Here is a 57671-nt window from a genome sequence, read left to right as displayed (position 1 = left end):
CCTGAATTAAAACAGCAAGCGAAAGAAATTTATAGCAATAAATGGCAATATGAAATTGATCGTTTAAGTTATTTGAAACAATTTAACCCAAGTATTCGCGAAGATGAAATTGCACGTTTGCAGAAGCTTCAAAAAGAAGGCTTAAGCCTTTTAGAAGGTTTAGCTGTAACGCCTGAAGCGATTCGAGTCTTGGTGGTGGTAAAGCCATAAAATAAAAAAAAGCACCCTAGGGTGCTTTTTTAGGACTGCAGAAATTGATTGAAGTCAGGTTTTCTTTTTTGTAAGAAAGCCATCACGGCTTCAATCATTTCAGGCGATGTTAAACGTTCTGCAACAACCTCAGCTTCCTGAACAATACAATTCTGAATTTGATCTTGCTCGGGGCGAATTTGTTTTTTAATAATTTTTAGCGTGGTCATTGGCAGTTGACTCATCTGTTGAGCCCGCTGTAAAGCTAATTGTTCAGGTTGCTCGCAAATCTGATTGATGATTCGACATTTTAGCGCCTCTTCCGCTGAAAATTTTCGACCTGTGAGCAATAATTCGGCAGCCATATGATAACCAGCCAACTCAGTGAAAAGAAGGCTGGTGCCACCTTCTACAGATAATCCCAAACTTACAAATGGAATTTGAAATTCTGTATCGGGGTGCGCGTATACCATGTCACAGTGAAATAGCATAGTGACGCCAACGCCTATAGTGCAGCCACGTACCGCAGCAATAATAGGTTTAGAAAATCTTGCGATCGCTTTTAGGAAGATAAATGGTGGTGTAGCATCAGCGGCTAAACCAACATATTTTTGAGCGGCAGACATAAAATCTTTCAGATCATTTCCTGCGGTAAAATCATGTTCGTTACCCTGTAAAATCACAACATTCACTTGTTGAGATTGATCTGCCGCATCCAATATTTTTGCAATGTCATTGTACATTTCCCCAGTTAAAGCATTTTTTTGCTCGGGGTGATCAATTTTGATGGTCAGGATTCTATTCTCAATCGTGACATGAATAAAAGGGTTTAGTGAATCTAAATTTTTTAACATGGCGGCATTCCTTGTCGCAAATTAAAAAAGCTCAGTAGACACGATTGTATACTGAGCTTTTATTCGTGCCTTATTGGCATTAAAGTCGATTTAAAATTTGCTCAGCATCTGAATAATTCATGTATTTTGGTACGGCATAAATTCCATGGGCTTCAGTAAAAGCAGATTTAATCATCTCTGGGAAATCTTGCTTTTTTAAATTCGGAATCTCAGTATTGATTTTCAAATCTTTGAGTAATTGCTTTACGCTTTGAATGAAAATATTTGCGGCTTGTTCATCCGAAGTGTGTGACGAGCTTAAACCAATTTTCTTCGCTGCTAGTGCTAAGCGTTTTTCTGATGCTTTACGATTAAATTCTAGAACATGAGGCAAGATAATAGCATTAGCGCGTCCGTGTGGGATTTGATATTGAGTCCCTAATTGATGCGCCAAAGCATGTACATAGCCAATTCCAGCACTATTCATTGCCAAGCCAGCATAATGAGAACCGAGCGCCATTGCTTCACGTGCTGCAATATTCTGACCATCTTCAAATGCAGTTTTTAAATTTTCCATGATCAATTTCATGGCTGCACTGGCGTAATAATCTGATTGTTTGTTGGCGAATCCGCTTACCCATGATTCAATTGCATGAGTAAGGGCATCAATACCAGTGTCAGCAGTGATAGCAGGTGGCATGCCTTTCATGATGACGGGATCTAAAGCAGTTGCTAATGGAACGACTTTGGGATCAATAACTAAGCCTTTGATATGAGTTTCACTGTCTGAAATAACTGCGGCAATGGTAACTTCAGAACCTGTGCCGGCGGTGGTCGGAATCACGAACAATGGATATGCAGGTTTACGGCTTTTTAAAATTCCAAAAAGTTGTTTAGGTGATTTATGGTTTGCGGCTGCGAGCGCTAATACTTTTGCTGTATCAATCGTCGAACCACCCCCTATACCCAATACGCTATCGCATCCGGTATTTTTAAACAGTGCTAGAGATTTTTCGACAATTTCACAAGTTGGATCAGGTTTTACATCAGAGAAAATAACAACTTCAATCCCATTGTGCTTTAATTGATCTTGAATGGGTTGTATGACACCTAATTTGACTAATACTGCATCAGTCACAATCATCACTTTTTTCATGCCGAGCTGAGCGATATTGCCACACAATTGCATTGATGAATCTTCACCCGCAAATACGAGAGGATGTGATACTGGGATTGCAAGGGTGAGGGCTTTGACAGCCATGAGTTGAGTTTTTGCACGTAAAATAGTGGCAATCTGAGCCATAATGATCAATCTCTATCCATGAGTTTGATTTAGTTATAGGATAATCATTGTCCAAGTACATTGGCGATAATCATCAACACATTGGTCTTAAATTACAATTTTATCAAAAATATAGCGCAATTAAACTGAGCAAAATAATGGTTGGATTTTGATCAGAATTCATGATAGAAAATAGAAAATAATTCGAAAATTTAAATCGTAAAGCTTTAGTTTTTACTCGGCAATCAGGAACTCAGGACGAGTTTAAAACGATTAAATCAGCTTTCGGTTATGAGTCATTACATAACAACAATGATGCGTTATTGGGAGTCATTACACATGGAAGTAAATCAGAACAACAACCAATTTGAGTTTTTACCGACTCATATTCACTATTTAATGTATTGGGAAAAGAAATCGCCAAACCAAGATTTCTTGGTTCAGCCTTTACCAAATGGTCAGGTGATTAAATACACTTGGGGAGAAGTGGCCAGTCAAGTCAAAAAAATGGCTGCTTATTTACAATCTTTGAATTTGCCTGGTCGTTCTCAGATTGCAATTTTTGGTAAAAATAGTGCGCATTGGATTATGGCAGATCTTGCAATTTGGATGGCAGGTCATGTGTCGGTTCCTTTATATACGACTCTCAATGGTGAAGGAACCAAATATGTTCTAGATCATAGTGAAACTAAGGCTTTGTTTATCGGTAAATTGGATGGTATTGGAGACAGTTGGAACGATGTGAAACAAATCATCCCTCAAGATATGCATTGTATTAAATTGCCATTGGCACCTGACTATAATGCGCCAACATGGGATGAAATCACTGCGAAAACAGCACCAACCAGTGAGCCTTATTTTCCAAACGAGGATGAGCTTGCGACCATTATTTATACCTCGGGCAGTACAGGTCTACCTAAGGGCGTTATGCAAAGTTATAAGACCTTGCTCTCACCTGCGAGTGAGCTGAAATCTACGTTTGGTGTTTCAGAAAAAGATCGTGCTTTATCTTACTTGCCGCTAGCTCATGTTGCAGAGCGTGTATTTATTCAATCATCCGTGATGATTTGTGGTTTTACCGTTTATTTTGCTAATTCATTAGATACATTTATTGAAGATCTTAATCGTGCAAAACCAACGATCTTCTTTTCTGTGCCACGTTTATGGACTAAATTTTATTTGGGGATTAATGAAAAAATTCCACTTAATGTACAAAACGTGTTGTTTAAAATCCCATTCTTGGGCAATAAGATTAAGCAAAAACTCTTGGCAAAATTGGGTTTGAATCATGTTCGTTATGCTTTAACGGGTTCTGCACCTTTACCCATAGATATTATTAAATGGTATCGTAATTTGGGCTTAGAGTTGCTTGAAGTTTATGGAATGACAGAAAACTGTGGATACTCGCATATCACACGTATGGGTGAATATATGAGTGGATATGTCGGACATGTTCAAGCACGAGTAGACTGCAAGATTGATGAGAATGGTGAGATTTTAGTCAGAAGCCCAGGAACAATGTTGGGTTATTACAAGAACCCAGAAAAAACAGCTGAAGATTTGACTGAGGATGGTTATTTAAGAACAGGAGACATGGGTGAAATTGATGCGACTGGCCGTCTAAAAATTACTGGACGTGTAAAGGACATCTTTAAAACTCAGAAAGGTAAGTATGTGATGCCTGTACCAATTGAACAAAAGATTGGTAATAACCAAATGATTGAATCTGTCTGTGTTGGTGGTGCAAGCCATAAACAGCCGATCGGCTTTGTGATGTTGGCAGAAGAAATTCGCAATAAATTGCAACAAGATAATAAACGTGATGATATCGAAGCAAAATTAATTGAGTTGAAGAATGAAATTAATGAAAAGCTTGAGCCACATGAAAAAATTGCATTCTTTGTGGTCATTATGGATTTGTGGACGATGGATAACGATATGTTGACGCCGACTATGAAGATTAAGCGTAATAAAATTGAGGCGAAGTACGAAGCCCTTATTCCAACTTGGGTTGCTCAAAATAAAGAAGTTATTTGGGAAAAGTAATAAAAAAGCCCTTCAACTGAAGGGCTTTTTTTACACTCAGTATTTATTCTTTCAGATGACGTGCGCCTTCTAAAATCATTCGGATCATCGTCATCGTTTGTTCAGCTACAACTTTTCTTTCATCGTGTGGCATGTTGATTAATTTAGCACCCATAGTGAATACCAATTGAGTAATCGCTTTTGCAGCCAATTCTGGATGCTTGATTTTATGAGAGTTATTTTGCTCGAGACGAACAAGATCATCCATGAGTTCTTGCTGAAAGTAATTGAGCTGTTTTTCAACCGCCTCTTTATAAGAGGCAGAACCAGTATAACCTTCACGTAACAACAGGCTCAGATTACCTTCGTCAGCATCTAACTGTTCAATAAATACTTCAACTGAACTACGCACAATACTTGAATTGCGAACTGCTTTTAAGCGAGCTTGATGCAAGATTTGACGTAAAACAATACCTGAGCGATCAATCAATTCAATGGCAAGTTCGTCGATATCTTTAAAATGTCTATAAAAACTGTTTGGCGCAATTCCTGCTTCACGGGCAACTTCGCGCAAGCTTAAAGATGCGATGCTTTTTTGAGGTCCGATAAGGTTGAGAGCAGCTTGGAATAATTCTTCTTTCGTGATTGTGGCTTTTCTTCCGACTGTACGTGCAGTTGGATGCTCCAAAATGGATGCGGATTCACTGGCATGTAGAGGAGAAAGAGTAATCGTAGAGCTGCTCATAAATATCAGAAGTTTACAGTTAGAGTTGCATTATATCGCTCAGTGTCAGGATATGGAAATCAATAGATGATATACAAGTGTCTATACAAATATATATACATGTGTATAATAATTCTAAACCCACTGTGATGAGCCCATAATGCAAGCAGTTAAGCAACCTAAAAATTTGATTAGATCCGCAGTAAATGCTGTATTTGATCCGAATGCTGCCAATTTTTGGTTGCAAAAGATCGATCCAATTTGGTCGGTGAATCAATCATTAGGCAAAATTGTTGAACGTACACAAGTTGCAAATGATACGGTCAGCTTAAAAATTGCGGTTAATCGAAAATTTCAGTTTGGTGAAGCAGGGCAACATCATCCAGTTATTGTCACGACACGAGGTCGTTGTTTTGAACGTACCTATAGTTTGACCAAAATCGACACTCAACATGTATTGTTGACTGCTAAGAAAGTCGATCAGGGTGTAGTCAGTTCTTGGATTAACGATATTGCTGAGGTAGGCGATATTGTTGAGTTTGGTGCACCCTATGGAGATATGACACTTGGAAGTGTAAATACACCTCTATTAATGCTGGCCGCAGGGAGTGGTATTACTCCAATGTACAGCTTGATCAAGGCATTATTGCAGCAACAAAAAAAATTAGTTCAGCCAGTTAAATTGATGTACTGGGCAAAAAAAACAGAAGATTTAGCATTTCAAACAGAGTTGATTGCTTTGGCGAATCAACACTCAAATTTTAATGTTGAATTTTTTACCACTCAAGATGAAGTGGCTGATTCCCGTTTAGAAGATTCTCATTTAATTGCTATCGAATCCTTAGATCAATATACGGTTTATGCATGCGGTCCAGCAGGATTTGTGCAAGTTGCTGAACAACTAACTGATACTCGTGTTCATAAATTTAAAGGTGAAGCATTCAGTGTTGAACCATTCATTAGTGATGAAACTGGTTTTGTTCAGGTCACACTTACGAAATCAAATAAGGTCGTCACGATTCCAAAGGGACAATCAATACTTGCAAGTTTAGAGCAACAAAATATTCGCCCACAGCACGGTTGCCGCATGGGGGTATGTAATAAATGTGCATGCCATAAAGCGCAAGGTGCAACTAAAAACCTCGTCAATGGTGCAGAAAATACTGAGCCTGGAAATCTGCTCAAAATCTGTATCAATTCAGCTCAGTCTGATCTCACTATCGACCTATAAGCGAGAATAATCATGAATATGCCAGTTCAAGCACAATATTTCAAAAACCCAAAAAATCGTGAACTCACTGATGCACAACTTGATGAACTCGCACGTGAACTTGATGCAATTAAGCAGGAAGTTCTTGATGATTTAGGTGAAAAAGACGAAAAGTATATTAAGCGAGTGTATGCAGCGATTCGCTACAGTTCAATCCTTGGACGTGCATGCTTATTTGCTGGCTGGTTTCCTCCAGCATGGCTTTTAGGCACAGGCTTGCTTGGTTTTGCCAAAATCATGGAAAACATGGAGTTGGGCCATAATGTGATGCATGGTCAATATGATTGGATGAACGACCCTAAATTTAAAGGGACAACTTACGAATGGGATATCGTCGGCACATCTGATGATTGGCGCCAAACCCACAACTACAAACACCATACCTATACCAATATTAAAGGTATGGATGATGATATTGGTTATGGAATTCTTCGTTTGTTCCCAGAGCAACGCTGGAAAAAAGGATATTTATTACAACCACTTTACAGTATTCCATTCTGTTTGTTATTCCAGTGGGGTGTAGCGATTCAGAACTTAGAAATTGGTAAGCGCTTAAAAGGGCGCATGACCAAAGAAGAATTTCAACAACGTTTGAACCCGATGAAAAAGAAAATGGGGAAACAGTTATTTAAAGATTATGTTTTCTTCCCACTCATTGCAGGTCCTGCAGCATTACCCGTTTTCACAGGTAATTTAGTCGCTAATGGTATTCGTAATATTTGGACATTCAGTATCATTTTCTGCGGTCACTTCACCAAAGATGTGGAAGTTTTTCCGAAGTCAGTTTTAGAAAATGAAAGCCGTGGCCATTGGTATATGCGTCAAATTCGTGGGTCTTCTAACCTGACAGGTTCTGAAGGATTCCATATTTTGACGGGGCATTTGAGTCATCAGATTGAGCATCATCTTTATCCAGATATTCCTGCTCGACGTTACCGTCAAATGGGGCCTAAAGTGAAAGCGGTGTGTGAAAAATACGGCTTGAATTACAATAATGCGAGTTTATTTAAACAATATGGTCAGGTTTTGGGACGTATTGTGAAATATGCCTTCCCATTTAAAAAGTAAGAAACAAAAAAAGCCACTTATTGAGTGGCTTTTTGAACTTTAATAGCGAATTATTTTAATTGAATTGATCCATTTGCATTGACTGTGATTGTTGATTCTCCAGCAGCCATATTTTGTGAGTCTGCAGCGGGTGCACTCTCTACAACCATTGCGGCACGTGCCATGGCTAATGGTCTTGGTGAATAATTATTGGTGTTCATATTCAAGTTAACCAAGTTATAGCTAGAACGATTCCAAGCTTTAGTGAGAACCTGAGCGCGCTGTTGGAAATTTTGCGTGGCTTCTGTCAATAACTCATTTTCAACCTGCTTTCGTTTTTCAGTGGAAACAGTGAAATTAATCGATTGTGTTTGAAAATCTTGTTGTAACTCGCTAATTAACTGGCTCGCTGCTTTAAAATCTTTGCTTTCAATATTCACTTCAGCGCGGCCGCGCCATTCCTTCAGTTTTGTTGAATTGTTGTTGTCATAGACAGGGTAAGTGGTCTGAGAACCCGTTTCGACCTTTACTTGGGGGTATTTTTTACTGATGCTGATGGCCTGATTCATCAATTGGGTCATTTGTGTTGAAAGTTGTGCAGGCTGCTTATTACTTTTTTCAATAAATAAAATGGCGTGCATTTCATCATTAGAGACTTGTTTAGAGGCATCTGCTTGAAGATTAATAATATTAGTTTTAGGTTCTGTGTCAGCAAGTACCGAAAAGCTAATGCCAGTAGCTAAGATCAATAGTGGCAGTTTTAATAATTTCATTGTTATCTCTGTATCTTCACCTGATGAATATTCTACAGAATATTCTAATCTTTTTTGATGGAGAGAAAATGTGATTATTTGGTGATGAGATAGTAGCAATTGTAATATTCAACACCGATTTTACGACTTAAGTCGCCTTAACAAAGTTTTTAAAATGAATTTTAATTGAATTGTAGTTGAACAATAAAAGAATATAACTTGTCTTTGGATTAGTAGTTAATAATTTGTAATCCATAGATAATTCTATTATCAATGGTCTAATAAGTAGTATTAGAAATAGATTAAACATTCTGTATATTTAAATAATAAAATTTTAAAAAACATGTAAAACAATAAGATAGAGTCTTCATTTGATAAATTATTTATAGTCTGAAACTATTGTCATAAAGAAAATAAGTATTGGCATATAGGTCAAGATTTTTCCATTCTAGCTCTCATCAGAGATGCAGGTATCTCTCTAAAAGAATTTGTCCCTCAGAAGGTTGTTTTCAAGCAATTTTCCTAAGGTCAAATAGATCATCGAATGAAGTTGAAGGAAGTCTTGATGTCTAATTCTGCTGTAGTTGAATCAGTAGCACAAGCGTTACGAACTGCTGAATTATCACAAAGTGCAATCGCACCAATTCGCCCAACGTTGGGTGGTGAAGCTGCTGATGTAGATATCGCTTACGCTGTACAAGAAGTGAATACAGCGCGTGCCTTATCAGAAGGTCGTCGTTTAGTTGGACGTAAAATCGGTTTGACATCAAAAGTGGTTCAAGCACAACTCGGTGTAGATCAACCTGACTTCGGTATGCTGTTTGCAGACATGGCTTATGGTGATGGAGAGGCGATTCCTGCAGGTCTATTGATCCAACCTAAAGTAGAAGCGGAAATCGCTTTGGTGATCAATCAAGATTTAACGAAAGAAAAACACACTTATGCTGACATTATCAGCGCGACTGATTATGCACTTCCTGCTGTAGAGGTGGTGGATAGTCGAATTGAAAACTGGAAGATCAGTTTGATTGACACTGTCGCAGATAATGCATCTTCAGCTGCATTTGTATTGGGGTCACGTCCTGTAAAACTCGATAACCTTGATCTAGTGAATTGTAAAATGATCATGACACGTGGTGAAGAAGTCGTGTCTCAAGGTGTTGGTAAGGCTTGCTTAGCAAACCCTTTAAATGCAGCTGTCTGGCTTGCTGATGAAATGGTACGTCGTGGTCGTCCATTGTTAGCTGGTGACATTATTTTAACAGGTGCATTAGGCCCTATGGTTGTAGCAAACCCAGGTGATGAATTCAAAGTTGAGATTGAAGGCTTTGGTTCAGTGACTGCTGCTTTCGCTGCTGAATAAGTCGGAATTTTGAGAGAGTACGTTAATGAAAAAGATTAAATGTGCAATGATCGGACCAGGTAACATTGGTACTGATTTGCTTTACAAACTTCAACGTAGCGAATGGTTAGAGCCAGTTTGGATGGTGGGTATCGATCCTACTTCTGAAGGTCTTGCTCGTGCTGCGAAAATGGGTTTAAAAACCACTGCAGAAGGGGTTGATGGTCTTCTTCCTCACGTCATTGAAGATGATATTAAAATTGCTTTTGATGCAACGTCTGCATATGTACATGCTGAAAACAGCCGCAAGTTAAATGAACTTGGTGTACTGATGATTGACTTAACACCTGCTGCAATTGGTCCTTTCTGTGTTCCACCTGTGAACTTAGAAGCTTTACTTGCAGAAGGTGAAGTGCCTAACGTGAATATGGTAACGTGTGGTGGTCAGGCGACAATTCCTATGGTTGCAGCAGTTTCACGTGTTCAACCTGTTGAATATGGTGAGATCATCGCGACTGTGTCTACAAAATCTGTAGGTCCTGGTACACGTAAAAACATCGACGAATTCACACGTACAACTGCGGGTGCTATTGAGAAAGTTGGTGGTGCGAAAAAAGGTAAAGCGATCATCATCATTAACCCTGCTGAGCCACCACTTATGATGCGTGACACAGTACACTGTCTTGTTGAAGGTGAGCCAGATCAAGCTGCGATCACTGAATCAGTTCACGCGATGATTAAAGAAGTGCAAAAATATGTACCAGGTTACAAACTTGTAAATGGTCCAATTTTTGATGGTAACCGTGTTTCTATCTTCTTGGAAGTAGAAGGTTTGGGTGATTTCTTGCCGAAATATGCAGGTAACCTCGACATTATGACAGCTGCAGCTGCTCGTACAGCAGAAATGTTTGCTGAACACGTATTCAACAAAGAAGAAGCTTAAGGAGCAACCGCATGTCTAAGATTATTGTTCATGATATGACTTTACGTGATGGTATGCATCCGCAGCGCCATCAAACGACTGTTGAGCAAATGATTGCAATTTCAACAGCACTTGATGATGCAGGCGTACCATTAATTGAAGTCACTCACGGTGACGGCCTTGGTGGTTCATCAGTAAACTACGGTTTTGCTGCTGCGACTGACGAAGAATACTTGTCTGCTGTTGTACCGCGTATGAAGAATGCAAAAGTTTCTGCACTTCTTCTTCCTGGTATCGGTACGGTTGACCACTTGAAAATGGCACATGAAATCGGTGTATCAACGATTCGTGTTGCAACTCACTGTACTGAAGCTGACTGTTCTGAACAGCACATCACCGCTGCGCGTAAATTAGAAATGGACACAGTGGGCTTCTTAATGTTGGCTCACATGGCATCTCCAGAGCGTCTTTTAGAAGAAGCGAAGAAGATGGTGTCTTACGGTGCAAACTGTATTTATGTGACTGACTCAGCAGGCTACATGCTTCCTCAAGATGTAATTGATCGCGTTGGACACTTACGTCAACACTTGGACCCAAGCATTGAGTTGGGTTTCCACGGTCACCACAACTTAGGTATGGGTGTATCAAATACTGTTGCTGCTGTTGAAGCAGGCGCGGTACGTGTTGACTTGGCATCTGCAGGTCTCGGTGCGGGTGCAGGTAACACACCACTTGAATTGTTCATCGCTGTTGCAAATCGTATGGGTATGGACACAGGCGTTGACTTGTTCAAAGTACAAGATGTTGCTGAAGATCTTGTGATTCCAATGATGCACAACCCAATTCGTGCAGACCGTGATGCAGCTACTTTAGGTTATGCGGGTGTTTACTCTTCATTCCTATTGTTCGCTAAACGTGCTGAAGCGAAATATGGCGTATCTGCGCGTGAAATCTTAATGGAGCTTGGTCGCCGTGGTACTGTTGGTGGTCAGGAAGACATGATTGAAGATCTAGCTTTGACTATGGCTAAAGCAAAAGAACTTAACGCATAATTTAAAAGTGATTTGAAAAAGCACTCTTAGGAGTGCTTTTTTTATGAATTTAGAAAAGATACATATAAAAAAACAATTGCGTGAGATGTTTGGGTGCTTATATTGGGTGATTTGGTGTAGAGCGTATCGTAATTGTTAAACTTAAAAACGATTAAATAAAATGGCAAAATGTTTCTGGGTTAATTTGTAAGATATTAAAATATAATAAATTATCCATCGTAAAAGTTAATTTGCTTAGTTACTGAGCTATTATTAATTGTTTATAACAATGAGAGTTTTTAAAGTATTGTTTTTCATCGGAAAAGTCTAAATTTTTTTTTAGACTCTAGTCTGATTTCTTCAGAGTGCACAATTTAGCAATATGCTCATCAACGCTGATTTGAGTATAGGATGAAGCCATGCGTCATCAAAAATTATGGCTAGCAATGATTGCTGCAACAACTCTAGGGACAACTGCTGCTCACGCGAATTTTGTGACTGATTCAAATGTTCAGCTTAAATTTAAAAATTTCTATTTAGAACGTAATTACGATACAGCACCAAATCTAGATTATGGTAACTGGACGCAAGCAATCACTTTAGATGCTAAATCGGGTTATCACGATATTGGTGCAGGCATTCAAGTTGGTGCAGATCTCTTGGCTCAATATGCAATTGGATTGAAATCGCGTGATTCTGTAAATGACATTCATATGCCATATGATAACAGTCAAGGTCGTACAGAACGCGATAATGCTAAATTCGGTGCGACTTTAAAAGTTAAAGTTTCTGAAACTGAACTTAAAGTAGGTGATTTATTGCCGATGTCACCAGTTATTTTCTTCGATCCATCACGCCAATTATTAACTACTTATAGTGGTGCATGGTTAGAGTCGAAAGATATTCAGGATACTAAATTAACCTTGGCATATATTGATGGTATTAATGCGCGTTACGATAATCAGTATCAAGATTTGACCTTATTTCCAAACAATGATATTGCGAAGGCAGAAGCTCAAGGTCTCACAACTGATGACGGAATGTATATTGTTGGTGTTGATCACCAGTTTTCATCAAAGATTGGTGGTAGTTATTGGTTCGCTGATTTAACTGATATCTTCAAGCAACATTATGTTGCTGCAAGCTATAAAACTAAACTTGATGAAAAAACGAATTTAGATGCACATATTCGTTACTTCGATAACAGTGAAACTGGCGATAAACTTTTTGGTGAAATTGATAGCCAAGCAATTTCTATGGGGGCGAAAGTCAACCATGGTATGCATACTGTTCAATTGGGTTATCAAGAGATGTTTGGCGAGCATGGAGATAAAGCGACACTATTCCCAACATTGGGTGGTTGGGTGCCACAACCTTATTTAGATAACTGGTCGGTCGCGAGTTTTATCCGTAAGGATGAGAAATCTTGGAGCGTAGGTTATACCTATAATTTTAAAGAAATGGGTGTACCAGGATTATCTGCAACTGTACGTCATTTCCAAGGTTGGAATATTGATACGGCAACACCAGGTCGAGGTCGCGAGAATGAAAATAACATCATCGTGAACTATGTTGTGCCAGAAGGTAAGTATAAAGGTCTTGGTTTCAACTATATGTTTATTGATACTAATTATAACAACATCAATGTTCCAGGCACCTTGAGTGATTTAGAAGAGCATCGTGTGGCGTTAAGTTATAGTTATAAATTCTAAAAAATGAAATTGATCTCGATATGATGAGCAAGGATCATATCGAGATCTTATCAAGTCATATTCAGAGGGTGAATATTGATTTTAAAAAAATAAGGAAAAACAGTAATTTATTTAATTGGTAAAAAGAAGGATGCAATCGTAAATTTGTATCAGTTGAAAGGTACAGAGCAGTTAATATAAGCCTGTAAAACTATCATTTATAAACATCAACTGATGATTGTTTCACAAATATATGATCAGTTATAGACAGTTAGAGGACTATGATGAGCACTGTTCAAATTCCAGAATATAAAACGGATTCATTCTTTGGTTTAGAAGATAAATGGATCGAAACTGCTGAAGGTGAGTTAACCCATTATCATGAAATTGGTGAAGGCACGCCTATTTTATTCCTTCATGGTTCTGGTACTGGTGTATCAGCAGCTGCTAACTGGTGGTTGAATTTACCTGCAATTGGTGAGCAAGCGCGTTGTATCGCAATTGATACCATTGGTTATGGTCAAACTGTCGTTGCACCAGGAACTCAATACGGTATCCGTGCATGGGTTGATCATGCAATTCGTACTCTTGATGCACTTGGTATTGAAAAAACATGGTTAGTAGGTAATTCGCTAGGTGGTTGGTTAGCATTCCAATTGGCACTTGATTATCCAGAGCGTGTACTCGGTATTGTTTCAATGGGTACAGGTGGTGCAAAACAAACTGCAGCCCTAAAAGCGCATGCAAACCCAGTTTTAACAGAAGAAGGTATTCGTAAGACACTTTCAATGTTTGTTGTAAATAAAGACTTAATTACAGATGAGCTGGTAAAAGTACGTTTTGATTCTGCGGCGAATGACTACGCATCTGATCGTTTAATGGATGTTGTGGGTGCGCGTGACCGTGATCGTTTCGAGTTCCCATTAGACTTTGAAAAAATGAAAGATATTACAGTTCCTGTATTATTGATTCATGGTACTCAAGATGTGGTGATTCCTGTGTCTCGTACTTGGGACATTTTAAATATCGTTCCTAATGCTGATGCACATATTTTCAGTCAGTGCGGTCACTGGTCGCAAGTTGAAAAAGCAGAAGAATTTAATACGGTGATCAAAAATTATCTAGCAGTTCATGGTGTTAAATAATTTAAGATCCTAAAAAACTAAAAAAGAGGATGATTTAATCATCCTCTTTTTTAAAACTTAAAATACAGAACATGTGTTTAATACATTTAAATCTGCATATTGATAATCAATATTGAGCATTGATCTGTTTTAATGCATTAGACTTAAGTGGTAGATCAAGTCTAGTTAGTTAATGGGTTGTTTAAAAAATAGTCTAATCTAAAGCATGAATTCATAGAATTTATGATGATATTCGTAAAACTTTATTAGACTAAAGTCTAAGACTGTTGGTTGAAATAAAAAATAAAAATCACCGCTATGTTTAACGGTGATCATTAATTTGAAAAAAAATTAATTAATTACGATTAATATCAAGGTAAAAAACAGAGCTCAGTAAGTCCATAAATTTTTTGACGCCTTCTGAGTTAGTACTTTTTCTATAGCTTGCAAATAAATCGATTGAAGGTAATTCCACGTCTAGCGGGCGAATCACGGTGTTGTTCATCGTCAGTGGTGCGATATATCCAGGTAGAAAAGTACAGCCCAGGTTCATGCCAATAGAATTAATGTTAAAGAGGATATTGTCTGCAGTTTGAACAATATTTAAATTGATTTGATGGTATTTTGCAAAATCTAGAATGATCTTATTTAGGGTTTGAGATTGCTGTTCAGAAGGAATAATGAAATCGATTCCATCGAGCTCTTTTACTGGAATGCGATCGTATTTAGCGAGTGGATGATCTTTGGGGAGTAAGAAAATCAAAGGTTCTCGTAAAACAAATTGACTTTCGATTTCATCACTAAATAGATTTTGACGAGTAAAAGCGATATCAATTTCGCCTTTTTTTAACATTTTTGACTGATCGGAATTGTTTAAGCTTAACAATTCAATCTTTAAATCCCGGTTTTGAACACGAAGATTAGGGAGAACGTAAGGAAAAATTTTCATTTCAACGACAGGAACAAAGCCAATACGTAACAATTGCTGTTTAGATTTGGCAATCTGACGAGTCATTGCGACTGCTTTGTCTGCTTGGGCTATCGTGAGGCGAGCTTGTTCAAGGAAGACTTGACCCTCCTCAGTGAGTTCTACCTTACGTTTTGTACGATAAAGCAAAGGGACGCCAATTTCATCTTCAAGATCTTTAATCTGCTGGCTCAATGATGGCTGAGCAGTATAAAGGCGCAAGGCTGCTTTGGTGAAGTTGAGTTCTTCTGCCACAGCAATGAAATATCGTAGGTGTCGTAGTTCCATAAAAAATCATCCAAAGATTGATTCATATAATGTCTAAATATGATCAAGTGCGAGTATAGTTCACAAATGGATATTCGGTGAAGTGGGGCTGAGCATATTGAAGTATCAACGTTATTATTAAAATATGGTAAAATTCACGTATTCAGCGATTGATTAATTTATCGATAAAACATCTTGATTCAAACAAAAAAAATATTTCCCCAAAACTCGTTCAAAACTCATTATCTCTGCAAAGTTGAGTCTATTAGTTTGTGTCTAATTTAGTCACAGGAGAGCTTTTCATGAGTGGGAAAATTGATGTGCGCGAAATCGATGCTTTAGTCGATGCACAAAATGGACGTATCACGCCATCTATTTATACAGATCCAGATATCTATGAACTAGAACTTGAACGTGTGTTCGGTCGTACATGGTTATTCCTTTGCCATGAAAGCCAAATTCCAAAGGCTGGTGATTTCTTCAATACCTATATGGGTGAAGATCCGATCATCGTGGTACGTCAAAAAGACGGTTCAATCAAAGCATTGTTAAACCAATGTCGTCACCGTTCAATGCGCGTGAGCTTTGCTGACTGCGGTAACACTCGTGCATTTACATGTCCATACCACGGTTGGTCTTATGGCGTAGACGGCTCTCTTAAAGATATTCCTCTTGAAGATCGTGCATTCCCTCAAGGCGCATGTAAAGAGAAGTGGAGTTTGATCGAAGTAAACCGTGTGAAGTCTTATAAAGGCTTAATCTTCGGTTGTTGGGATGAAACAACTCCAGACCTTGAAGAATACATGGGTGATATCGCTTGGTACTTAGATGGCGTATTAGATCGTCGTCCAGGTGGTACTGAGATCATCGGTGGTGTTCATAAGTGGGAAATCGAATGTAACTGGAAATTTGCGGCTGAACAGTTTGCATCTGACCAATATCATGCATTGTTCTCTCACGCATCTGCGATTCAAGTATTAGGTGCTAAACCTGATGATGAATCTACTAAGAAATTAGGTGCTGCGCAAACTGCACGTCCGGTATGGGAAACTGCGAAAGACGCGATCCAATATGGTTCACGTGGTCACGGTTCAGGCTTCTTCTTTACAGAGAAACCAGATGCAAACGTATGGGTTGATGGTGAAGTAGCAAACTATTTCCGCGAAACTTACGAAGAAGTTAAAGAGCGTCTTGGTGAAATTCGTGCGTTACGTCTTGCTGGTCACAACACGATGTTCCCAACATTGTCTTGGTTAAACGGTACAGCAACACTTCGCGTATGGCACCCACGTGGTCCAAACAAAACTGAAGTATGGGCGTTCTGTATTGCGGATGCTGAAGCGTCACAAGAAGTGAAAGAAGCGTTTGAACGTTCTGCGACACGTGCATTTGGTCCAGCTGGTTTCTTAGAGCAAGATGACTCTGAAAACTGGATCGAAATTCAAAAAGTCTTACGTGGTTACAAAGCGCGTCAAAACAAACTCATTATGGAAATGGGTCTTGGCAACGAGAAAATTCGTGAAGATGGTATCCCTGGGATCACCAACTACATTTTCTCAGAAACTGCGGCACGCGGCATGTACCGTCGTTGGGCAGACTTGCTAATCCATGAAAAATGGGAAGATGTTGAGAAAGCAGCTGACGAATATGAGAAGGAGCTTATGAAATGAGTCAAGTGAGTTTAGAACTTCACCATCAAATTAGCCAATTCCTCTATCGTGAAGCGAAATTGCTTGACGATTGGAAATTTCGCGACTGGTTAGATACGTTAGCTGAAGATATTTCTTACACGCTACGTACAACACCAAATGCTCAAACGCGTGACCGTCGTCGTTCAATTGAACCACCTACAACTTGGGTGTTCAATGATACGAAAGATCTTTTAGAGCGTCGTGTTGCTCGTCTTGAAACAGGTATGGCGTGGGCTGAAGAGCCTCCATCACGTACAACTCATATGGTGAGTAACGTGATCGTAGAAGCTACTGAAGTTGAAGGCGAATACGATGTATACGTTACATATCTTTTGTACCGTACACAAAAAGAGAAAGATGTCACGATTTACTGTGGTAAACGTCATGACAAGATCCGTAAAGTTGAAGGTGGCTTAGGCTTCCAAATTTTCAACCGTAAGATCACGCTTGATCAAGTTACCTATAACTCTCACAACCTGAGTGTATTCTTCTAATGAATAAGATTTTTGTTTGCCAAGTTGACAAATTAGACGAAGGCGAAGCGTTGAAAGTAGATTGCGGCGTTAACGGTATCGATGCGCTTGCAGTGTTTAACAATGGTGGTGAGTTCTTCGCAATGAATGACCGTTGTTCTCATGGTAATGCTTCAATGTCAGAAGGTTATCTTGAAGACGATGGCACTGTCGAATGCCCATTGCATTCAGCTCGCTTCTGTTTAAAAACCGGTCAAGCATTATGTTTACCAGCGACAGATCCAATTCAAACTTTCCCAGTGATTGTTGAAGATGGTGCGTTATACGTTGAGATGGCAGGAGAGTAATCATGGGTTGGCTTAAAGGCGAAGTTGCACTGATCACAGGTGGTGGTTCTGGTTTAGGTTGGGCTTTAGTTGAACGCTTCCTTGAAGAAGGTGCACACGTTGGTGTGTTACAACGTTCACAATCTAAAGTCGATGCTTTAAAAGAACGCTTTGGTGATCAAATTGTTGCAATCGCTGGTGATGTTGCCAACTATGAAGACAATGTCCGTGCTGTAAAAGCAACTGTTGAGCGTTTTGGTAAGCTTGATTGCTTTATTGGTAATGCAGGAATCTGGGATCACTACGCAGATATCGTCAATACTTCAGGTGAGCAACTTGATAAAGCGTTTGACGAAATCATGGGAATTAATACGAAAGCATTAATTCTAGGTGCTAAAGCTGCACTTGATGAGTTAGTAAAATCTGAAGGTTCGATAATCTTCACACTATCTAACTCAGCATTATATTCTGCGGGTGGTGGTCCAGTTTACACAGCATCTAAGCATGCTGGCGTAGGCATCATGAAGGAATTGGCGTACGAGCTTGCACCCAAAGTTCGTGTGAATGCTGTTGCGCCGTCAGGTATGAATGTAAACATTAAAGGTGCTGCATCATTAGGCCAAGAAAATCTAGGTCTTTTAGATGCGCGTGATCCTGAGAAAATCGCGCGTGGTATGCCGTTGAACTTCTTACCTGAGCCTGAAGAAATGACAGGTTCTTATGTGCTCTTGGCATCTCGTCAAAATAACCGACCTTTAACTGGTGTTCTGATCAATGCAGAATGTGGTTTGGGTATTCGTGGTCTACGTCAACCACGTGCTGGTTTCTTTGACGAATAAAATCTAGTCTAAAAAATGGACTTATCGGCAGCCTGTTCTAAGGCTGCCTTCCTTTTAAGGAGTCTCTCATGGCCGTTAAACTTATTTGTGCTTCGCACAGTCCTTTAATGGAATTTGCTTCACCTCAAGATCAGTCAAAAGAGCAAAAAGTACGTGCTGCTTTTGAACAATTATCTGCTGAAGTAAAAGCTTACGATCCAACACTGATCATTACTTTTGGTCCAGACCATTTTAACGGTTTTTTCTACGACCTTATGCCAAGTTTCTGTGTCGGTATCCGTGCTACGGCTGCTGGTGACTGGGATTACGGTAAAATTGACAATAAAATCGATGTTCCTGAAGACAAGGCTTTGGCGCTTGTGCGTCAAGTTCTAGATGAGGGTGTTGATGTTGCATACTCATATCGTATGCAGGCTGACCATGGTGTGACTCAACCATTACACTTCCTTTGTGATGGAAAACTTGATCGTTATAAAACGATTCCAATATTTATTAATGGCGCTGCCGCTCCAATGCCAACCACAAAGCGTACTATTGCTTTAGGTCGTGCGGTTGGACAATATATAAAGTCACTTAATCTTGAAAATGAGCGTGTACTTGTATTGGGTACAGGTGGTTTGTCTCATGATCCACCAACACCTCAAATGGGTTCAGTGCCACCAGAAGTTGAAGAGTTTTTAATTGCTGGCCGTAATCCAACTGAAGAAGCACGTAATGCGCGTCAAGCGAAAATTATTGCAGTTGGTCAGAAACTTGCTGCTGGAGATACATCAGTTGCAGTACCGCTGAGCCCTGAGTGGGATATCGCATTGCTTGAGAAATTTAAACAAGCAGATTTTGCTGCAATGAAAGCGATGACTGAGGCAGAAATTCGTGTCGAAGGTGGTCGTGGTGGTCAAGAAGTGCGTTGCTGGATGGCAGCATTTGCTGCACTGAGCGAAGTTGGTGAGTATGAAATGACAACTCACTGCTATGAAGATATTAGTGAGTGGATTGCGGGCTTCGGTATCGTATCTGCGGAATTAAAAGGTTAATCCCATGAGCAATGTAAACAACATCGTCATCGTTGGTGCGGGTCAAGCAGGCGCAAGTGCGATCCTTGAGCTTCGTGCAAACAAATATGAAGGTAAAATCACATTAATTGGTGATGAAACGCATCTTCCTTATGAGCGTCCACCACTGTCTAAAGACGTGATTTTAAAACCTGAAGAAACCAAGATTGAAATTTTATCTGAAGAAAAATTAGCAGATCTTGGTGTGACAGCAATTCGCGGTAATGGTGTCGTGAAAATCAACGCTGAAGCCAAAACTGTCGAACTTCAAAATGGTGATGTTGTTGCTTATGACAAATTGCTGATTGCAACTGGCGGTGCAGCACGTCGTCTTCCAAACTTCGATGCACTTGGCAAACATGTTTACACGCTGCGTAATCTTGAAGATTCACAAGCCCTTGTACCAGTGTTACAAAAAGGTCAACGTATCATCCTGATTGGTGGTGGTGTAATCGGTCTTGAGCTTGCATCATCTGCACGTTTCAAAGAATGTGAAGTCACTGTCATTGAAATGGGACCAATGGTGATGGGGCGTTCATCGCCACGCATCTTGAGTGAATTCTTGCTTGAACAGCAAAAATTGGCAGGTGTGGATGTTCGTCTTTCAACTTCAATTGCAGATTGCAAGCTTGATGGCGAAGAAATTGTGGTGACTTTAGCTGATGGCGAAGAACTTCGTGCGGATGCTGTGGTTTACGGTATCGGTATTGTGCCAAATGCACAGTTGGCAGTTGATGCTGGTCTTGACGTTGATCTCGCGATCAAAGTAAACGAAAATTGCCAAACCTCGAATGCTGATATTTATGCGGCAGGTGATGTGGCAACTCAACTTCGTGACTGTGGTAACCACCGTCGTGTTGAGACTTGGGAAAATGCCAATCTTCAAGCAGGTATCTTTGCACGCCATGTGATGGGTGTAGAACATCCTACTCCTAATCCAGCATGGTTCTGGACAGATCAGTTGGACATTAACTACCAATTCGTAGGTGATATGGCAGCAGCTGAGTGGTTAGTACGTGGTGAAATCAATCCTGAGCTACGTGCAGAATCTTCATTTGTATTGTTCGGTGTGACTGACGGTATTATTGTTGGTGGTATTACGGTAAATGCGGCTAAAGAAATGCGTCATCTTAAAAAATTGATTAGCAAACAAGCTGCATTTGAAGCAGATAAATATTTAGATCTTAGCCAAGACCTTCGTAAACTTGTGAAGTAAACTTGGTGAGATTGTGCAACAGACCTAGGGTAACTTAGGTCTGTTTTTTATGTGCCTAAGAAAATATTGATTTAATTTTGAGCAAATTACGAATTCTAGTTCCTCGAATATAATGGTTGTTGCGAGTATATATGCCTTATTGGTATTGATATGGGCTGCAACACCACTTGCCATTGTATGGAGTGTTGCAGAAATTCATCCAATGTGGGTGCTCATCATTCGATACTTTGGTGCATCTATAATTGCTTTGGTGTTGCTCAAAATGATGCGTGATCCACTCCCGTTTGATCATGTATCGCTGAGAAGTTATGTGGCTGGTAGCCTAAATTTAATAGGTGCGCAGTTATTTATCTACTTAGCAGCAAATTATTTAACGTCAGGCTTAATGGCACTGATCTTCGGATTTTCGCCATTAATTGCAGGTCTCATTGGACATCTCATCCTAAAAACACATAAGTTGTCTATTTTACAATGGAGTGGAATGGTCATTGCCGTATTGGGTCTCACATTTGTTTTTGCAGAATCTGCAGATGAGCGAGTCAATCCTTGGGGTGTGGTTCTGATGCTGATCAGTATGGTGTCGTATATCAGTTCGATTTTTTGGGTCAAAGAAATTAATGCACCTTTAAGCCCCATGAGTCAGGCGACAGGTTCATTAATCTTTTCAGCTTTAGGATCACTCTTAATCATTCCATTCATTTGGCAACAAATCCCAACTGTGCTACCAAGTACGCAAGCGATGGTGGGTTTTTTGTTTACAATGATCATGTCATCAATTGTTGCGATGCTGTGCTATTTTTGGTTAATCCGCCGCTTAGCAGCGTCGACAGTGTCTTTGAGTAATGTCATGACGCCAGTCATCGCCCTAGTTTTGGGGGCATCCTTAAATAATGAAATTATTCATAATGAAGCCTTGTGGGGGATTGTCGTTGTGATGATGGGGTTGCTGATGTATTTTAATCGAGAACTCTTGAAACTATTCTTAAAAAAATGAGTGAAAAAAAGTGGTTTTAATCACACACGTACAACTACATGAATATATAAGATTCATAATGTTACAAAACTATGCTTTAGCCCAAGCTCGAATTTAGGAATACTGAAAAAGTCAGTTCAAATCAGCAAAAAAAATTGAACATTTTTTGCATAATTTGGACTGTTTTACTTTAGCTCAAGTTCAAACTTATCTAAAATAGAAGTGGTACAGTTTGAAATCTATACAAGTTATCAATTTGTCACATTAATATTTTAGAATCTGCTGGTGAAAACGATAGAAATCTATTTATTTTATTTCAAAATTCGTTATCATCGCGCCCTCTAGTTATAACTCTACACAATAGGCTAACTAGAACTCTATAAAGCACCGAGTCAAAGGACCGCAAGTCACCCGACTTATTTCTATTAACCCATATCAGAGATGGTAATTCGATATGAGCGTTTCTTCTGTAAATCCTGCACCTAATTCTACTAACGAATACTATTTGACTCGCCAAAGTCAGATGGAATCTAATGTTCGTAGCTATCCACGTAAATTGCCGTTAGCGATAGCAAAAGCTCAAGGTTGCTGGGTTACTGATGTTGAAGGTACAGAGTACCTCGATTGTTTAGCTGGGGCAGGAACATTGGCTTTGGGCCATAATCATCCTGCGGTCATTCAAAGTATTCAAGACACTTTAGCGAGTGGTCTTCCATTACATACTTTGGATTTAACGACACCTTTAAAAGATGCTTTTACTGAAGCTTTACTTGCTGAATTACCGGGTGGTAAAGAAGAGTACTGCCTACAGTTCTGTGGTCCATCTGGTGCAGATGGTACAGAAGCAGCAATTAAACTTGCAAAAACATATACTGGCCGTGGCACTGTGATCAGCTTCTCTGGTGGCTACCATGGTATGACTCACGGCTCATTAGCAATGACAGGTAATTTGTCTGCTAAAAACGCTGTTAATGGTTTAATGCCAGGCGTTCAATTCATGCCGTATCCACATGAATACCGTTGCCCACTAGGTTTAGGTGGTGAAGCGGGTGTTGACGCGCTTACTTATTTTTTTGAAAATTTCATCGAAGATGTTGAAAGCGGTGTGACTAAGCCTGCTGCAGTTATCCTTGAAGCGATTCAAGGTGAGGGCGGTGTGGTTACAGCACCTGTGAAATGGTTGAAAAAAATTCGTGAAGTGACTGAAAAGCACAATATCGTTTTAATTCTTGATGAAGTACAAGCTGGTTTCGCGCGTTCAGGAAAAATGTTTGCCTTTGAACATGCGGGTATCGAACCTGATGTTGTAGTGATGTCGAAAGCAGTAGGTGGAAGCTTACCACTTGCAGTACTTGGTATTAAGCGTAAGTTTGATGCTTGGCAGCCTGCAGGTCACACGGGTACTTTCCGTGGTAACCAATTGGCTATGGGTACTGGTCTTGCTACGATCAAAACGATTAAAGAACAAAATCTTGCGCAAAACGCACAAGAGCGCGGTGATTTCCTTCAAGCTGAATTGAAGAAATTAGCTGCAGAATTCCCATGTATCGGTAATGTACGTGGCCGCGGTTTAATGATCGGTATCGAAATCGTTGATGAGCGTAAACCTGCTGACCATATGGGTTCACTTCCTGCAGATGGTCAATTGGCTGCTGCAATCCAAGCAGCGTGTTTCAACAACAAATTGTTGTTAGAAAAGGGTGGACGTAACGGTACAGTGATTCGTCTACTTTGCCCATTAATTATTAACCAAGCTGAATGTGAAGAAGTAATTGTGCGCTTTAAGAAAGCAATTTCTGAAGCATTAGTTGCGGTACGAGGCGCTTAATTCATGGTAGATTTTGCAGAACACCGTAAAGCTTTGCTCTGTAATGATGCTGCATCCATTGCTGACTATACGTCAGCAATGGATCAGGCAACTCAAGCAGTAGCAGCTTGGTTACAAAATGACAAAATGTACACAGGCGGTAGCATTAAAGAGCTTCGCAGTGCAATTGCATTTAATCCTTCTAAAGAAGGATTGGGTGTGGAAAAGTCATTAGAGCGTATGGTTGAGCTATTCCTTAATAAGAGCTTAAAAGTACATCATCCTCATTCTTTGGCGCATTTGCATTGTCCTACTATGGTGACTAGCCAAATCGCAGAAGTACTCATTAACGCAACTAACCAATCGATGGACTCATGGGATCAAAGCCCTGCAGGTTCATTGATGGAAGTTCAGTTGATCGATTGGCTTCGTCAAAAAGTTGGTTATGGTGCAGGTCAAGCAGGTGTGTTCACCTCTGGCGGTACGCAGTCAAACTTGATGGGTGTATTGCTTGCACGTGATGCATGTATCGCGAAAAACTGGAAAGACGAAAACGGCAATCCGTGGTCTGTTCAGCGTGATGGCGTACCTGCGGAAGCGATGCGTAACGTTAAAGTCATTTGTTCTGAAAATGCTCACTTCTCTGTGCAAAAGAACATGGCGATGATGGGAATGGGCTTCCAATCTGTAGTGACTGTGCCTGTTGACGAAAATGCGCGTATGGACATGGATGCACTAGAGAAAACCATGGCACACCTTCAAAATGAAGGCAAAATTGTGGCATGTGTGGTTGCAACTGCAGGTACTACCGATGCGGGTGCAATTGATCCTTTAAAGAAAGTCCGTGAAATCACCAACAAGTACGGCGCGTGGATGCATATCGATGCAGCATGGGGCGGTGCTTTAATCCTATCTAATAATCACCGTGATTTGTTAGATGGTATCGAGCTTTCTGATTCAATCACACTTGATTTCCATAAGCATTACTTCCAAACGATTTCTTGTGGTGCATTCTTACTTAAAGATGAAGCGAACTATCGCTTTATGCATTATGAAGCGGAATACTTAAACTCTGCTTATGATGAAGAGCATGGCGTACCAAACCTTGTTTCTAAATCTCTACAAACTACACGTCGTTTTGATGCGTTGAAATTGTGGATGACGATTGAAGCACTCGGTGAAGAGCTTTACGGCTCTATGATTGATCATGGTGTTACTTTAACGCGTGATGTTGCAGATTATATTAAAGCAACAGATGGTTTAGAGTTATTGGTTGAGCCACAATTTGCATCAGTCTTATTCCGTGTAATTCCTGAAGGTTACCCAACAGAATTACTCGATACACTGAACCAAAACGTTGCGGATGAATTGTTTGCACGTGGTGAAGCGAATATTGGTGTGACTAAAGTCGGTCAGGTTCAATCATTGAAAATGACAACTTTAAGTCCAGTGGCAACTTTAGACAATGTGAAGAACTTGCTTGCGCTTGTACTGGCTGAGTCTGATCGCATCAAAGCTTCAATTGCTGATGGTACATATACGCCACCAATCGATTAATAGATTGTTTTTGAAAAAAAGCGCTCAATTGAGCGCTTTTTTGATATTCAAAATTCATAACTTTGACATATTTTTAGATCATGATTGAAGAAATCTTTATGCAGAATTAGGGGGATAATTATTAAAGAATAAGTAGGTAATAAAAATATCAGTGTTTAACCGTAATTATTATAAATCATTGAAATATATTTAAAAAATAAATAAGCAGGTTGGTGTAATAAAAATAATAAAATCGTAATAAAGCTGTAACCTTATTGTCATATTATCAAATCAAAATGCATGTATCGAAATAAGTACAATACTTCAATAAAAAGTAGCGTACTCCAAATTTGCATAAATTGAGAGATAACATGATGCGCTTTACAAATATTGCAATTGCATTAGCACTTTCTGGGGCAGCTGTAGCAACAACCGCAAATGCAGCACGTGACACAATTCAAATTGCGGGTTCTTCTACAGTATTGCCATATGCAAGTATTGTGGCTGAAGAATTCGGTAATAACTTCCCTCAATTTAAAACACCAGTAGTTGGTTCAGGCGGTTCGTCGGGTGGTTTAAAACAATTTTGTAATGGTGTTGGCGACAATACGATCGATATTGCTAACTCATCTCGTGCAATTAAATCGAGCGAATTGGCTGAATGTAAGAAAAATGGCGTTAACCGAGTATTAGAAATTAAAATCGGTTACGACGGTATCGTATTTGCTTCAAATGCTAACAAAGCAGCTTATAAATTACGTCCACAACATGTATTTGCAGCTTTGGCAGCTGAATTGCCTTCAAACGGTAAAATGGTAAAAAACCCATATACACGTTGGAATCAAATTGATAAATCATTACCAAATGAGCCAATCACGCTTGTAATCCCAGCTTCGAATCATGGTACACGTGAAGTCTTCCAGGAGAAAATGGTGGACGCTGGTTGTGAATCGTATGCTGCTATTAAAGCTTTAGATAAAGATGCCAAAAAGAAAGCTTGCACAACGTTCCGTAAAGATGGTCGTGTTGTGGAAATTGCGGGTGACTATACAGAAACACTTGCACGCTTAAAAACTTCTCCAAGTGCTGTTGGTGTGTTTGGTTTAGGTTTCTATGATCAAAACCGTGACCGTTTACGCGTTGCAACTGTGAACAATGTGGCACCGTCTGAAAACACGATTTTAAATGGTTCTTACCCTGTATCACGCCCATTATTCTTCTATGTAAAAGGTGAACACTTGAAATCAATCAAAGGTTTACCACAGTTTACTGAGTATTTCTTAAACAAGCGTGTTTCAGGTAAAGGTTCTAAGTTAGAAAAAGCGGGCTTAATTTCACTCTCTGACAAAGAACGCGCATCAATTTTGGCAAACTTTAAAGCAGGTAAAGCTGTTAAGTAATCAAACGACAAACTAATGGCAGGAATTATCCTGCCATTGGTTTTTTCATTGAAAAAAGTTTTTTCAAACCATGAAAATTGAAAAGACAGTGGAGAATACATGAATCTGCTACTTATAGGTGTGTTACTGGCGATCATCGCCATTGCCTATCAAATCGGATTACGCAAAAGCCGTAACTTAGCAGGTCAGGGAAATAACTCTGCCGCTTTGCATTCACGTCCTGGTTACTATGGGGCATTAGTTGCGTTGTGGTGTGGTATCCCTGCATTTTTAATTTTGATTGTTTGGAACTTGGTTGAGCCAACGATCTTGGAGCAGGTGGTGCTTAATCATTTGCCACAGGATATTAAAGCAAGTCTAGATCCAGCAAGCCTAAACGTAGTTGTTGACCGTGTTCAAGCGATTGCATCCGGATTTGGTGTCAGTGATACAGCAACGTCCTATGAAGTTGCAGCTGCAGAGCAACTGAGTAAATTTTCAACTATTGGCTCTTTTGCAAAATTAGCAGTTGTCATTTGCGCTGCATTGGCAGGGTTAGTATGGGCAAAAAAAAGAATTAGCCAAGATTTTAGAGCGCGTAATCAGGTCGAGAAAGTCATCAATGTTGGCTTAGCTTTATGTTCTGGTGTCGCAATTCTTACAACACTTGGAATTGTAATGTCGATGTTTGGAGAAGCGATGCGCTTCTTCAGCTTTGTTAATCCTTTTGATTTCTTCTTTGGAACAGAGTGGAACCCGGGTTTCAGTACTTCGGGAAGTGCAGAAGGAAGCTATGGTTTACTTCCATTGTTGTGGGGTACGCTCATGGTCAGTGGGATCGCACTATTGGTTGCTGTACCAGTAGGTTTAATGATCGCGATTTATTTGGCTGAATATGCTTCTCCTCGCTTCCGTTCTTGGGCAAAACCGACCATTGAAGTTTTAGCTGGTATTCCAACGATCGTTTATGGTGTATTTGCACTCATGATTATTGGCCCATTTATTAAAACTGTAGGGGCAATGGTTGGTATTGATATCAACGCAACGAGTGCGCTCACTGCAGGTTTTGTCATGGGAATCATGATCATTCCTTTTGTGTCTTCTTTATCTGATGACATTATTACTCAAGTGCCTCGAGCATTACGTGATGGATCTTTAGGATTAGGGGCGACCAAATCTGAAACGATTCGTAAAGTGGTCATTCCAGCAGCGTTGCCTGGCATTATTGGTGCATTTTTATTGGCTGCTTCCCGTGCAATTGGCGAAACTATGATCGTAGTTCTAGCAGCTGGTAACAGTCCTCTTTTACACGCAAATCCATTAGAAGCTGTTTCGACCGTAACGATTACGATTGTTAATCAATTAACAGGTGATACTGACTTTGCAAGTCCGCAAGCATTAGTCGCTTTCGCACTAGGACTTACATTGTTTGTGATTACTTTAGGTTTGAACATTGTTGCACTTTACATCGTGCGTAAATACCGTGAGCAATACGACTAATGAGTACTTCTAATCCTAATACTCTCGAGACAGTTGATTCAGCAACAGCTGAGCAGCTTAGAGAAAAGCGTAAGAAGACTATTCAGAATTCTTTAGCTAAACGTCATCGTAAAGAAAAGACGTTCCGTTTCTTCGGTTTTTCAGCAGTGATTGCTGGCTTATTCTTCGTAGTATTGCTATTCGGTAGTATTTTAGCGAAAGGCTTGCCTGCTTTTTGGCAAAGTAGCATGAATTTGCCAATCTATTTCGATCCAAAAATTGTTGAAGTTGGTCCAAAGCCTGTACTGGCTGAAGGTGAGAATCCAGCTCAGTATGAAGAACGCTTTATTGAGTGGCAGACTGAAGTTGGCATGGTGGATTGGGATGCATTGATCATCAATGCCATGATCAAACAAGACCCTCAACTTGAAGCCCAACGTGATGATTTAAGCTATATCTATACGAGCTCTGAAGCATATCGTATCCGTGATATGGTGATGAATGATCCAAGCTTGGTTGGTAAAACAGTGGATGTAAAAGTCCTTGCCGATGCAAATATTGATGTGTGGCTTGCAGGTAATATTGATCGTTCTTTGCCAGATGAACAGCAACAACTTAGTCCTGAGATTCGTCAAATTGCCGATGAACTCAAGGCTAAAGGTGTTATCGAAAATTCATTTAACACGAATATTTTCACGAGTCCTGACTCTCGTAGTTCACCAGCGACATCTGGTTTAGCTGGTGCATTCATGGGCTCATTGTTCATGATGTTGATTGTAATCTTTATTTCGATTCCAATCGGTGTTGCATCTGCGATCTATCTTGAAGAGTTCGCACCAAAGAACTGGATTACAGATATTGTAGAAGTCAACATCAATAATTTGGCTGCTGTTCCATCGATTGTATTCGGTTTGCTTGGTGCTGCAATTTTTATTGGTTGGATGCATTTACCATTATCTGCCCCTTTGGTAGGTGGTCTTGTGTTAAGTTTAATGACGTTGCCAACGGTGATTATTACGACACGAGCTTCTTTAAAAGCCGTTCCACCTTCGATTCGCCAAGCTGCATTGGGATTGGGTGCATCAAGACTGCAAACTGTTTTTCATCACGTCCTGCCTTTGGCATTACCAGGTATTTTAACAGGTGCGATTATTGGTGTGGCTCAAGCATTGGGTGAGACTGCGCCGTTGTTGTTGATTGGTATGAGTGCTTTTGTAGCCAGTGTTCCAGCAAGCCCATTCGATCAATCTACAGCGCTGCCTGTACAGATTTTCTTGTGGCAGGGTAATGAACTTCGTAACTTCTTTGAAGGTCGTACTGCTGCAGCCATTATTGTTCTCCTTGCGATGATGATTAGCTTAAATAGTTTAGCGATCTGGTTACGTAAGAAATTTGAAGTCCGTTGGTAGTCGGAGCAAAATATGAATACAGTAACTTCGCAAGTAACTCAAAATTCCTTAAAAAAGGATCAATCAGTGAATTCAGATCAAACACAATTTACATCTCAAGATGCAAATCAAAAAACGTCAACTTCGTTTGTTTCACAATTTGACACGCAAAGCGAAAATAAAAAAGAAGCAAAATCGGATGTTGTAAAACTGAGTACAACTGATGTTCATGTTTATTATGGTGAATCTGAAGCGATTAAAGGCATTGATCTTAATATTTACCAAAATGAAGTGATTGCTTTTATTGGTCCATCTGGATGTGGTAAGTCAACATTCCTACGTACTTTAAATCGTATGAACGACACGATAGATAGTTGTCGGGTAACGGGTAAAGTCATGTTGGATAATCAAGACATTTATGATCCTAATCTCGACGTAGTACTACTTCGTGCGCAAGTGGGTATGGTGTTCCAAAAGCCAAACCCATTCCCAAAATCAATTTTTGAAAACGTTGCATACGGACCTAAACTCCATGGTTTAGCACGTGACAAATATGATTTAGAAGAGATCGTTGAAAATAGTTTACGTAAAGCGGGCTTGTGGGATGAAGTTAAGGATCGTTTGAATCAGCCTGGAACTGGTTTATCAGGCGGTCAACAGCAACGTCTATGTATTGCTCGAACTATTGCAGTTTCGCCAGAAGTGATTTTAATGGACGAACCTTGTTCAGCACTTGACCCAATTGCTACGGCTAAAGTTGAAGAGTTAATCGCTGAGCTTTCAACACAATATACTATTGCAATCGTTACGCACTCAATGCAACAAGCTGCACGTGTATCAGACCGTACTGCCTATTTCCATTTAGGTGATTTGATTGAAGTGAATTCGACAGAAAAAGTATTTACTCAACCTGATCATCAATTGACTGAGGCATATATTACGGGTCGATTTGGTTAATTAAAAATTTAGAAACATAAATAAAAAGAGTCTTCGGGCTCTTTTTTTATTACAAAAATCTGTGGATGGAATAAGGTTTTTCTCTAAAATGGAATTCTTAATAAACTGATATCCACATGACAATGAAAAAAATACTTTGTTTAACAGCATTAATGACCAGTATTTTTATGTTGAGTGCTTGCTCACATACACCAAATCAAAATCAACAAGTAACCATGCAAATCAATACTTCGAATTTGATCGAACAACGTCTCATGAGTCATCTTAGTGCCTTAGAAGATATTGCAGCAGCTCATGGCGGTAATCGCGCAGTTGGAACGGATGGTGGTAAGGCAACTGCAACCTATATTATTGAAGAGGCAAAAAAAGCTGGTTTGCACGCTCAGATGTTGCCGTTTGAAAATCGCAATAAGATTGTAGGTCAGAATATTATTATCGAAATCAAAGGTAAAAATCCTGATTTAGCTACGATAATCGGTGCGCATTATGATTCTGTGACCACAGGGCCTGGGATCAATGATAATGGTACAGGTGTAGCCGTTCTATTAGAGCTATTACAACATTATTCAAAATCTGAAAATCATCCTCAAAATACAATTTACCTTGCATTTTGGGATTCTGAAGAAGATGGTATCGGAGGTTCGCAAGATTTTGTTGCTAAAATGACACCTGAACAGCTGAAGGGAATAAAGGCTTATATCAATGTTGATATGGTCGGTACAAAAAATCCGAATATTTTGGTTGCTGATGTAGATAAATCTTCATTAAAAGATTTAGAAGCCCAGTTTAAGTCTGCTGGATTATCTGAATCTGACTATAAACCAATGATTGATGGCTTAAAGTCTTTACCTAGTCATCCAGAAGATACTGCGCTTGAAGAACATTTAAAATCATTCTTTAAAGCAAAGAACTTAACGATCAAAGAAGACATCACCACTTTAACAGCAAGCGACACATCACCATTTCTAGGAAAAGTGCCGGTCACATCGATCATTTTATTTAATGAACAAGAACGTCCAGGTTCAAACGAGGGGGAGATAATTTTAGATTTTGCGCCATGTTATCACCAAGCTTGTGATACCAAGGATTTAGTTGATCCAAAATCTATGATTATGGCTCTAGAGGCGATTCAACATCTGTTAAAAGTCACCAACACTCAATAGTTGAGATGACTGAAGAATTATTTAGGCGTATCTCATTTGAATTGCATCATAGGGTGCAATTCAATTTTTTTTACTGAATAAAAAAGATTTATTCGTAAACTCGATCGAAAATATGTCTTAAAGCAGTTTTGCTATCTAGCTGAATTTTGCAATACACAGTAGAATATGCGCTCTCTTCAAGTCACATTGTGGCATGGTTCAAAAGACCATCCCGTGGAGCCAAAATCAGCATGTTTATCGTGGCCGGTGCACCAGCACACTCTTCTTTTAAGCAAACGCAACTATTAACTCGTTTACAGTCAATTAGTTCGGTTCAATCAATAGAAAGTCAATGGGTTTATTTATTCGACCAAGCGCTCAACGAGCAACAACAGCAATCCGCTTTACAGCTTCTAAATGATGGTGCGTCATTTGAATTACGCCAAGCAGCCACAGATGAGATTCAAATCTTAGTCACTCCACGCGTAGGCACAATTTCGCCGTGGTCTTCAAAAGCGACCGATATTTTCGCGAACTGCAACACACCGGTTCATCGTCTTGAACGCGGTGTTTTGTTTACTTTGAAGGGTGTAAAAGACGTTTCAAATGAAATTAAGCAAATTCTGCATGACCGAATGACAGAAAGTGTTTTCAATCAAATTGACGATGCTGCTGCTTTATTCACTGAAACTGAGCCAAAACCGCTGAACTCGATTGATATTTTAGGTCAAGGTAAAGAAGCGCTCGTAAAAGCAAACTCTGAATTTGGTTTTGCTTTATCGGATGAAGAAATTGATTACTTAACTGATGCATTTATCAAGTTAGGTCGCAATCCGCATGACATTGAACTCATGATGTTTGCACAAGCGAACTCTGAGCATTGTCGTCATAAAATCTTTGGTTCAGAATGGACAATTGATGGAGAAGTCCAACCATTGTCATTGTTCCAAATGATTAAAAATACCTATAAAGAATCACCTACAGATGTATTGTCAGCATATAAAGACAATGCTTCAGTGATTGTTGGTTTTGATACGCAACGTTTTTATCCAAAAAAAGATGAAAATGGTCATTATGTTTATAAATACAAGAGCCAAGCTGCCCACATCTTAATGAAAGTGGAAACCCACAACCATCCTACAGCGATTGCACCATTTGCGGGTGCGGCAACAGGTTCGGGCGGTGAAATCCGTGATGAAGGTGCAACAGGTCGTGGTGGTAAGCCAAAAGCAGGCTTAACAGGTTTCACTACATCTAACTTGAATATTCCAGGCTTTGAACAGCCATGGGAAGAAAACTACGGTAAACCATCTCGTATGGCATCTCCACTTCAAATTATGATTGAAGGTCCATTGGGTGGTGCTGCCTTTAACAACGAATTTGGTCGTCCTGCGTTAAATGGTTACTTCCGTACATTTGAGCAAAATGTAAATGGTGATGTAAAAGGTTTCCATAAGCCAATTATGATTGCTGGTGGTTACGGTAACATCCGTCCTGACCACGTTGAAAAAGATGCGATCCAACCGGGCGATTTATTGATCGTGCTTGGTGGTCCTGCAATGCTCATCGGTCTTGGTGGTGGCGCTGCTTCTTCTGTAGATAGCGGTACAATGGGCGAAAGCTTAGACTTTGCTTCTGTACAACGTGAAAACCCAGAAATGGAACGCCGTTGCCAAGAAGTCATTGATACTTGCTGGCGTATGGAAGACCACAACCCAATCGTGTCTGTACATGACGTGGGTGCAGGTGGTATTTCAAATGCGATGCCTGAACTGGTAAATGACCACGAATTAGGTGCAAAACTTGATCTTCGTAAAGTACCATCATTGGAGCCAGGTATGGCGCCAATGGAAATTTGGTCAAATGAAGCGCAAGAGCGTTATGTATTGGCGATCCGTCCATCTTCATTAGAATTATTTGAATCAATCTGTGCGCGTGAACGTTGTCCGTTTGCCGTATTAGGTGAAGCGACTGAAGCGCGTCATTTAACGGTTGAAGATCCTTTGTTTGGTAACAACCCAGTTGATGTACCAATGCAAGTGATCTTAGGTGGTACGCCACGTATGAGCCGCGCGTATGACTGTATCGAACGTCACGGTGATGACTTTAATGCGGCTAAAGTGACTGATCTTAAAGATGCGATTTACCGTGTGATTAAGAACCCAACAGTTGCGTCTAAATCATTCTTAATTACCATTGGTGACCGTTCAATTACAGGTATGGTTGCACGTGACCAAATGGTTGGTCCATGGCAAGTGCCTGTAGCGGATGCTGCGGTAACAACAACAAGTTTAGTGGGCTACACAGGCGAAGCAATGGCAATGGGTGAACGTCCACCTGTAGCATTGTTAAATCCTGCGGCATCTGCACGTTTAGCAGTGGCTGAGTCAATTACGAACATCATGTCTGCAAAAATCGAGAAAATCAGCGACATTAAATTGTCTGCGAACTGGATGGCAGCAGCAGGTCAAGTAGGCGAAGATCAAGCATTATTCGAAGGTGTAAAAGCCATCGGTATGGAAATGTGTCCTGCGCTTGGTATCGCAATTCCTGTAGGTAAAGATTCTTTATCGATGCGTACGACTTGGAATGACGAAGGTGAAGATAAGTCTGTAACTTCTCCAATGTCAGGTGTGATCACAGCATTTGCACCAGTGACTGATGTGCGTAAGACATTGACACCAGAATTGAAAAACTTAGATTCAGTACTTGTACGTATTGATTTGTCTAAAGGTCAATTCCGTCTAGGTGGTTCGATCCTTGCGCAAGTGTATAAAGCAATTGGTTCTGTAACGCCTGACGTAGATAGCTTCGATGACTTCAAAGCATTCTTTGCATTGGTGCAAGATTGGAACAACCGTGGCTTAATCAAGGCTTACCATGACATCGGTGATGGTGGTTTAATCGCAACTGTTGCAGAGATGATGTTCGCTTCACGCTTAGGTGTGGCATTAGAAGATCAATCTGTAGCAAGCTTATTTGCTGAAGAAATTGGTGCAGTATTACAAATTGCTAAAGCTGATTGGGATACACTACAGGCTGAAGTTTCAGCATCAAGCTTAAAAGATGCGATCAGTGTCGTTGGTACAGTGAATACTACTGATACGCTAACGATCAATGGTTTAACGCTTGATCGTGTTGAACTGCAACAAGCGTGGACTGAAGTGTCACATCAGATTCAACGTTTACGTGACAACGTGGAAACTGCAGATCAAGAATATAGTTTAATTGCGAATAAAGATCATAAAGGTCTTATTGCAAAAGCGACATTCGATTTGAATGAAGAAATTGAAGCACCGTATATCAATACACGTCGTCCGAATATGGCAATCTTGCGTGAGCAGGGTGTAAACGGTCATGTCGAGATGGCAGCTGCATTCGACAAAGTCGGTTTCAATACGATTGATGTCCATATGAGTGACCTACTCGCTGGTCGTGTAAGCCTTGATGAATTTGAAGGTTTAGTGGCATGTGGTGGTTTCTCTTACGGTGACGTTTTAGGCGCTGGTGGTGGTTGGGCGAAATCAGTATTGTTCAATCCTAAACTTCGTGATCAATTTGAGAAATTCTTTAACCGTCAAGAAACATTCTCACTCGGTATCTGTAACGGTTGCCAAATGTTGTCTCAATTGGCTCCACTCATTCCAGGTGCTGAAAACTGGCCACGTTTCCATCGTAACGTATCAGAAATGTTTGAAGCGCGAGCTGTAAACGTTCGTGTTGAAAAATCTAAATCTGTACTGTTAGAAGGTATGGAAGGTTCGATTTTACCAATTGCTGTGGCGCATGGTGAAGGTCGCGTTGTTGCAGCGGACAGCTCTATTGCTGCATTGAATGCGGGTAATCAAGTGACTTTACGTTATGTTGATAGCCAAGGTAATCCAACTCAACATTACCCATTGAACCCGAACGGCTCACCTGAAGCAATTACAGGTGTGACTTCAACTGATGGTCGTGCAACGATTATGATGCCTCATCCAGAGCGTAACTTCCGTGCGATTCAGCACTCTTGGAAACCTGAAGATTGGGATCAAGATGGTGCATGGTTACGTATGTTCCGTAATGCTCGTAAGTTTATTGGTTGATTAAATCAATAGATTGAAAAAGCCACCATAAGGTGGCTTTTTCATAGGTAAATTATTGTTTTGAAGATGTAGAATTGAGTTGAAAACAAATAAAGAGTTCTCAAATGTCTGGTTTAATTGAAAAAGTATTACACTTGCGTGAATTGCTGATAGCTAGGGCTACAGATAGTTAGGAAAAAGGTGCCTCAGAGGCATTTAAAGAGCTTAGAAAAGAATTGATGATAAAAAAACATTTTATGGCTATATTCCATTTATTGTTAAAGATACAAATACCTTAGATGAGTTTGAAGCGAGAATTAAATGGGATTTTAAATCTTATGTGGAACGTGAGAATTATATTTATTCAGAATTTAAAGAGTTATTGAGTGTTTTAGAAAGACGAAATACTTCTCCCTAAGATCAAGTAGTGGAGTTGAGAATTAAGTTCTGATTATATTCATCAAATATGGCAGAAAGCATTAGAGCGGAGAGTAACTGATCCTGATGGTGCTATTACATTAGCAAGGACACTTTTAGAGTCGACTTGTAAATATATTCTTGATGAACATCAAATTGACTACGGAAATGCGCCTGATATTAATCAACTATATAGATTAGTCAGTAAAGAATTAAATTTAGCACCTTCTCAACACACAGAACAAACTTTTAAACAGATTCTTGGAGGATGTAGTTCAGTGATTGGAGGCTTAGGATCATTGAGAAACAAAGTAGGGGATGCACATGGTCAGGGCAAAAAGAATTTTAAGCCTGCATCGCATCATGCTGAATTGGCAGTCAATTTAGCTGGAACAATGTCAGTTTTTTTATTTTCAACGTGGAGCTTAAAAGAAAATAATGAATAAATTTATTAATAAAAAGCATTGTTAAATAGTATCTTAAATTTACCTTATGGAAAAATAAATTTAGATTCGCTAACATGAGCTTATTCAGCCACCATTTTGGTGGTTTTTTGTTTTTATAGATTTGGTTTCAAAATCTTTCTCCCACTGGACTTGGTTTGGTTTTTGCTTTTATATAGAGGTTAGGACAAGTGTGTTTATTGGACATATAGCTAACCATAATAAGTAAGAATTTAATGCGGTTCGTTTTTAACTCAGGTATGAGGTGACGATATGACCAAAACAATGATGATACTGAACAAACACGAGTTGAGGCAAAAAGGTTGGAAGCTATTCGCTTTTGTGGCCAGTCTTCAAATCCTATTTTTAATTGCAGGTTATTTCTTAACTGCGTAAAAAAAGCCACCTTAAGGTGGCTTTCTTTAAATTCGAATTTAAAGCTCAGTTCATGAATCTTTAAGTTGATGCTGATCGAATAAATGATTACAAGCTACGACATTGTCCTTCTTTGTCCCCCTTAACGCGGTTTTGTCCGCCTTTTGGAGTTTGGCTATTTGACTCACATTTTAAATTACCATAGACCTGATTTGCAGTAACCTGAATGCTTGAACGATTTTCTTTAAGTTCAATATTGCCATCTACACGGTTATTGTGCAGTTGGATCGTTTTACCTTTTTCAAGTTGAATATTGCCGTCAATGCTATTGTTTTTAGCCGTCACTTGACCGAAATTTCCTTTAGATTCGAGGTTACCGTCAATCGTGCTATTTAAAATAGTTGCTTGCGCATTTGAATAGAGCATTACATTGCCTTTGACTGTAACTTGATCAAGCGTACATGGTTGTGTCACTTTTACATTGTCATCAATGGTTTTATTCTTAATTACACCGTTACAATTAAAGTCAGCGAGCGCTGGAACAGATAAACCTAAAAGTAGGGATGATAAAATTAACTTATTCATTTTAAACTCCTTTCATTATAATATGTTCATAATTGAACCATGTCATGATATGAAAGAAATGTGACAATCCTTTGAATACCCAGCTAATTTTTTTGCTTTAATGATGATTTGTATAAATAAAACTTAATAATGACTATTTTGTTCAATAACGGAATATATCCAAACAGTCACTCACAAGTAGTGATGCAGATTTTTATCAAAAGCCCTCTATAAGTTAATTCTACTATTTCAATAAACAATTAAATAAAGAATTTTGTAGAGTAAATATTTTTTAAATTTTTGAATCATATGAAAAATACATTTGGAGCTTAAAAATACCTGTGAAATTAAACTGAGTAACTATTATTTAACTTTAAAACTCAATCGAGTCATCAGATTGTTCGTGGTTATAATGTTTTATAAATTTTAGATTTTAGAATAGTCACTATGAAAAAAATATTGATTTTAACAGGCTTGGCACTTATGTGCAGTCATGCTTATCCAACAAATATTACAGTTGATAAACTGATGAATTTAAATTCTTTAAACTGTCAATCGTCAGCGCAAATCGTTCAAATTTCAAATGATCTTAATGAACAAAAAAAGCGTGGAATTAAATTAAATCAGACGAAACAGGAAATTAAATTAGACCATAATGTTTATCAGGGAATCTATGCTTATCAAAATTATAAAACCAAACATATGGTTCAAGATGATTTTGCTGTGAATTTTAAAAAGTATGGTGTGCGAGTCATCAAAATTGCATTTCAAGCAATTAAAACTTCAGAGAGTGAATCAGGCGCTTATTATTTTATTTTTGAAGGTCACCCATCGACCGTACTGTATCAACTTAAAAAATACTTCGGTGAAAAGTGGGAGAGTGAGCCGAGTTTTGATGAAACATCTCAAGGGAATACCAAGCTAAGCTGCGTTTATATCGGATAAAAAGATTCAAATAAACGTATCCAACAAATTTTGACTACCATCATAAAGTCCTTTCTTCACTGATGCTGACATTCGTATGAAATTTCATCCAAGTTAGCAAGCCACCGTTTGGTGGCTTTTATTAGTTAAATGATCAATTGAATCTGTTTCAGTACTGCTCTCAGCGTATTTTCAAAATCAAAAGATTCATTGGTACTGTCTTGATAACGCCAAGCAACATAGCCATCTGGACGTACTAAAACAGCACCAGACTCATGAATTTCAGACTTCGCATTCCATGTACCATAGACATCACGATAATCTCTTGAACCGATTTGAATAACATCTAAATACCCAAGATTAAGTTTTTCAGCAGCTTGTTTCCAGCCTTTGCCTGAGAGGCCTGTGAGTAAGGTAAAATGACCTTTGCCCGTAATATCTAGAGTTGAAACTTTTTGACCTTTAGCATTGATGAGCCAAGTATGCGGTACTTTTGCTCCAGGGCGTGTAGTGGCTTGTAGGTAAAGTTGATCATCTTGTTTAAATACTTCAGGTTCTGATTCAGAGATGACAGCATTTGAGCTATAACGCTGATTCAGTTCAACACCTTGAGCATTAAATTCAAAATTTTTAATTGCTAATGCATTGTAGAGTTTTGTACGTATTTCAGCGCCTTGTTCATTTTCAGCAAAAATACGCTCCAGCATTTGCTTTTGGGTTGTTACACCTTGATCAAAACCAAAAACTTCTTTGAGGTGTTTATAATCAAATCGTGATTGGTTGGCACGTGCAACAATTTGCTTACCTACAGGCGCACGTTCAACGGTATAAGAATCGAGAAGCGTAGGTTTAGACCAACCTTTAACTGCATATGCAAGTTTCCAACCGAGGTTAAAGGCATCCTGCATGCAGGTATTTGAGCCTAAACCACTTGATGGTGGATGACGATGTACGGCATCGCCACCACAGAACACGCGACCTTTCGAATATTCAGTTGCCCATGTTTGGTTCACGTACCAATAAGACAATTTTTGAATTTCGACATCTTCTACATGCTCACCAACGAAGGCATCAAGGCGTGCGCGAACTTGTTCTTCAGTCACTTGAGGCTCACCTTTAGAAATATCGAAGCCCCAACCCATAATCCACTCATTCCATGGGGTGATAGCACGCAATAGCCCCATACCTAAATCACCAAAACTGGCTTCAGGATTGACAATCCATTGCAAAATCGCAGGACGGTGCTGAACGTATTTAGACAAATCTGCCTTGAAGGTTACATAGACTGTACCAGCCCGTGCCATCACGCCTTCAAGGGGTAATCCAAGCTGTTCAACGACTTTTGAACGTGCACCATCCATTCCCACCAAGTATTTGGCGCGTAAATTGAATTCGGTATTGGTTATCCGATTGAGGAAAGTCGCAGTCACACCGTGTTCATCTTGTACGTGAGATAAATATTCAGTATTGAAGTTAAAAATAGCGCCTCGCTCAGCCGCATTTTTAACGAGTAGCGCTTCCATTTTAGGTTGGATAAGATCTACTAAAGGGCATGGACTTCCTTTGATATAATCGCCATGACGTTCATCGCCTGTGCCCCAAGCACTGATACGGGCAATTTCTTCGCCGACTAAACTGGTTGTGATCAGGCTTTCACCCATGTGTTCCCAAGGTGTTGCGATTTCCTTCACCTGTTCTTCGATACCTAAATCACGGAGGACTTCCATGGCACGTTGATTAGTAATATGTGCACGAGGACTGTTGGCTAACCAATTAAACTGGGTAAACAATTGAACTTTTACGCCATAATTGGCAAGGGCAAGCCCCAGAGTTGAACCAGCAGGACCAGTACCAATAACAAGAACATCAGTGTCAAAATGTTGAGACATGCTTTTTCCTAAATGAATTGAATACATGGGGAGAGTTTTTGAATTGAGTCAGTCTAGAAAAAAAGTGCAGTGATCTATAGTCGTATTCATATAAACTATCGATCTATATAAAATTCAAAGTAATGAAAGTGCACTTATGCACGATGGGCTGATTGAGATATGGAATTACGACATTTACGGTATTTTATGACTGTTGCTCAAGAGCAAAGCTTTACTAAAGCTGCCGAAAAGCTCTATACCGCACAACCATCACTCAGTCAGCAAATTAAAGATCTTGAACAGGAAGTCGGTGTTACTTTATTTGATCGGACCACTCGTAAAGTCAAACTGACTGATGAGGGGGAAGCATTTTTAAAATACGCAGCTTTGACGCTGGACAATGCCAAGCAAGCTGTAGCTGCTGCTAGACAGGTTGCTAAGCAAAAGAATAATCAGATTCACATTGGATTTTTGAATGTAGCTGAACTGAAATTGATGCCTAGCATTCTGGCACAGTTAAGAAAGAATATTCCTAATCTTAAAATTCATTTACACAGTTTGACCTGTACTGAGCAAATACAAAAACTTAGAAATGCTGAACTTGATATATGTTTTACTCGATACAAAATGGATCATTCAGATTATGAAGATATCCATATTCTGACAGAACAAATTTATTTGGTGGCTGCGGACAATCTTCATCCTTCAGAACGGACATTGAAACTACAAGAATTAAAAAATTCATCAGTGATTATGTGTGAACAAAATGCTTCACCAATATTCTATGACAAATTAAATGTTCTAGTTCCCTTCGAAAAGATGGATGATCAAATGTTGTGGGTAACTAATGTATTACAGCATATCAATCTGATTAATTTGGGAATGGGCTTTAGTTTTGCTCCCGAATACCTCCTGAAGTTTTTAAATCATAATATCAAAATTGTGAAAACAGATGAGCAATTACCACAGCTTGGTCTATATGCGAATTATCATCGTCATTCAAACAATATTGCATTGAAAATGATTACTGAAGCCCTTATGCAAATGACAACAGAGGGGAAAAGCGCGGAAGAGGTTATTCATGCTTAAACTGATCTATTTTGTACCAGAATCACATCTAGAGTTGACGAAGCAGGCAGTATTTGAAGCAGGTGCAGGCGGAATTGGTGATTATGAGCAATGTGCTTGGCAGGTCAAGGGCTTAGGTCAATTTAAACCTGTCAATGGGGCTCAACCATTTATAGGTCAAGTCGGAGAGCTTGAACAAGTTGAAGAGTGGCGTGTAGAAACTATTGTGCCTGAAGATAAAGCCATAGAAGTGGCACGTGCATTAAAAGCCAGTCATCCTTATGAAGAACCAGCTTTTGAATTCTTACACATTATTTCTATTGACCCATGATCGGTTGAATTTTGTATGCGCTGACGATACGAGGATGGAGATTCTCCTGTCCAATATTTGAAGGCTCGAGAAAAGGCTGATGGCTCTGAAAATCCTATTAAATAGACTATTTCATCGTGTTTGAGTGTGGTTTTCGCTAATAACTGACGAGCAAGTTTTTGTCTGAATGACGTTAGAACATTCTCGTAATTCGTTCCAATATCTTTGAGTGAAATTTGGATTTTACGCGGGGAGAGTTTAAGAATTCTTGCGATATCTTCTAGAGCGAATTGTCTTAATTTTAGTTGTTCGCCTAAAGCCTCTTCAATTTGAATGACTAGTTCATGTTTATCTACAAGTTCAATGTGCTTCTCAATGATAGCTTGATGTAACAGAAATAAATCAGGCTGAGCAGACGGAGAGGCATATTCTAGAATTTCTGCTTTGAATTTTATACAACCATAAGGCTGATTAAAATAAACTGGGCAATGCCATAGCTCATGATATAAGTCCTGAAATTCTGTATTGTCGTAGCTGAGCCAAATTTCTTGTGCTTGAAATTTTCCCTGACTGATATAATCAAAAAAAGATAAAACAATGGTAATCGTACATTCTAAATAATGACGGACAGGGTGATGAAAACCTTTTAGGGTAACGGTGTCATCTTCTATGTGAAGTTCAATATCCAATCCTGTAGTGAAATATTGATAGTATTTCATTGCTATTTTTAATGCATCGCCAAAATTTGCACTACTTAAAAAAATGTATTCAAAAAGTTGACCACGAAAAGTGGGGAGATGGTGACCGACAGTTAAACCAATATTGGAATTTTGTGTAATAACTTCTGTGAGTTCCCAGAATTTTTTTTGAACACGATTGTCATATCTTAAATCGCGTTGAGGATAGTCGATTGGATGTTGTAACGCATTTAATTGCGAAAATATTAAATCCACATCAACGCCCATATTTTGCAGTGTCTCGTATACCATGCTTGGAAAAATACCAGCATCGGTTCTGATTTTACTTTTTCTTGCGCTCATACCGATATTCAAGACTCAAGTCATGCATTGGAAAAACTAAGGATGCTCTATCCTCAGTTTAAAATGCTGAAATTATAATGTTGAAATGAGTTTAGAAATAATTTGAATGAATGAACATGTCTTTAAATGTCAAAGCCCCATCTCATGAGGCTTAATTATTGAAAGTTTATTTTGAAGCGCTTAATTGCTTATAGGATCAATATACTCAATATAACCTCGACCCTGAATATGCTGACCTTTGAATTGACCTGAATATTGGTAACTACCTGCATAACCGCCAGCCATACCATATTTAAAGTCGCCATTAGCCTTGCCATAAATAGAAATCAGAAGATTGCCTTGATCATCATTGACTTGCCATTCAAAGACTCGAGGTAAACGCATTTTAATGCCATTTGGTGTAGTTACAGGTTCAGGCTCATATTCATGCACCACAGATTCAAGCCCTCGTTCGTATATTCCTCCATGATGATCTACAGAACGAACATAAACACGACTTTGCAAAACTAAGCCCATTGGACCATGAGTGTCCACAAATAAGACTTGAGTGTGGTTATTAATATTTAAGATTTGATAAGTAAAAAATCGAATGGGAATGTTGATATTGACACCACGTGCATATTCGAAGGTGCATAGACCTTGAACTTGAGTTTTCTGTCCATCGATTACTAAATATCCTTGGTACTCACAAAGCAGTGACCAATGTTCATACATGCTTCCGGCGAGTTTAACGAAATGTGCGATTTTATCAGTCGCTTTTAATTTAATTTCATAATTGAAAGCATGACCTTGGCGAGTTGCTTTAATGTCTGGGTAGTTAACCTCTATAACTAAGTCATTACCGAATTTGAGATATTGACCATTAGTCGCCAGTAAACATTCATGCTGTATACTATATCCAGAAAATAAATTAGGCTGCGTTGCAGCAGTACCAATTAATAGATTTGCGGTATCTAAATCTGAAGTTTTTATTAAATGAGAATTTCTGAATATTTTAACGAGAGGTTGTCCTGCAACCACAATCATATTTAAGAAGTTGAATGGGGCAGGTAGATTGGGAATCATGATCCCGTAGTGTACACAGGTATATTTTCCGAGAGGTGTGTGGATCGCAGTGTTTGCATCAAAAGCTTGACCATTTACTAGAGCTGAATGATCTATATGTTTAACAATGCTTGAGGGAAGTTTAATTTTCATCTTATTCTCAATTAATATTTTGGCTTAAAATCATTTTTGGAAAAATACAATCAAAAATATAAATCGAGATAAAAGAAAAAAATTGACACTACAAACAGTAAGCAATTGTTTGAAGTGTCAACACGAAAAATAATTCATCAAAAATGTGTGATATTACATTTAAACTTTTTGAATAAATAAGTCTCGATCGAAACGATATTGTGGGAAGAACACACCATCTTCAGCACGCTCTCCCGCACCAATGACCATAATTGGAAACTCTTTAGCATTTAGCCCCAATGTTTTACATACTAAAGGTTCGTCAAAACCTTCCATCATACAACTGTCGAATCCATAAGCTCTGAGCGCGAGTACAAGATTTTCGCAGGCTAAAGCTGTTGTCTTCGCTGCCCAAAGTTTGGCATCCGCAGGTGTAAAAGCGGTAACAGGCATTTGTTTGTCAAAAGTACGTGCTACTTTGAAAGTTACTTTCTTAAAGTTACCAATTGCATTTAAGTAACCCGTTTTATAATTCAGTGGAATATAGGTGTAATATTTTTTGACGAGTGGAGGAATCTCAGGAAATGGAAATTCTTGAATATTCAGCTTTGCCATTTCATTAATTCGATCTGTACGTGCGACACAGACAATCAATTCAGCCGCTGTGCGCGCAGCCCATTGATTTAGACACGCTTTTACAATCTTTTGTTTCTTTTCAGGATTTTGGACAACATAAAAAGTCCAAGGTTGTAAGTTAGATGAATTAGGGGCCAAGAGTGCTAAATCTAAACATTGATCGAGGATATCAGACGGTATAGGTTTTCCTGTAAACTTCCGAACAGATCGACGACTGGTCACGACCTTTTTGAAATTTTCAACATCAATGCCTTGTGGTGCAGGTTCGTAGTAGCGTTTTTTTTCAGTCGTCATGATCCATTCCTTAGATAGAGAGTATTCACCGAGTCGTGAGACTCGGATCTTTTAGCTTAATTAAATTGTGTGAAATCAGGTTTACGTTTTTGCATAAAAGCTTGTACAGCTTCCATCATTTCTGGAGAACCGACGCGCCCCATAAAGATTACTGCTTCATGATCAATCCAGGACACGATCTCATCAACATCATGTTTCATTAAGGCTTTAGATTGCACGAGAGAAGCAAGTGGTAGTGAAGCCAGTTGAGTGGCTTTTTGAGCGGCAGTTGCATAAACGTCAGATTCAATACTGTTGATCAAGTTTGCAGCCAATGCTTTTTCACTGTCGAATTTATCAGCAGTTAATAAAAGTTCTGCTGCTTTCACATGACCTGCTTGACGTGCTAGTAATTTACTAGATGCGCCTTCAGGTGAAAGACCTAAGCTTACAAATGGAATTTGGAACAAAGCAGTGTTATCTGCATAAACTAAGTCACAATGCAATAAGATCGTTACGCCAATACCAATTGCAACACCACGTACCGCAGCAATCAGTGGTTTAGAAAATTTAGCAGCAGATTTTAAAAGCACAAAAGGAGGACCATCTTCTGGACGAATTTGATCTTTCATCGCCGCAGATTTCATGAAGTCTTGCATATCATTACCAGCACTGAAATCCGCATCTTCGCCACGTAAAATGACCACACGAACAGCTTGATCTTTGTCTGCTTCATCAAGGGCTTTGGCGATCCATAGGTATAATTCGCCGTATAATGCATTTTTGGCTTTAGGACGATTAATCGCCAAGGTCAGCACACCATCTTCTAATTTTGCATTTAAATGCTCATGAGGTTGTTGAATACAACTTAATGACATCGTACTATCCTTGCTTTCAATTAATATAGATTTTATGAAATCTATTATGTCGTATTCTGGCGAAGAGTGACATAACTGATCAGTTCATAAACGTGACTTGGCGATGAATTATAAATTTGATTATTTGGTTTATATCGGACGTTTTCAGCCTTTTCATTTCGCACATATGGAAACCATTAAAATTGCGTTGACGCATAGCCAGAACGTTATTTTAGCGCTTGGTTCTGCTCAATTAGAGCGGAATATAAAAAATCCATTTTTAGCCATTGAACGTGAACAGATGATTTTGTCTAACTTTTCTCCTGATCAACAGGCAAGAATCAAATTTGTACACGTCATTGATGTTTATAATGATGAAAAATGGCAAAAATTGGTCAAATCTTTAGTGGCGAGTGTCGTACAGCCAAATGATCAAGTTGGCTTAATCGGCCACTTTAAAGATGACTCATCCTATTATCTAAAATTTTTCCCAGAGTGGGAGATGTTGGAACTCGATAGTTTAAAAGGTGCAATTTCTGCAACACCACTTCGCGAAGCATACTATCGGGGGGAAATTATGGAAAAAGAACTTCCCCACGGAACTATTCAATTTTTACAAGCGTTTCAAAATTCAGAAATTTACCAACAACTTAAAACTAAATACCAACGTCAAGACAGTACAAGTTTGAGTGAATCAATTGAATGATTGTGTTTAACACAAGAAAACCGAGGGAAATCGTGCGTACTATTACACAAATGAGTTTGGCCACAGTGCTGTTATCTGCTTCTGTTTTTGCTCAAGCGCAAACATGGACACTATCACCTAGCAGTAAGATCAGCTTTGATATCCGATCTGCAGGAATGTCGATTGTAAATGGGCAATTTCAAAAGTATCAATCACAGATGAATTTTGATCCGGCACAGCCTAATCAAGGTTCAGCTAAATTTGTGATGGATGTGAATAGCCTTAAACTGAGCAAAAACTCTTTAAAGGATATGGTCTTTGGTGACAGTTTCTTTCATGCAAGCAAATATAAAACTGTGACCTTTCAAAGTAATCAAATTCGTGCTTTAGGAAATAATAAATACAAATTTGATGGACAACTCACCATGCGTGGTGTGACACGCCCAGTTTCATTTGATACAACTTTAACTCCAAATGCATCGAATCCAAATGTGTTGAATGTACAATCTTCAACAGTCATCAACCGTAGTGATTTCGGTATGCGCAAAGCGATTGGTGGAATTGGCGAAAAAGTGAATATCAAGCTTGAAGGGCAGTGGAAAGCCAACTAAATCGATGAAAAGAAAGCAGTGATTCACTCACTGCTTTTTAATGTCATGAGTATGTCAGTAATATGTTTGAGTTGTGGGGACTGCTGTTTCCAATGATGCCAATATAGATCAACGTCTTGTGTTGCCTCAGGCAACAAACAAATCAATAGTCCTTGGTCGAGTAAGTCTTGAATTTGCAGTTCAGGCACCATGCCATAGCCTAAGCCGAGTTGGATTGCATCGACAAATGACTTAGAAGAGGGGACATAATGATATGGATAACTAGATTGCGGTAATCCAAATTGATTCAGTAGAACCGTTTCATGTAAATGATCTTTATCATTAAAGATAACCGCAGGCGCACGGCGAAAGGAATCGCGATTTAGTCCGTTTTTAAACCATGCTAATTTGAATTCTGGCGTACACACCATTTGATAACGCATCGTGAACAAAAATTCTGAGTGGCAACCTGTCATGGGTTGGGATTCAGCGCTTATACACGCATTTACATAGCCTGATTCCATTAATTGATGCGTATGATCCTGATCATCTATTCGAAGTTGTATTGTGATTTTTTGCTCTATTAACTGTTCAGCAATCGCAGGCAAGAGCCATGTTTCTAATGAATCTGCATTCGTTCCAATGATAATTTTATAAAACTCAGAATTTAGATTTTTTCCCTGAATAAGTTGCAGAACATTTTCTTCTTGACGCTTTTGCCGTAATAAATGTTCAAGCAATATTTCACCTGAATGTGTCACACGACAAGGTCGTTCTCTCAGGATTAATGTTTGACCAATCTGCCGTTCCAATTGTTGGACACGAAGAGTAATTGCGGCAGCAGAGAGACAAAGCTTTTTAGCAGCTAGATCAAAACTTCCAGTTTCCGCCACGGTGATAAACGCGACACAGTCTTTATAATTGAAGATCATGATTTAATAAAACTTAATGAACTTAATATTAATTTAATAATACTCAATTTAAGATTGAATTGTTCATAATCCGCCTAATGATAAATATTAGGTGTTTTATGTCTTTATCCGTACTGTTTAATGGCTTTGTAACGAGTTTAAGTTTGATTATGGCGATAGGCGCTCAGAATGCTTTTGTGCTTAAACAGGGCTTAAAAAAAGAATATGTTCTATCCATTTGCCTCATTTGTGCCTTTTCAGACTCACTTTTAATTTTGGCTGGTGTATTTGGATTTGGGCAGTTTGTCTCAGGCCATCCACAAGTGATGAAATATGCACAATGGGGTGGGGCTGCATTTCTAGTGGTATATGGTGTCCATCATTTTTATCAAGCATTTTCGACCAAAAAATCGATGTGTCTTGATCATCATACGGCTGTTTCATGGTTTAAAATTATTCTCGTTTGCTTGGCATTCACATGGCTGAATCCCCATGTGTATCTAGATACTGTCGTGCTTGTAGGCGCAATATCGACGCAATTTGAAGATCACTTATTATCGTTTGCCATCGGTGCGATCACGGCATCATGGTTATTTTTCTTTAGTTTGGGTTTTGGTGCGCAATATCTATCAGCTTACTTTCACAATCCCCGCGCATGGCAAGTTTTGGATATTTTGATTGCTTTAATCATGTGGTACATCGCCTATCATTTAATTAGTTAACTAGAAATTTAAGCATGGAGTTGTGCAAAAAACCTTTTAAAAGATAACTTTTATTTTCCAAATGTTTGATCACAGCATCTGTAACTCTAAGAACCACCTCATAATTTTTGATCATATTTAAAATTTTAATTAATACTGTCTTAGATTATTCATGGCTAGATTCACTGTGCTTCGATCGATAACTTGATATTTATGCTTACTTAAATTTTCAAACTAAGTCGCTCTGAATAAGTTGGACGAGATACTTTTCTAAGGTTGTAATATGATCGAATATAACTGTGAATTAGTTAAAAACAAAAGTAAATATTAATGATAAATTAATTATAAATAAAAATCATTATCATTTAAATTGTGTATGATGTGCCCAAAACCGTATATAAGAGGGCATCCACGTGAAAAGAAATCTATTATTTTTGTCTTTAGTTTCTATACCATGTTTTGCAGTTGCGCAAGAACCAACACAATTGGCAACTATTGTAGTAAAAGCAGACTCACAAGAAACCGATGTCACAGGTAAACTGAAAAAAAAAGCTACACTGAATATTTTAGGTGAAAAGGATGTGTTAGACACGCCGTTTACCATCCGTAACTACAGCGATCAAGCCATTCAAGATGCACACGCGCATACCATTATGGATGTCTTAAAGATCGACCCAAGTGTTCGTACCACGACCAATAGTGGGCATCTCAATGAAAACTTTAATATCCGTGGTTTCAATGTCAATTGGGATGATCTGAATTTAAATGGGGCTTATGGTATGGCGCCTTCAGGTCGAGTATCTACTGATATTTTGAGTTCAGTTACGGTACTAAAAGGGCCGAATGCATTAATTGCTGGTATGGCACCGGGCGGTAGTGTCGGTGGTGTGATTATCGCTAATACTAAGCGTGCAGAAAAAGAATTAACTCGTGTAACCGCGAATTTTGAAGAGGAAGGCTTTTATAAGTCTGGTTTCGATGTTGCACGCCGCTTTGGCCAAGATCAAGAATTTGGTGCACGTCTAAGTGCCAATTATGGTCAAGGTGAGCATGTGGTGGATGGCCTAGAAGATGAAACAATTTCAGCGGTCTTGGGTCTAGATTGGACAACCGATAAAGCAAAAATTAACTTAGATGCTTATTCTACTAAAGACGATCGTAAAGGTGGCTCGCCAGCTATGGTCTCATTTGCCACGTTAGGTAAAGTATTGGATGCACCTGATGGACGTAGTAATTATTTGCCCAATCTTTGGGGTAAACAATCTGCGAATTACGTGGGCTTATCAAGTGAATATAAATTACTTGAAAATCTAAAAGTTATTGCAGGGATTGGCACTGCTGAACAGAAGTATCAAGGACATTTATTTGGGACGCGTTTGGTTGTTACAGATGAAACTGGCAATGCAAATTCTCAGTACTATCATGTGAAAATGAACCAACGAAATACTACTGCAAACTTAGGTTTGGAAGGCGCATTTTATACAGGAGATATTCACCATACTGTCGGTCTTAGAGCGGATTATTTGCATCGAGATACGAATATGCACAGTAAAGCAGGTGAAACTAAGTTTGTCACCAACTTGTATAACCCAAGTAATGCAGGTTTTATGCCCAGCGTCCTTGCAATTTCTCAAACCGCAGATAATGACTACATCAGTTATTCATTGACAGATCAGATCTCAATGTTAAATGATAAACTGCAATTTATTCTAGGTGCACGTTATCAAGAGATTGATATTAATAATCCAACAAATCCGAAGAATAATTATAGTGAAAATAAACTATCGCCAAGTTTAGGCATCGTTGTCAAACCTTGGGGTGAAGATATCTCGCTTTATGCAAGTTATGTAGAAGGGTTGTCTCAAGGCAATACTGTAACGACGGAAACAGATGTAAATTTTGGAAAAACATTCGCACCATTCCAAACTAAACAGTATGAGGTGGGCGCAAAATATCAACATGGTTCTTGGTTACATACCCTTGCTGCATATCAAATTGAAAAACCAAGTACAATTACAGAGGTTTATGCCACCCCGATCAATGGATCGACTCAGATTACGACCGATGGTGGTGAAACTACCTCGAAAGGACTTGAGTATGGATTCTCAGGCAATGTCACAGATGATGTGATTATTTGGGGTAACTTGGCTTATATTGATGCTGAATATACCAAAGGTATGAGTGGAAAAGTTGAGCTTTCGGGAAATACAGTAGAAGGTCAACCTGAGTTCACAGCAGGGCTTGGCATTGAGTATAAACTCCCGGTGGATGGTTTAAGTGTGAATGCACGTGCTAACTATGTATATAGCCAATATCTCAACAATACTAATACGCTCGAACTTCCTGACTATACGTTACTCGATATCGGTGCGAAATACACAACCAATCTTGGCGGTGTAGATACGACTTTCCGTGCCAATATTGACAATGTCACAGATGAAAAATATTGGGCGGGTGTATTTAACAGTGGCTTTACCACATTGGGTGCAGGACGTACCTATAAACTTGGCGTAAGCTTTGATTTCTAATTGTAGTTAAAAAGAAGTATAAGTAGATGAAACCCACGTCAATCGTGGGTTTTTTTATTAGTTTTGCAAAGCTTTTAAATCTTCAAGCACTTGTTCAGCATGCCCTGCAGCTTTGACTTTACGATATTCTTTAACGAGTTTGCCTTGATGAAAAATAAAAGTTGAACGCTCAATTCCCATCACTTTTTTTCCATACATATTTTTCTCTTTAATCACATCAAAGTGTTGGCAAAGCACTTCTTCTTTATCGCTAATCAAATCGATTGTTAAAGCTTGCTTTTCGGTGAAGTTTTGATGGGCTTTTACTGAGTCTCTAGAAACACCGAAAATAGTGGTATGAAGCGCATCAAACTGATCTTTCAAACATGAAAAACCAACAGCTTGCGTTGTACACCCAGGTGTTGAATCTTTTGGATAAAAATAAATGATGAGCCAATCTGTATTCAACTCAGTTAAATTCACAGAACCTGTAGTTGTCGGGAATGTTTGATTGGGTAAACTAATCGTTTCCATTGACATTATAATTTCCTCAAAAGTTGTCACTACATTTATAGGGGAATTCAAAAAAATAGCCACACGAGGTGGCTATCTTATGTTAACTGCGATTATTTTTTAGCTTGTGCTGCTTTCATTGCTTCCTCTGTTAACGACTGTAGCTTAGACGTTAACTGTGGGCCGAAGCATGCTTGAAGATCAGCGTTCTGTTTCTTCACGATAGCTAAAGTAGAAGGGCTTTTCTTTTGGTTAATCGCACTTTGGATTTCCCATTTTTGAGCATTAGTGAGCTTGCCGTCTGCTTCAATTGCACATGTACAATATTTGCTGACTTCAGCAGCAGAAAGCTTGTTCCCTTTAGCAGTTTCTTCCTTACAAACATTAATCAGTGCAGATTTTACGTTAGTACTTTTGTAGGCTTGCTGCATTTTATTATTCGGCTCATTTGCTTGAGCAGCAGAACCGAAAAGTGCTGCAGCAGAAACAATGGCTGAAAGAATAATGTTTGATTTTAAATTTTTCATATATGGCACCCTGTTATTACGGTATATAACGAGTTGGGTCTTCAACGCCAGCATCTGCAAAACCTTGTTTACGCAAACGACAGCTGTCGCATTTTCCACAAGCTCGTCCTTGGTCATCTGCTTGATAGCATGACACCGTTTGACTGTAGTCTACGCCATGTTCGATGCCTAAGCGAATAATATTTGCTTTGGATAATTGTAGTAAAGGTGTTTCAAATTTAAGAGGTTTTCCTTCCACACCTACTTTTGTCGCTAATCTTGCCATATTGGCAAATGCTTCAATAAATTCTGGTCGACAATCTGGATAACCCGAATAATCTACCGCATTAATTCCAATTACGATGGCTTCTGCGTCAAACACTTCTGCTGCTGCAAGTGCATAAGACAGGAAAATCGTATTACGTGCTGGAACATAAGTGACAGGGATGCCTTCTTGTTCTTGATCAGGAACATCAATGGAATGATCAGTTAATGCAGAACCACCTAAATTACCCAAATCTATATTAATCACGCGATGTTCAACGCATGCTTGTTGTGTCAGTTTACGTGCAGCATCCAATTCAGTTGTTGAGCGTTGACCATACATAAAACTTAAAGCGATACATTCATAGCGTGCTTGCGCCCAAGCCAAGCAAGTCGTTGAGTCTAAACCACCTGATAACAATACAATGGCACGAGGGCGCATAGGAGAACTCCAAAAAATTAAAGCAAATAAAAAATGAATTATAACTGATTATATAAAGAATAATGGGGTATAAATTTTTGAATATATTGATCTGCAGAAGTTACAAAACTAAATGAGATCATTATAAAGAACGCGAAATGTTCGTTTTAGAAGATGAGATAAAACTCTCTTTTGAGTCGAATAAAGTTTAAACAGTTGTTGTTTTTGTTTAAATATTAAATATAATTTAACAAACACTTGATTAAAACTTACAAAAATAATTTTTACGGAATGAAAATGAATCAAATTAATACTTTAATTTTAACCACTGCTGCGTTGATCAGTACAAATTCTTTTGCATTTGAGGAGCTTTCAGATCAAGAATTGTCAACATATGCAGCACAAGATGGTATTACGATTAGCCTTTTACCAGGTGGACCCATTCAAGCTGATTTGATTTGGCACGATACCAGTGGATTCGGACCAGATTACAACGAAGGAAACACAAAAGCAGGTGCCTTAATTTTCGGTACTGCGAATGGGCGTAGTAAAAATCCATTATCACTTTCTTCTGGTTCGGCAGATATTAGTATTACTTTAAAAATCGATGCACAAGGAGGGAATAGTACTACAGGGCCTTTCCTGAATTTAGGTGTATTTGTTCCTGAAGATATTATTATTAATACCGGTGATATTTGGGTGGGTAAATCGGGTCAAGTTAGTCCAACAGGACGAGGCTATAGTGACCCCGTTAAAATTATGGATAATATGAAATTTTATGTATCCAACCTCTCAACCAATGTTCAGCTCGGTTCAGCACCTCAAGGCAGTCTTTTAAAACTCAATGGAATATTTAAAGATGGTTTACGTTTAGAAGGCTTTAAAGTCCACGATCATGATGGTGGTGGCGCATTTGGAATAGAATTTATTAATTTAAAAAATACTCAACCAGGGCGTTTTGGCATCAATAATCTTGATTTTGATGTTGCAGGTTCGATACGTACAGATGGACTGGAACTCAAAATAAATCGTCTTGGAGATCAAAATGGTTTTAATGCCATGTTATGGGGGGTAGGCGTTGGGGATGCATCAACAATAAATAATAAGATTGGGGATATTTCAATGAAAGGGATTAATTTGAATGGCACGACCATTAAAGTGTCAGCACACTAAAAGATCATTTTGTCTCAAACAACAGTACAGAAAAGTGCTGTACTGTTTTAATTTGAGCTATTTTTTTACGTTTTAACGACCTGTTTCGTCATTCCAGAGCAACTTATGTAATTGAAGCTGGAAACGAACTGGTAAGTGATCCTCTAAGATCCATTGTGCTAAATCACGTGCAAGTTGCGGTAACTTTGCAGCACCTTTTTCTACAGCAAACGCAGGTGAGAACCAAACTGTACTTACACGCTTGTGCAATTCATATTGATTCACTTGTTGTTTAGACCATTCATAATCTTCACGATTGCATATGACAAATTTAATCTGATCATGTTGAGTTAAATGGTCTAAATTACTCATTAAATTACGTGAGTCTTCACCTGAAGTTGGTGTTTTTAAATCTAGGACTTTAGAAACTCTACGATCCACTTTTGAAACATCTAGCGCTCCACTCGTTTCAAGGGAAACTTCACAGCCTAAATCTGCTAGACGCTCCATGAGCGGTAATGCATTGGGTTGAGCTAATGGTTCACCACCAGTAACACAAATATAAGGTGTTTTAAAATCAAGCGTGGTCTGGATAATATCCTCTAAAGACTGACGTTCACCGCCTTCAAAAGAATAGGTGGTATCACAATAAGTACAACGCAGTGGACAACCTGTTAAGCGTATAAACACTGTAGGTAAGCCTGAAGTGTTGGCTTCACCTTGTAATGAATAGAAGATCTCCGTAATACGTAACCCCGCAGACGGATCAGAAACAGGAATAGCGGAAGATCGCAAATTACTCATATCGACAAAACCAAACTAAAATAGAGATTATATAAAAGAAAAATCTCTACGATTATTACTAACCGTAGAGATGTGGAGTGTACTCCAAATACTATAAAGTATAAAAAAATTAGTCAGCGCGTAATAAGTCGTTCAAACTTGTTTTAGCACGAGTCTGAGCATCGACTTTTTTTACGATAATTGCAGCATATAAGCTGTATTTACCGCATTTAGAAGGAAGACTACCAGAAACTACCACTGAACCTGCTGGAACACGACCGTAGTGAATTTCACCTGTTTCACGGTCATAAATCTTAGTTGATTGACCAATGTAAACACCCATTGAAATCACTGAACCTTCTTCAACGATTACACCTTCAACGATTTCAGAACGTGCACCGATAAAACAATTGTCTTCAATGATCGTAGGGTTCGCTTGAAGAGGCTCAAGTACACCGCCAATCCCAACACCACCAGAAAGGTGAACATTTTTACCAATTTGCGCACATGAACCTACAGTCGCCCATGTATCAACCATTGTACCTTCATCAACATAAGCACCAATGTTGACATAAGATGGCATAAGTACAACATTCTTAGCTTGATAAGAACCTTTGCGTGCAACTGCAGGCGGTACAACACGTACACCAGCTGCTTTAAATTGCTCTTCAGTCCAACCTGTAAATTTAGTGTCTACTTTGTCATAGAATTGGAGATCGCATGATTCGATTGGTTTATTATCATTGAGTTTGAATGACAATAGAACAGCTTTTTTTAACCATTGATGAACAACCCATTCACCATCAATCTTTTCAGCAACACGTAATGAACCATTATCTAAGCCATCAATTGCTTCCTCGACTGCTTGGCGAATTTCAGCAGGGCAATCTGTAGCTGTGAAGTTTGCACGATCTTCAAACGCTTGTTCGATGATTGACGAAAGCTGAGACATAATCTTCTCTTCCAAAAAAAATTTCCACGATTTTACACTAAATTGATTATAAAAATTACAATTAATCCTGAAAAAATGTCCGACAATAATGACTAATCTTTATAAGTATGTTAATAAAAGTTAATAAAAGACTTAAGTGCAAATTATTTATAAAACAACAACTAAATCAAAATTGTATCAAAAAATAACAAAAAAGCATCAATTTGAATATTAACCAGCTTTGAAATCTCCATTAAGATGCTTCCGAGTCGAACACATTAATGATTAAAGAACAACTCATTTCTTTGAGGAGAAAAAAATGAAAGTGTTAAAATTACTCGCTGTTACAACAGCATTATCTGTTTCAGGCTTCGCTATGGCGGACACTCAAGTTGTACGTACAGGTAATGTATTTGAAGCTAATCAATTAATCCCTACTGGTGTTCGTGCTGAAGTTGGTACAACTGGTTACGGTGGTGCATTACTTTGGACTGCTAACCCATACGTTGGTCTTGCTTTAGGTTACAACGGTGGTGATATCTCTTGGTCTGATGATTTATCAATTAATGGATCAAAATATGATTTAGATATGGATAACAATTTAGCGTATTTAAATGCTGAAATTCGTCCTTGGGGTGCGAGTGAAAATCCATGGGCTCAAGGTCTTTATATGGCTGCAGGTGTTGCATATATTGATAATGAGTATGAACTTGACCGTCGTGTCAAACCAGGAGAAGGCTTCAGCGTAAATAATACAGACTTTGTTGCTGGAACGAATGGTGCTCATATTCGTGGTAAACAAGAATACAAAAATGACTTTGCTCCATATGTAGGTTTTGGTTTTGCCCCTAAAATCAATAAAAACATTGGTGTATTTGGTGAAGTAGGTGCTTATTATTCTGGTAACCCAAAAGCTAATTTAGAATTAGTAAGTGGCGGTGCAGCAAACAATCCAACAGGTGGTTCACTAGTGGATAATATTGCTCGCGAAGAAGATAAAATTCGTAACGATGACAAATACGAATGGCTTCCAGTTGGTAAAGTGGGTGTGAGCTTCCACTGGTAAGATCAAATTTAAAAAACGAGCTTCGGCTCGTTTTTTTATGCAAGTTAAAGCAAATAACAAAGGCGCTATAGGCACCTTTATTATTTGTAGCTTATTAATCCTCAGGATAAGCCACACGTTTTAACGCTTTGATATCAGCACTAGGTGCACATAGCGAAATAAACTCGTAACCGTATCCACGTAACAAATGACCTTTTCGTACAGCAATCCAAGTGGTATTCACCCCGAATAAATCAGTATCAATTTGTTTTAAGCGATGATCTCGTTCTGTATCGTAGGCTACATCGTTGACAATCCCGACACCCATACCTAATTCCACATAAGTTTTGATTACATCAGCATCAAGCGCAGACATCACTAAATCAACATCAAGTCCTGAGTCTTCAAAGGCTTTATCAATCTTTGAACGTCCCGTAAAACCACCGTGATAGGTAATAATCGGATACTCTGCCAAATGTTCTAAGCTAATCTCTCGCGCTGCTATTTGAGTAAGTGGATGACCTTGAGGCGTAATAATACTGTGTTTCCAGTTATAAAAAGGGACACTTGCTAAGTTTTCTTCAGTAGTCAGATTCTCAGTAGCAATACCAATATCTGCATCGCCTAAAAGTAACATTTCAGTGATTTCAGTTGGGCTTGCTTGTTGCAAAATCAAATGAACTTTCGGAAATAATTTTTTGAATGAATTTACGATAGGTGGTAATACATATCGCGCTTGAGTATGAGTGGTTGCGATGGTTAATGTACCTTCATCTACACGATTAAAATCATCGGCTAATCTTTTAATATTGTCTGCATCGACCAGCATGCGCTCCACAATACCGAGCAAAGCTTGACCAGGTTCAGTTAACCCTAATAAGCGTTTACCTTTTCGGATAAATAGTTGAACACCTAATTCATCT

The 57671-nt window shown here is 38.9% G+C and carries 53 protein-coding genes (2 of these 53 cut by a window edge); 35 read left to right on the top strand and 18 right to left on the bottom strand.

Features of this window, described 5'->3' with window-relative positions; translation table 11 throughout:
- Positions 1–210, top strand: the final stretch of a protein-coding gene (gene rapA / locus BMW42_RS08630) for an RNA polymerase-associated protein RapA (RefSeq protein ID WP_092767105.1). It extends 2628 nt beyond the left edge of the window; 210 of the gene's 2838 nt are visible here — the last part of the coding sequence; the start codon falls outside the window, past its left edge; it ends in the stop codon at positions 208–210.
- A 29-nt stretch (positions 211–239) separates the two neighbouring features.
- Here the strand turns inward: rapA and BMW42_RS08625 are convergent, their stop codons facing one another.
- The gene (locus BMW42_RS08625) at positions 240–1043 is read right to left on the bottom strand and encodes an enoyl-CoA hydratase-related protein (RefSeq protein WP_092767104.1); all 804 of its coding nucleotides are present in this window, start codon (positions 1041–1043) and stop codon (positions 240–242) included.
- 79 nt (positions 1044–1122) lie between these two features.
- A complete protein-coding gene (locus BMW42_RS08620; protein ID WP_092767103.1) occupies positions 1123–2325 on the bottom strand; it encodes an iron-containing alcohol dehydrogenase in 1203 nt (400 codons plus the stop codon).
- Between the two features lie 318 nt (positions 2326–2643).
- Here BMW42_RS08620 and BMW42_RS08615 point away from each other — a divergent pair, with 318 nt between their 5' ends.
- On the top strand, positions 2644–4350 hold the full coding sequence (locus tag BMW42_RS08615) for an AMP-binding protein (protein WP_092767199.1): 1707 nt from the start codon (positions 2644–2646) through the stop codon (positions 4348–4350).
- Between the two features lie 43 nt (positions 4351–4393).
- On the opposite strand, the gene fabR is transcribed toward BMW42_RS08615, so the two are convergent.
- The gene (fabR, locus tag BMW42_RS08610) at positions 4394–5074 is read right to left on the bottom strand and encodes an HTH-type transcriptional repressor FabR (protein WP_092767102.1); all 681 of its coding nucleotides are present in this window, start codon (positions 5072–5074) and stop codon (positions 4394–4396) included.
- 139 nt (positions 5075–5213) lie between these two features.
- Between fabR and BMW42_RS08605 the strand changes: the two genes are divergently transcribed.
- Both BMW42_RS08605 and BMW42_RS08600 read left to right on the top strand, forming a co-directional pair.
- Positions 5214–6284: a flavin reductase family protein gene (locus BMW42_RS08605; RefSeq protein ID WP_092767101.1), complete on the top strand. Its 1071-nt coding sequence runs from the start codon at positions 5214–5216 to the stop codon at positions 6282–6284.
- Positions 6285–6296: 12 nt separating this feature from the next.
- A complete protein-coding gene (locus BMW42_RS08600) occupies positions 6297–7391 on the top strand; it encodes a fatty acid desaturase family protein (RefSeq protein ID WP_035267144.1) in 1095 nt (364 codons plus the stop codon).
- 50 nt (positions 7392–7441) lie between these two features.
- Here BMW42_RS08600 and BMW42_RS08595 read toward each other — a convergent pair whose 3' ends face one another.
- Positions 7442–8143, bottom strand: a complete 702-nt coding sequence (locus tag BMW42_RS08595; protein WP_092767100.1) for an SIMPL domain-containing protein — start codon at positions 8141–8143, stop codon at positions 7442–7444.
- A 544-nt stretch (positions 8144–8687) separates the two neighbouring features.
- Here BMW42_RS08595 and BMW42_RS08590 point away from each other — a divergent pair.
- The 5 genes from BMW42_RS08590 to BMW42_RS08570 all read left to right on the top strand — a co-directional run bounded on the left by BMW42_RS08590 (position 8688) and on the right by BMW42_RS08570 (position 14253).
- Positions 8688–9485: a fumarylacetoacetate hydrolase family protein gene (locus BMW42_RS08590; RefSeq protein ID WP_035267140.1), complete on the top strand. Its 798-nt coding sequence runs from the start codon at positions 8688–8690 to the stop codon at positions 9483–9485.
- 25 nt (positions 9486–9510) lie between these two features.
- The gene (locus BMW42_RS08585; protein WP_035267137.1) at positions 9511–10407 is read left to right on the top strand and encodes an acetaldehyde dehydrogenase (acetylating); all 897 of its coding nucleotides are present in this window, start codon (positions 9511–9513) and stop codon (positions 10405–10407) included.
- A gap of 11 nt (positions 10408–10418) precedes the next feature.
- Positions 10419–11438 carry a 4-hydroxy-2-oxovalerate aldolase gene (dmpG, locus tag BMW42_RS08580; protein WP_092767099.1) on the top strand — a complete coding sequence of 340 codons (1020 nt, stop codon included), beginning with the start codon at positions 10419–10421 and terminating at the stop codon, positions 11436–11438.
- Between the two features lie 398 nt (positions 11439–11836).
- A complete protein-coding gene (locus BMW42_RS08575) occupies positions 11837–13129 on the top strand; it encodes an OprD family outer membrane porin (protein WP_092767098.1) in 1293 nt (430 codons plus the stop codon).
- Between the two features lie 263 nt (positions 13130–13392).
- On the top strand, positions 13393–14253 hold the full coding sequence (locus BMW42_RS08570) for an alpha/beta fold hydrolase (RefSeq protein ID WP_035267132.1): 861 nt from the start codon (positions 13393–13395) through the stop codon (positions 14251–14253).
- A 334-nt stretch (positions 14254–14587) separates the two neighbouring features.
- Here BMW42_RS08570 and hcaR read toward each other — a convergent pair whose 3' ends face one another.
- Positions 14588–15487 (bottom strand): DNA-binding transcriptional regulator HcaR, encoded by a 900-nt coding sequence (gene hcaR / locus BMW42_RS08565; protein WP_035267131.1) that lies wholly within the window; start codon positions 15485–15487, stop codon positions 14588–14590.
- 281 nt (positions 15488–15768) lie between these two features.
- Here hcaR and hcaE point away from each other — a divergent pair, with 281 nt between their 5' ends.
- From hcaE to BMW42_RS14925, 17 genes are all read left to right on the top strand, one after another.
- Entirely contained in the window at positions 15769–17136 is a 1368-nt protein-coding gene (hcaE, locus tag BMW42_RS08560; protein WP_092767097.1) for a 3-phenylpropionate/cinnamic acid dioxygenase subunit alpha, read from the top strand.
- A complete protein-coding gene (gene hcaF / locus BMW42_RS08555; RefSeq protein WP_035267127.1) occupies positions 17133–17651 on the top strand; it encodes a 3-phenylpropionate/cinnamic acid dioxygenase subunit beta in 519 nt (172 codons plus the stop codon). The genes hcaE and hcaF overlap by 4 nt, the downstream gene beginning before the upstream one ends.
- Positions 17651–17977, top strand: a complete 327-nt coding sequence (gene hcaC, locus BMW42_RS08550) for a 3-phenylpropionate/cinnamic acid dioxygenase ferredoxin subunit (protein ID WP_092767096.1) — start codon at positions 17651–17653, stop codon at positions 17975–17977. The genes hcaF and hcaC overlap by 1 nt, the downstream gene beginning before the upstream one ends.
- Positions 17978–17979: 2 nt before the next feature.
- Positions 17980–18795, top strand: a complete 816-nt coding sequence (gene hcaB, locus BMW42_RS08545) for a 3-phenylpropionate-dihydrodiol/cinnamic acid-dihydrodiol dehydrogenase (protein WP_035267124.1) — start codon at positions 17980–17982, stop codon at positions 18793–18795.
- Positions 18796–18863: 68 nt separating this feature from the next.
- A complete protein-coding gene (locus BMW42_RS08540; protein WP_092767095.1) occupies positions 18864–19829 on the top strand; it encodes a 3-carboxyethylcatechol 2,3-dioxygenase in 966 nt (321 codons plus the stop codon).
- Between the two features lie 4 nt (positions 19830–19833).
- Positions 19834–21063 carry a 3-phenylpropionate/cinnamic acid dioxygenase ferredoxin--NAD(+) reductase subunit gene (gene hcaD, locus BMW42_RS08535; RefSeq protein WP_092767094.1) on the top strand — a complete coding sequence of 410 codons (1230 nt, stop codon included), beginning with the start codon at positions 19834–19836 and terminating at the stop codon, positions 21061–21063.
- A 112-nt stretch (positions 21064–21175) separates the two neighbouring features.
- Entirely contained in the window at positions 21176–22057 is an 882-nt protein-coding gene (locus BMW42_RS08530; protein WP_092767093.1) for a DMT family transporter, read from the top strand.
- 433 nt (positions 22058–22490) lie between these two features.
- A complete protein-coding gene (locus tag BMW42_RS08525; RefSeq protein WP_035267118.1) occupies positions 22491–23864 on the top strand; it encodes a diaminobutyrate--2-oxoglutarate transaminase in 1374 nt (457 codons plus the stop codon).
- A gap of 3 nt (positions 23865–23867) precedes the next feature.
- Positions 23868–25400: a pyridoxal phosphate-dependent decarboxylase family protein gene (locus tag BMW42_RS08520; protein ID WP_092767092.1), complete on the top strand. Its 1533-nt coding sequence runs from the start codon at positions 23868–23870 to the stop codon at positions 25398–25400.
- A gap of 353 nt (positions 25401–25753) precedes the next feature.
- A complete protein-coding gene (locus BMW42_RS08515) occupies positions 25754–26779 on the top strand; it encodes a substrate-binding domain-containing protein (RefSeq protein ID WP_092767196.1) in 1026 nt (341 codons plus the stop codon).
- 99 nt (positions 26780–26878) lie between these two features.
- Positions 26879–28258, top strand: a complete 1380-nt coding sequence (gene pstC, locus BMW42_RS08510) for a phosphate ABC transporter permease subunit PstC (RefSeq protein WP_092767091.1) — start codon at positions 26879–26881, stop codon at positions 28256–28258.
- The gene (gene pstA / locus BMW42_RS08505) at positions 28258–29646 is read left to right on the top strand and encodes a phosphate ABC transporter permease PstA (protein ID WP_092767090.1); all 1389 of its coding nucleotides are present in this window, start codon (positions 28258–28260) and stop codon (positions 29644–29646) included. The genes pstC and pstA overlap by 1 nt, the downstream gene beginning before the upstream one ends.
- Before the next feature lie 12 nt (positions 29647–29658).
- On the top strand, positions 29659–30582 hold the full coding sequence (pstB, locus tag BMW42_RS08500; RefSeq protein ID WP_035267112.1) for a phosphate ABC transporter ATP-binding protein PstB: 924 nt from the start codon (positions 29659–29661) through the stop codon (positions 30580–30582).
- A gap of 116 nt (positions 30583–30698) precedes the next feature.
- Positions 30699–31745 (top strand): M20/M25/M40 family metallo-hydrolase, encoded by a 1047-nt coding sequence (locus tag BMW42_RS08495; protein WP_092767089.1) that lies wholly within the window; start codon positions 30699–30701, stop codon positions 31743–31745.
- Between the two features lie 230 nt (positions 31746–31975).
- Positions 31976–35809 (top strand): phosphoribosylformylglycinamidine synthase, encoded by a 3834-nt coding sequence (purL, locus tag BMW42_RS08490; RefSeq protein WP_092767088.1) that lies wholly within the window; start codon positions 31976–31978, stop codon positions 35807–35809.
- A 434-nt stretch (positions 35810–36243) separates the two neighbouring features.
- Positions 36244–36651: an abortive infection family protein gene (locus BMW42_RS14850; protein ID WP_322853436.1), complete on the top strand. Its 408-nt coding sequence runs from the start codon at positions 36244–36246 to the stop codon at positions 36649–36651.
- A 270-nt stretch (positions 36652–36921) separates the two neighbouring features.
- Positions 36922–37044: a KGW motif small protein gene (locus BMW42_RS14925; protein WP_257219859.1), complete on the top strand. Its 123-nt coding sequence runs from the start codon at positions 36922–36924 to the stop codon at positions 37042–37044.
- An 87-nt stretch (positions 37045–37131) separates the two neighbouring features.
- Here the strand turns inward: BMW42_RS14925 and BMW42_RS08480 are convergent, their stop codons facing one another.
- Complete coding sequence (locus BMW42_RS08480; protein WP_092767087.1) at positions 37132–37608, bottom strand: hypothetical protein; 477 nt, start codon at positions 37606–37608, stop codon at positions 37132–37134.
- Between the two features lie 426 nt (positions 37609–38034).
- Between BMW42_RS08480 and BMW42_RS08475 the strand changes: the two genes are divergently transcribed.
- A complete protein-coding gene (locus tag BMW42_RS08475) occupies positions 38035–38532 on the top strand; it encodes a hypothetical protein (RefSeq protein WP_092767086.1) in 498 nt (165 codons plus the stop codon).
- Positions 38533–38657: 125 nt separating this feature from the next.
- On the opposite strand, the gene BMW42_RS08470 is transcribed toward BMW42_RS08475, so the two are convergent.
- Complete coding sequence (locus tag BMW42_RS08470) at positions 38658–40400, bottom strand: FAD-dependent oxidoreductase (protein ID WP_092767085.1); 1743 nt, start codon at positions 40398–40400, stop codon at positions 38658–38660.
- A gap of 159 nt (positions 40401–40559) precedes the next feature.
- On the opposite strand from BMW42_RS08470, the gene BMW42_RS08465 reads away from it, so the two are divergent.
- A complete protein-coding gene (locus tag BMW42_RS08465; protein ID WP_092767084.1) occupies positions 40560–41468 on the top strand; it encodes a LysR family transcriptional regulator in 909 nt (302 codons plus the stop codon).
- On the top strand, positions 41461–41778 hold the full coding sequence (locus BMW42_RS08460; protein ID WP_092767083.1) for an NGG1p interacting factor NIF3: 318 nt from the start codon (positions 41461–41463) through the stop codon (positions 41776–41778). Before BMW42_RS08465 ends, BMW42_RS08460 begins: the two co-directional genes overlap by 8 nt.
- On the opposite strand, the gene BMW42_RS08455 is transcribed toward BMW42_RS08460, so the two are convergent.
- The 4 genes from BMW42_RS08455 to BMW42_RS08440 all read right to left on the bottom strand — a co-directional run bounded on the left by BMW42_RS08455 (position 41727) and on the right by BMW42_RS08440 (position 45760).
- On the bottom strand, positions 41727–42809 hold the full coding sequence (locus tag BMW42_RS08455; RefSeq protein WP_228143108.1) for a helix-turn-helix domain-containing protein: 1083 nt from the start codon (positions 42807–42809) through the stop codon (positions 41727–41729). The two genes, BMW42_RS08460 and BMW42_RS08455, sit on opposite strands and share 52 nt — an antisense overlap.
- A 168-nt stretch (positions 42810–42977) precedes the next feature.
- Positions 42978–43994, bottom strand: coding sequence for a DUF6670 family protein (locus tag BMW42_RS08450; RefSeq protein WP_092767081.1), 1017 nt, complete (start codon positions 43992–43994; stop codon positions 42978–42980).
- Positions 43995–44153: 159 nt separating this feature from the next.
- Entirely contained in the window at positions 44154–44903 is a 750-nt protein-coding gene (locus tag BMW42_RS08445; RefSeq protein ID WP_092767080.1) for a nitroreductase family protein, read from the bottom strand.
- Positions 44904–44959: 56 nt separating this feature from the next.
- Positions 44960–45760: an enoyl-CoA hydratase-related protein gene (locus tag BMW42_RS08440; RefSeq protein WP_035267231.1), complete on the bottom strand. Its 801-nt coding sequence runs from the start codon at positions 45758–45760 to the stop codon at positions 44960–44962.
- A gap of 103 nt (positions 45761–45863) precedes the next feature.
- On the opposite strand from BMW42_RS08440, the gene BMW42_RS08435 reads away from it, so the two are divergent.
- On the top strand, positions 45864–46445 hold the full coding sequence (locus BMW42_RS08435) for a nicotinate-nicotinamide nucleotide adenylyltransferase (RefSeq protein ID WP_092767079.1): 582 nt from the start codon (positions 45864–45866) through the stop codon (positions 46443–46445).
- A 32-nt stretch (positions 46446–46477) separates the two neighbouring features.
- Positions 46478–47035 (top strand): YceI family protein, encoded by a 558-nt coding sequence (locus tag BMW42_RS08430; RefSeq protein WP_228143107.1) that lies wholly within the window; start codon positions 46478–46480, stop codon positions 47033–47035.
- 23 nt (positions 47036–47058) lie between these two features.
- Here BMW42_RS08430 and BMW42_RS08425 read toward each other — a convergent pair whose 3' ends face one another.
- Complete coding sequence (locus BMW42_RS08425) at positions 47059–47943, bottom strand: LysR family transcriptional regulator ArgP (RefSeq protein ID WP_092767192.1); 885 nt, start codon at positions 47941–47943, stop codon at positions 47059–47061.
- 101 nt (positions 47944–48044) lie between these two features.
- Here BMW42_RS08425 and BMW42_RS08420 point away from each other — a divergent pair, with 101 nt between their 5' ends.
- Entirely contained in the window at positions 48045–48647 is a 603-nt protein-coding gene (locus tag BMW42_RS08420; protein WP_092767078.1) for a LysE/ArgO family amino acid transporter, read from the top strand.
- Between the two features lie 392 nt (positions 48648–49039).
- The gene (locus BMW42_RS08415) at positions 49040–51154 is read left to right on the top strand and encodes a TonB-dependent receptor (RefSeq protein WP_092767077.1); all 2115 of its coding nucleotides are present in this window, start codon (positions 49040–49042) and stop codon (positions 51152–51154) included.
- A 57-nt stretch (positions 51155–51211) separates the two neighbouring features.
- Here the strand turns inward: BMW42_RS08415 and BMW42_RS08410 are convergent, their stop codons facing one another.
- From BMW42_RS08410 to queC, 3 genes are all read right to left on the bottom strand, one after another.
- Positions 51212–51667, bottom strand: a complete 456-nt coding sequence (locus BMW42_RS08410) for a peroxiredoxin (protein WP_171260701.1) — start codon at positions 51665–51667, stop codon at positions 51212–51214.
- Between the two features lie 92 nt (positions 51668–51759).
- A complete protein-coding gene (locus BMW42_RS08405; RefSeq protein WP_035267219.1) occupies positions 51760–52173 on the bottom strand; it encodes a hypothetical protein in 414 nt (137 codons plus the stop codon).
- Positions 52174–52189: 16 nt separating this feature from the next.
- On the bottom strand, positions 52190–52858 hold the full coding sequence (gene queC / locus BMW42_RS08400; RefSeq protein ID WP_092767075.1) for a 7-cyano-7-deazaguanine synthase QueC: 669 nt from the start codon (positions 52856–52858) through the stop codon (positions 52190–52192).
- Positions 52859–53134: 276 nt separating this feature from the next.
- Here queC and BMW42_RS08395 point away from each other — a divergent pair, with 276 nt between their 5' ends.
- Positions 53135–54010: a hypothetical protein gene (locus BMW42_RS08395; RefSeq protein WP_143047406.1), complete on the top strand. Its 876-nt coding sequence runs from the start codon at positions 53135–53137 to the stop codon at positions 54008–54010.
- Positions 54011–54082: 72 nt separating this feature from the next.
- Here the strand turns inward: BMW42_RS08395 and queE are convergent, their stop codons facing one another.
- Together queE and dapD are read right to left on the bottom strand one after the other, a co-directional pair.
- Complete coding sequence (gene queE / locus BMW42_RS08390; RefSeq protein ID WP_092767073.1) at positions 54083–54793, bottom strand: 7-carboxy-7-deazaguanine synthase QueE; 711 nt, start codon at positions 54791–54793, stop codon at positions 54083–54085.
- Positions 54794–54902: 109 nt separating this feature from the next.
- A complete protein-coding gene (gene dapD / locus BMW42_RS08385; RefSeq protein ID WP_092767072.1) occupies positions 54903–55724 on the bottom strand; it encodes a 2,3,4,5-tetrahydropyridine-2,6-dicarboxylate N-succinyltransferase in 822 nt (273 codons plus the stop codon).
- Between the two features lie 298 nt (positions 55725–56022).
- Here dapD and carO point away from each other — a divergent pair, with 298 nt between their 5' ends.
- Positions 56023–56769, top strand: coding sequence for an ornithine uptake porin CarO (gene carO, locus BMW42_RS08380; RefSeq protein WP_035267210.1), 747 nt, complete (start codon positions 56023–56025; stop codon positions 56767–56769).
- Positions 56770–56863: 94 nt separating this feature from the next.
- Here the strand turns inward: carO and BMW42_RS08375 are convergent, their stop codons facing one another.
- A protein-coding gene (locus BMW42_RS08375) for a CysB family HTH-type transcriptional regulator (protein WP_092767071.1) crosses the window boundary here: on the bottom strand, positions 56864–57671 show its 3' portion. Its footprint extends 122 nt past the window's final position; 808 of the gene's 930 nt are visible here — the last part of the coding sequence; its start codon lies off the right edge, out of view; the stop codon is at positions 56864–56866.

It is taken from the genome of Acinetobacter sp. DSM 11652 (assembly GCF_900109815.1).
Lineage (GTDB): Bacteria > Pseudomonadota > Gammaproteobacteria > Pseudomonadales > Moraxellaceae > Acinetobacter.
Note: the sequence above shows the minus strand (reverse complement) of the source record. Positions and strands in the feature narration are given on the sequence as shown.

Bases quoted from the DNA above. Each gene is read 5' to 3' on its own strand.
- fabR (WP_092767102.1), bottom strand. From the start codon at position 5,074: ATGAGCAGCTCTACGATTACTCTTTCTCCTCTACATGCCAGTGAATCC.
- hcaF (WP_035267127.1), top strand. From the start codon at position 17,133: ATGAGTCAAGTGAGTTTAGAACTTCACCATCAAATTAGCCAATTCCTC.
- dapD (WP_092767072.1), bottom strand. From the start codon at position 55,724: ATGTCTCAGCTTTCGTCAATCATCGAACAAGCGTTTGAAGATCGTGCA.
- BMW42_RS08525 (WP_035267118.1), top strand. From the start codon at position 22,491: ATGAGCGTTTCTTCTGTAAATCCTGCACCTAATTCTACTAACGAATAC.
- BMW42_RS08625 (WP_092767104.1), bottom strand. From the start codon at position 1,043: ATGTTAAAAAATTTAGATTCACTAAACCCTTTTATTCATGTCACGATT.
- hcaB (WP_035267124.1), top strand. From the start codon at position 17,980: ATGGGTTGGCTTAAAGGCGAAGTTGCACTGATCACAGGTGGTGGTTCT.
- BMW42_RS08440 (WP_035267231.1), bottom strand. From the start codon at position 45,760: ATGTCATTAAGTTGTATTCAACAACCTCATGAGCATTTAAATGCAAAA.
- dmpG (WP_092767099.1), top strand. From the start codon at position 10,419: ATGTCTAAGATTATTGTTCATGATATGACTTTACGTGATGGTATGCAT.
- BMW42_RS08475 (WP_092767086.1), top strand. From the start codon at position 38,035: ATGAAAAAAATATTGATTTTAACAGGCTTGGCACTTATGTGCAGTCAT.
- BMW42_RS08480 (WP_092767087.1), bottom strand. From the start codon at position 37,608: ATGAATAAGTTAATTTTATCATCCCTACTTTTAGGTTTATCTGTTCCA.
- queE (WP_092767073.1), bottom strand. From the start codon at position 54,793: ATGAGTAATTTGCGATCTTCCGCTATTCCTGTTTCTGATCCGTCTGCG.
- pstA (WP_092767090.1), top strand. From the start codon at position 28,258: ATGAGTACTTCTAATCCTAATACTCTCGAGACAGTTGATTCAGCAACA.
- BMW42_RS08395 (WP_143047406.1), top strand. From the start codon at position 53,135: ATGAATCAAATTAATACTTTAATTTTAACCACTGCTGCGTTGATCAGT.
- BMW42_RS08595 (WP_092767100.1), bottom strand. From the start codon at position 8,143: ATGAAATTATTAAAACTGCCACTATTGATCTTAGCTACTGGCATTAGC.
- purL (WP_092767088.1), top strand. From the start codon at position 31,976: ATGTTTATCGTGGCCGGTGCACCAGCACACTCTTCTTTTAAGCAAACG.
- BMW42_RS08585 (WP_035267137.1), top strand. From the start codon at position 9,511: ATGAAAAAGATTAAATGTGCAATGATCGGACCAGGTAACATTGGTACT.
- BMW42_RS08530 (WP_092767093.1), top strand. From the start codon at position 21,176: ATGGTTGTTGCGAGTATATATGCCTTATTGGTATTGATATGGGCTGCA.
- BMW42_RS08450 (WP_092767081.1), bottom strand. From the start codon at position 43,994: ATGAAAATTAAACTTCCCTCAAGCATTGTTAAACATATAGATCATTCA.
- queC (WP_092767075.1), bottom strand. From the start codon at position 52,858: ATGCGCCCTCGTGCCATTGTATTGTTATCAGGTGGTTTAGACTCAACG.
- BMW42_RS08540 (WP_092767095.1), top strand. From the start codon at position 18,864: ATGGCCGTTAAACTTATTTGTGCTTCGCACAGTCCTTTAATGGAATTT.
- carO (WP_035267210.1), top strand. From the start codon at position 56,023: ATGAAAGTGTTAAAATTACTCGCTGTTACAACAGCATTATCTGTTTCA.
- pstC (WP_092767091.1), top strand. From the start codon at position 26,879: ATGAATCTGCTACTTATAGGTGTGTTACTGGCGATCATCGCCATTGCC.
- BMW42_RS08435 (WP_092767079.1), top strand. From the start codon at position 45,864: ATGAATTATAAATTTGATTATTTGGTTTATATCGGACGTTTTCAGCCT.
- BMW42_RS08590 (WP_035267140.1), top strand. From the start codon at position 8,688: ATGTCTAATTCTGCTGTAGTTGAATCAGTAGCACAAGCGTTACGAACT.
- BMW42_RS08620 (WP_092767103.1), bottom strand. From the start codon at position 2,325: ATGGCTCAGATTGCCACTATTTTACGTGCAAAAACTCAACTCATGGCT.
- pstB (WP_035267112.1), top strand. From the start codon at position 29,659: ATGAATACAGTAACTTCGCAAGTAACTCAAAATTCCTTAAAAAAGGAT.
- BMW42_RS08605 (WP_092767101.1), top strand. From the start codon at position 5,214: ATGCAAGCAGTTAAGCAACCTAAAAATTTGATTAGATCCGCAGTAAAT.
- BMW42_RS08420 (WP_092767078.1), top strand. From the start codon at position 48,045: ATGTCTTTATCCGTACTGTTTAATGGCTTTGTAACGAGTTTAAGTTTG.
- BMW42_RS08495 (WP_092767089.1), top strand. From the start codon at position 30,699: ATGACAATGAAAAAAATACTTTGTTTAACAGCATTAATGACCAGTATT.
- BMW42_RS14925 (WP_257219859.1), top strand. From the start codon at position 36,922: ATGACCAAAACAATGATGATACTGAACAAACACGAGTTGAGGCAAAAA.
- BMW42_RS08465 (WP_092767084.1), top strand. From the start codon at position 40,560: ATGGAATTACGACATTTACGGTATTTTATGACTGTTGCTCAAGAGCAA.
- BMW42_RS08410 (WP_171260701.1), bottom strand. From the start codon at position 51,667: ATGGAAACGATTAGTTTACCCAATCAAACATTCCCGACAACTACAGGT.
- hcaE (WP_092767097.1), top strand. From the start codon at position 15,769: ATGAGTGGGAAAATTGATGTGCGCGAAATCGATGCTTTAGTCGATGCA.
- BMW42_RS08405 (WP_035267219.1), bottom strand. From the start codon at position 52,173: ATGAAAAATTTAAAATCAAACATTATTCTTTCAGCCATTGTTTCTGCT.
- hcaR (WP_035267131.1), bottom strand. From the start codon at position 15,487: ATGGAACTACGACACCTACGATATTTCATTGCTGTGGCAGAAGAACTC.
- BMW42_RS08470 (WP_092767085.1), bottom strand. From the start codon at position 40,400: ATGTCTCAACATTTTGACACTGATGTTCTTGTTATTGGTACTGGTCCT.
- BMW42_RS08570 (WP_035267132.1), top strand. From the start codon at position 13,393: ATGAGCACTGTTCAAATTCCAGAATATAAAACGGATTCATTCTTTGGT.
- BMW42_RS08460 (WP_092767083.1), top strand. From the start codon at position 41,461: ATGCTTAAACTGATCTATTTTGTACCAGAATCACATCTAGAGTTGACG.
- hcaC (WP_092767096.1), top strand. From the start codon at position 17,651: ATGAATAAGATTTTTGTTTGCCAAGTTGACAAATTAGACGAAGGCGAA.
- BMW42_RS08520 (WP_092767092.1), top strand. From the start codon at position 23,868: ATGGTAGATTTTGCAGAACACCGTAAAGCTTTGCTCTGTAATGATGCT.
- BMW42_RS08575 (WP_092767098.1), top strand. From the start codon at position 11,837: ATGCGTCATCAAAAATTATGGCTAGCAATGATTGCTGCAACAACTCTA.
- BMW42_RS08515 (WP_092767196.1), top strand. From the start codon at position 25,754: ATGCGCTTTACAAATATTGCAATTGCATTAGCACTTTCTGGGGCAGCT.
- BMW42_RS08615 (WP_092767199.1), top strand. From the start codon at position 2,644: ATGGAAGTAAATCAGAACAACAACCAATTTGAGTTTTTACCGACTCAT.
- BMW42_RS08445 (WP_092767080.1), bottom strand. From the start codon at position 44,903: ATGACGACTGAAAAAAAACGCTACTACGAACCTGCACCACAAGGCATT.
- hcaD (WP_092767094.1), top strand. From the start codon at position 19,834: ATGAGCAATGTAAACAACATCGTCATCGTTGGTGCGGGTCAAGCAGGC.
- BMW42_RS08600 (WP_035267144.1), top strand. From the start codon at position 6,297: ATGAATATGCCAGTTCAAGCACAATATTTCAAAAACCCAAAAAATCGT.